Below are 53,225 nucleotides of genomic sequence, written 5' to 3'. Positions count from 1 at the left end.
GGGTGGGAGAAGCCGCCGCGCAGCGGCGGGAACGCAAGGCGCCCCAGCCCAGCCCCACGCAGTGGCCCGCTCAAAGGCGCCCCCGCCAGCTGACTGCACGTCACAACGCCATCACGATCACCGAGTTGACGCCGTTGACCATCTTGCCGCCCCTGACCGCGCGGGCGTAGACAGACCGCACGGGACCAGTCCGGGTAGAGGAAGAGAACGGGGCAGTGATGCGCAGCACTCTTCGTACACGCACTCCTCATGCACACCGTGCACACCGTGTTCGCCGCGCGCGCGGGGCGGCCGCCAAGCTAGTCGCCTCCGCCGCGGTCGGCGCCCTCGTGCTGGGGCTCAGCGCCTGCGGGGGCGACGACAAGGACAAGGACGACGGCGACAAGGCAGGCGGTGGCGGCAAGGAGAGCGCGGCCACCGTGCGACTGCCCGAGCTGGACGGCGAGAAGGTGTCCGTCGCCGCCGTGTGGGGCGGCGCAGAGCGCAAGGTGTTCCTCCAGGTCCTGGACGAGTTCGAGAAGCGCACGGGGGCGGAAGTGTCCTTCGTGCCGGCTCAGGACCCCATCATCAGTTTTCTGGAATCGAAGGTCGCGGGCGGCCAGCCGCCGGACGTCGCGATGCTGCCGCAGGTCGGCGCGATCGAGCAGGCCGTGGCCAACAAGTGGGCCAAGCCGGTCGGGGCCGAGGCGCAGAAACAGCTCGACAAGAACTACGCCCAGGGGTGGAAGGACCTGGGGGCGGTGGACGGCAAGCAGTACGGGGTGTACTTCAAGGCCGCCAACAAGTCGCTGATCTGGTACAACACCGAGGTCTTCGAGAACGCCGGGGTCCAGGAGCCCGAGACCTGGAAGGAGTTCATGAAGACCGCGCAGACCGTGTACGACTCGGGCGTCACGCCGATGTCCGTCGGCGGCGCGGAGGCGTGGACCCTCACCGACTGGTTCGAGAACATCTATCTCTCGCAGGCCGGTCCCGAGAAGTACGACCAGCTAGCCCAGCACAAGATCAAGTGGACGGATCCGTCGGTCAAGGCGGCCCTGACGACGCTCGGGGACCTGTTCGGCAAGAAGGGGTTCATCGCGGGCGGGGCGAGCGGCGCGCTGCAGACCGAGTTCCCCGCGTCCGTGAAGCAGACCTTCACCGGCGGCGACCAGCCGAAGGCGGGCATGGTCTTCGAGGGCGACATGGTGTCGCTGGCCATCGCGGAGACCAAGGCCAAGGTGGGCACGGACGCGAAGGTGTTCCCGTTCCCGGCGGTCGGGGACGAGTCGCCCGCCGTCGTCGGCGGGGACGCCGCCGTCGCACTCAAGGACAGCAAGGGCGCGCAGGCCCTGCTGACCTACCTGGCCTCCCCCGACGCCGCCGAGATCTGGGCGAAGGCGGGCGGTTTCGTGTCGCCGAACAAGAACCTGGACCTCAAGGCGTACCCCAACGACGTGCAGCGCGGCATCGCGGACGCCCTGATCAAGGCGGGTGACGACATCCGCTTCGACATGTCGGACCAGGCCCCGCAGGCTTTCGGCGGCACGCCCGGCAAGGGCGAGTGGAAGGCCCTGCAGGACTTCCTGAAGAACCCGAAGAACGTCGCGGGCACCCAGCAGACGCTGGAGGACGCGGCGGCCAAGGCGTACAAGAAGAGCTGACGGGGCGATGACGACCCCGGATGCCGGGGGCACCGCGGCGGTGCCCCCGGCCCAGTCGACGCCGCACACCTCCAAGTCCGGCCCGCACCGGGCCGGTCCCCGCAAGAGCGTCACCGGGACCCGCAGGACGATCGCGGCGCTGTTCCTGCTGCCCGCCCTGGTCCTGCTCGGCGCGCTCGTGCTCTATCCGATCGGCTACTCGGTCGGCCGCAGCTTCTTCGACAAGGCGGGCGACTTCAGTGGTTTCGACAACTACGAGACGATGTTCTCCGATGACGGGATCCGTACCGCCGTCAAGAACAACGCGATCTGGCTGGTGGCCGCCCCGGCCCTGACGACCGCGCTCGGCCTGATCTTCGCGGTCCTCACCGAACGGGTGCGCTGGGGCACGGCGTTCAAGCTCATCATCTTCATGCCGATGGTGATCTCGATGCTCGCGGCGGGCATCATCTTCCGGCTCGTGTACGAGTCGGACCCCGACCGCGGCGTCGCCAACGCCCTGTGGGTGGGCGTGCACGACACCTTCGCCGAGTCGTCCGGCTTCCCGCAGGGCCATCCCGGCGCGCGCTCGCCGCTGAAGGGCGCCGGCGGCGGCGCGTTCATCACCAAGGACCCGGTCAGGGCGGGCGAGCCGGTGGTGCTGCCGCTCACCGGTGTGCCGCCGGGCCAGATGCCCGACGACGCCGAGTCGGCGAAGCCTGCGAAGGCCGACCCGGGCAAGGTCACCGGCACGGCCTGGCAGGACTTCACGCGCGGCAAGGGCCGGGGCAAGGTGAACGCCCCGGACACCGCCGAGTTCGGCTACCCCGGCATCAAGATCGAGGCGGTCAAGGGCGGCAAGGTGGTGGCCTCCACGAAGGCCGCGGCCGACGGGACGTTCAGCCTGCCGAAGGAGGCCGTCGGGGCCCAGCTCCGCTATCCGGCCTCGAACTTCCGTGAGCCGTACAACGGCGTCGACTGGCTCGGCCCGTCCCTGATCACGCCCGCCATCATCGGCAGCTACATCTGGATGTGGGCCGGGTTCGCGATGGTCCTGATCGCGGCCGGGCTCGCGAGCGTGCCGCGCGAGCTGCTGGAGGCGGCGCGCGTCGACGGGGCCAACGAGTGGCAGGTGTTCCGTCGTGTGACGGTGCCGCTGCTCGCTCCGGTGCTCGCGGTCGTCGTGGTCACGCTCATGATCAACGTACTGAAGATCTTCGACCTGGTCTTCGTGATCCCGCCGGGCTCCTCGAAGGACGAGTCGAACGTCCTCGCGGTGCAGCTCTACAACTCGGCCTTCGGGGACCGCGACGCGGGTGTGGCCAGCGCCATCGCGGTGCTGCTCTTCCTCCTGGTGATTCCGGTGATGTTGTTCAACATGCGCAGGATGAGGCGGGAGGGACGGCGATGACCATCCAGAGCGGGGCTCCGAAAGCGCCCCCGGTGCAGGTCGTGAAGGCCAAGCAGTCCCTCGGCGGCCGGATCGCCGCGCTCGTCAGCGGCAGCGTGCTGCGGGTCTTCCTGGTCGTGGTCGGACTGTTCTGGCTGGTGCCGACGCTCGGGCTGATGCTCGGCTCGCTGCGGACGTCCGCGGACATGAGCGAGAGCGGCTGGTGGAAGGTCTTCGGCAAGCCCTCGCAGCTGACCTTCGAGAACTACGAGAGCCTCCTCAAGGACGAGACGATCACCGACTCGATCCTGACCAGCGTGTCGATCACGGTCCCGGCGACGCTGCTCGTCGTGGTGATCGGCTCGCTGGCGGGGTACGCGTTCGCGTGGATGGAGTTCCCGGGCCGCGACTGGTGGTTCCTGGGCGTGGTGGGGCTGCTCGTGGTGCCGGTGCAGGTGGCGCTGCTTCCGGTGGCCAAGCTGTTCGGCGAGATCGGGATCTTCGAGTCGACGACGGGCGTGGTGCTCTTCCACACCGCCTTCGGACTGCCGTTCGCGATCTTCCTGCTGCGGAACTTCTTCGCGGAGATCCCGCGCGAGCTCCTGGAGGCGGCGCGCCTCGACGGCGCCGGTGAGCTGCGGCTCTTCCTGCGCGTGGTGATGCCGCTCGGCGCGCCCGCGATCGCCTCGCTCGGCATCTTCCAGTTCCTGTGGGTCTGGAACGACATGCTGATCGCGCTGATCTTCGCCGACGCGGGCAGCCCGCCGATCACGGTGGCGCTCCAGCAGCAGGTGCGGTTCTTCGGCGACAACGTGCAGATCCTCGCGCCGGGCGCGTTCATCTCCATGGTCATCCCGTTGGCGGTGTTCTTCGCCTTCCAGCGTCAGTTCGTGTCCGGTGTCATGGCGGGTGCCGTCAAGTGAGGACGGCCCGTGCCGTCAGGTGAAGAGCGGGTGACGCCCGGGGGTGCTGGGTCCTAAGGGGTCGGGGGCGTGTCGTGCCGTGTGTGGTGTTCGGCGGAACGCGGCCACTACGGTCGATCGCGGCGCACTGCCCCCGACTCCAGGACCTGACATGCCCGAAGCCTCCGCTTCCGTACCGACGTCCGCCCAGGAATTGGACGAACTGCCGCTTCCGACCCGTCTCGCCGATGTGAAGGGCTGGTTCCACCCCGCCGACCAGGTGCTCTTCGACTGGTTCCTCAGCCGTCAGCTCAGCCGTGAGGAACCGGGCGACCTGCTCGAACTCGGCGCCTATCTGGGCAAGAGCGCGATCTTCATGGGCGGCTATCTGCGCCCCGGGGAGACCTTCACGGTCTGCGACCTCTTCGACTCGCCCGCCCCCGACGACGCCAACTCCAAGGAGATGAACCGCTCGTACGCGACGCTCACCCGGCGCGCCTTCGAGGCCAACTATCTCTCCTTCCACGAGGAACTGCCGGTCGTCGTGCAGGCGCCGTCGTCCGGCATCACCGCGCAGGTGCGTGCGGACAGCTGCCGCTTCGTCCACATCGACGCCTCGCACCTGTACGAGCACGTGCACGCCGACATCGCCGCGGCGCAGCGGCTGCTGACCCGGGACGGGATCGTCGTCCTCGACGACTTCCGCGCCGAGCACTGTCCCGGCGTCGCCGCCGCCACCTGGGGCGCGGTCGCCACCACCGGGCTGAAGCCGCTGTGCATCACGGCCACGAAGTTCTACGGGACGTGGGGGGCGTACGACGAGACGCGTGCCGCTCTGGGGGCGTTTCTCGCGGGGCGTGACGACATGTGGCACGGCGCGGAGGAGGTGGCCGGTCATCCGATGATCCGCATCAGCGGCGGCAAGGCCAAGTTGCCGGCGCAGCCGGTGTCGCGGCATGCCTCGGCGGCGGCGCGACAGGGGGCGGCGGTGCAGGCTGCGGCCGTGCAGCCGCCGCCCAGTAAGCCCGCGGAGCGGGGCGGGGACAATCGGCGGCCCAAGGGGCGGGGGCTTGCCTCGTTCCTCGGCCGTCGGGGCTGAGTCGCCTCGCCTCTTATGGGGCTGCGCCCCTCTCCCCCGCTTTTCGGCCCTTCGGGCCTCGTCCCTTCGGGCCTCGTCCTCAAACGCCGGACGGGCTTTTTCGCTGCGCGTGCCGTTTCGGTGAATATTTGGTGAATTGCGGCAAAGTGGGGCAATGCGCCACTTCCTCAGCCCGGCGGCCCGCGCCGCCCGTACTCGTCGGCTCCGCGTCCTCGCGCGCAGTACGCGGTTCCGGCTGGAGCGGGCGGCCGCCGGGCGCGGCGGGGGGCGGGCTGGGCTGCTGCTGCCGCTCGCGCATCTGTCGCTGCGGGACAGCCGTACGCTCAACCTCGCGCTCGCCGCGCCCGAGCCGGATCTGCGGGCCGCCGAGCTTCTGATCAGCCGCGGTCCGCGCCGCTTCCGCGTCCCGCTCGCCGTGGAACGCGGCACCGACGGCGGCCCGCTCCTGACGGCTACGGTCACGCTGCGCGACGCCCTCGACGCGACGTACGCGAAGCGGGACTCGCCGCGCGCGCCCCGCCTCACCGAAGGCGTCTGGCGGCTCACCGTCGTGACGACCGGGGACGACGGCCGCGTACGCCGCCGGGGGCTCGGTCTCGCCGAGGGCGTCGTCCCGCCCGCGGGGCCCACCGCCCCGCACGCGCCGAACCCCCGCACGGGCACCCTCATGCGGGTCGTGCGGTGCCGCAGCGGTCGGGCCGCCGTGCAGGTCACGCGGTCGCGGCCGCGGGCGGAGGTGGTGCGGTTCGTGCCGCGCGGGGACGGGATCACGGTGTACGGGCGGGTGGTCGCGGGGCCCCGGGAGCGGGACCGGGCGGGGTGGCCGGGGCGGGCCGTGCGCCGCCGTGACGGCGTCCTGGCTCCGGTGGAACTCGCCTGGGACGGGGACGGGTTCAGCTTCGCGCTGCCGCTGGCCGCGATGACCGGCGCCGGGCCCGGCCAGTGGGTGTGGGACTTCCACGTCGGCGAGCTGCCGCTCGGGCGCAGGCTGACCGACGTGGCCGATCTGCCCGCCGCCTTCCCGACGCCGTTCCGGCTCGTCGCGCTGCCCGGCGGCCGCCTGGTGCGCGCGCACCCGCACTTCACCGCGGCCGGCGCCTTCGCCGTCACCTGCCTGGACATCACGAAGGAGACCTCATGAAGGAGTCCTCTTGAAGATCACGTATCTGCTCGGCTGGGGCGACGAGATGGGTGGCACCGAGCTGGCCACGTACACCCAGGCGCTGCATCTCGCCGAGCGGCACGACGTCGAGGTCGTCTCCGTCTTCCGCACCCGGCCCGAGCCGTTCTTCCCGCAGGCGCGCGAGGTCCCCGTGCGCTATCTGGTCGACCGTACGGTGACGCCGGAGCGGCCGGTGCGGGCGTCCGCGCTAGACGAGGCCGCGTGCCGGACCCTGGCCGCGCTGCCCAGTGAACTCGTCGAGCCCGCCTGGGAGTCGGCGTTCGACCGGCTTTCCGATGTGGAGTTGACGGCGGCGCTCACCACGCTGGACACGGACGTGCTCGTCACGACTACGCCCGCGCTGCTCGCCGCCGCCGTCGGCCTCGTACCGGCGCGCGTGGTGACCGTCCACCAGGAGCACCGCCCCACCCAGCGCCGCGGCCGCTCCGGCGAGCCGCTGCTGCTGCACGCGCCGCGCCTGGACGCCCTGGTCACGCTCACCGAGCGGACCCGGGACTGGATCGCGGAGTCCCTGGGCGCGACCTCCCCGGAGCTCGCCGTGATCCCCAACGCGGTGCCGGACGGCTTCCGGCCGCGCGCCGACGGCGAGAGCAAGGTCATCATCATGGCCGCGCGGCTCACCGGCGAGAAGCGCGTCGACCACGCCATCCGCGCGTTCGCGCAGCTCGCCGACGCCCACCCGGAGTGGACGCTGCGGATCTTCGGCGGCGGGCACCGCGAGCAGAGCCTGCGCCGCCTGGTGGACGGCTTCGGCCTTCAGGACCGCGTCGAACTCCTCGGACCCTGCCAGGACATGGCCGCCGAGTGGGCCAAGGCGGGCCTGTCCCTGATGACCGCGGGCCACAACGAGGCGTTCCCGCTGGTGCTCCTGGAGGCGCTGGCGGCCGGGGTGCCCGTGGTCACGTACGACGTCCTGACGGGCCCGGCGGAGATCGTCAGGCACCGGGTGGACGGGCTCCTCGTACCACCCGGGGAAGTCGATGAACTCGCCGTCGCCATGGGCGAGTTGATGGGGGACGACAAGTTGCGGCGGTCCTGTGCGCGGGCCGCCCGCGAGGGGGTGTACGAGCGGTTCTCCTCGGCCGGTGTGACGGCGCTGTGGGAGGAGCTGTACGCGCGGCTCGTGGCGGGGCGCGACCGGCCGGAGCGGCTCGCCGGGCGCGCGGACCGGGTGGCGCTCGGCGTGGCGTCCGGCGGCTGCGGGTTCCGCCCGACGGCGCCGCACACCTTCGACGCGGCCGCGAGCGCCGACGAGCGCGCCCGCGAGGACGAGATCATCGCCGCCGCGCCGGACGGCAAGGTGATCCGCTCGGTCGGCCGCCTCGCCGAGTGCCGTGACGACGTACTCGCGCCGCGCATGGCCGAGTGGAACCTCGAACTCACGGCGGCCGCCCTGGAGTCGCGGCAGGTTCCGTACGTCCTGGTGCGCACCGGCGGCTCCGCGCACACCCTGGCCGTGGACGAGGACGACCGCGACCGCGCCCTCAAGGCCCTCGCGGAGAGCCTGCACGGCGAGCCGGTCTACGCCGAGCTGGTCAACCCGCGGGACGCCGCCCCGGGCGCGGTGCTCGCCGAACGCCTCGACGGCATCGGGGAGTTGGCGGGCGTCAAGGTGTTCAAGCCGGTGACCACGACGACGCTGTCGCTGCGGCACGGGGTACAGCAGGCGTGCACGGTGGCGTTCTGGCGGCGCGCCGCCGACCCCGGAGGCACCGGCGCGACGACTCCCCCGGCTCCCCGCCGCGCCCCCTTCGGCAGCACCCTCGCCGGCGCCGAGCTCCCCTCGCTCGCCCCCACCGCCCGCCTCCGCGTCGGCGCCCGCCGGTACCCGACCCTCGACGTCTTCACCCAGCCCCTCATGACCGACGTCGACTTCCCCGTCGACGCCGTCTACACCTGGGTCGACGACACCGACCCCGACTGGCGCGCGGCCCGCGCCGCCGCGCAGGCCGCATCCCCCGGCACGGAGGCCGACGAGCACTCGCCCGACAGCGGCACCGTCCGCTTCCGCAACCGCGACGAGCTCCGCTACTCCCTGCGCTCCCTCGCGATGTACGCCCCGTGGGTGCGGCACGTGTACCTGGTCACCGCCGGACAGGTCCCCGCCTGGCTCGACCGGGACCACCCGGGCCTGACCGTCGTCGACCACCGCGACCTGTTCGCCGACCCCACCGCCCTGCCGACCTTCAACTCCCACGCGATCGAGACCCAGTTGCACCGCATCGAGGGCCTGGCGGAGCACTTCCTCTACTTCAACGACGACATGTTCCTGGGCCGCCCGACGACCCCCGACACCTTCTTCCTGGGCTCGGGCCTGCCCAAGTTCTTCTGGTCGTCGGCGTCCGTGCCCGCGCTGCCGGTAATGCCCGGGGACGAGGGCTATCTGGCGGCGGCGAAGAACAACCGCGAGCTGCTGCGCCGCGACTTCGGGCGGACGGCGACGCACTGCTTCTTCCACGTGCCGTACGCGCTGCGCCGCGGCATCCTCGAAGAGCTCACCGAGCGGTACGCGGACGAGCTGGCCGCGACCGCCCGCGCCCGCTTCCGCGGCAACACCGACCACTCCCTGGTGTCGTCGCTGCACCAGCACTACGCGTACCTCACCGGCCGCGCGGTGCCCTCGTCGATCTCGTACGACTTCGTGGACATCGGAAGCCGCGCCGACCACGCCCGGCTCGGCCAGCTCCTGCAGTCGCGGAACAAGACGGCCTTCTGCATCGGCGAGTCCCCCGACAGCGGCATGTCCGACGAGGAGACGGCCCTGGCGGTGCGGTCGTTCCTGACGGCGTACTTCCCGGTGCGCTCGCCCTACGAGCGGCCGGCCGCCGGGTGACCCTCCAGGAACAGCCGCCGCACCACCCGCTCCGCCGCGCCCCCGTCGTCGTACGGACAGAACCGCTCCCGGAACGCGGCCCGCAGCGCCGTCGTCTCCGCCGTGTCCCAGTCGCCGTCGCGGAACAGCGCGGTCAGCTCGTCCTCGGACGTCGCGACCGCGCCCGGGGTCTCGCCCGGGCGGCCCGACAGGAGGTCGAAGTAGGTGCCGCGGGCGAGGCGGTACGCCTGCCAGTCGGGGGCGTAGGTGACGATCGGGCGGTCCAGGCAGGCGTAGTCGAACATCAGTGACGAGTAGTCCGTGACCAGCGCGTCGGCGGCCAGGCACAGGTCCTCCACGCGCGGGTGGGCGGTGACGTCGACCAGGCCGGGGTGCGCGGCGAGGCCCGCGTCGGCGCCGTAGAAGTAGTGGGCGCGGACCAGGACGACGTAGGACGGGCCGAGCGCCGCGGCGAAGCGCTCCAGGTCCAGGCGGGGCAGGAAGCCCTTCTGGTAGTCGCGGTGCGTGGGGGCGTAGAGGACGGCCTTCTGGTCGGGAGCCACCCCCAACTCGGCCCGGATGCGCGCCAGTTCGTCGGGCTTGGTGGTGAAGTACACGTCGTTGCGGGGATAGCCCGCCTCCAGCGCCTGGTACGCCGCCGGGTACACCCGCTCCCACACCTCCGTGGAGTGCGGGTTGGCGGACAGGCTGTAGTCCCACTGGTCGGTGTGGTCCAGGACCTTCTGGAAGCTGATGCCGTGCGTGCCGGCCGGGTAGCGGCGCTGGTCCAGGCCCATCTTCTTCAGGGGCGTGCCGTGGTGGGTCTGGAGGTAGACCTGGCCGGGGCGTTTGGTGAAGCCGCCGGGGAAGGACGAGTTGTTGATCAGGTACGTGGCACGGGCCATCGCCTGCCAGTAGCGCCGCGAGCCCTCGATGACGTACTCGACGCCCGGCGGCACCCGGTGCTTGTGGCGGCTCGACACCACCCAGACGCCCCGGATGTGCGGGGCCAGCTCGCGGGCCTTCGCGTGGATCGCGGCCGGGTTGCAGCTCACGCCCCGGTTCCAGTAGGCGCCGTAGACGGCAAGGCGCGGGTCGAGGGAGCGGCGCAGGTCGGCGTGGTAAGTGACGCGCATGGCGCGGGCGCGCACCGACTTCTTGCGCCGGGCCAGGGCGGTGCGCAGCGCCTTCATGCGGCCGCCCGCGCGCGCGAGCGCCCGGTACGAGCTGTACGAGCCGGTGAGCAAGGCACGCTGACGGTCCGTCACGGGGGTGTGCCCGGGCGGGCGGTGGGCGCGCAGCATGGCCGCCGCCGCGCGGAAGAACGCGGCGCGGTCGCCGGGCGCGATCCGGCCGGGGTCGTCGAGGACGGCCAGGAGGTGCTCGACGGCGTACGGGAAGAGCCGCGCCGCCACGTCCGGGCCGGTCACGGCCGAGCCGCCCGCCACCGGCCCGGCGATGACACCGCCCGCGGCGAACAGCTCCTCGTACCGCCCGATCACCGCGAAGTGCTCCCGCCCCGGCGACTTCGCGAAGCTGCCGCCGCGCCGCTCGCGCCAGCGCACGCACGCCCGGTCCAGCGAGCCGAACCGCTCCCCGGCCTCCAGCGTGGCCCGGTGGGCCGGCACCACGTCCTCGTACGCCCCCAGCGAGAAGGCGAGCCCCCGCTCGACCCAGAAGGACCGCCGGAAGACGCGGTTCCAGGCGGCGACGGTCACGGCGAACGGGTCGCCGGTGACGTCCTCGCCGGACGGCCGCCGCACGGTCTCCCACCAGTCGGTGCGGTCGTGGCCGAAGAGCAGCACGTCCACATCGGGGGTGAGCGCGGCGTCCAGGGCCGCAAGCGCGCCCGGCAGCAGCACGTCGTCGCCGTCGAGGAACAGCAGCCACTCGCCGGTGGCCCGCTCGGCGCCCGCGTTGCGGGCGGGGCCGACGCCCCGCCGCTCGGTACGCCGGACGAGTTGCACACGCAGGTCACGCTGCGCATACTCCGCCGCGATCGCGGCACAGGCGTCCGGCGAGGCGTCGTCGACGACGATCAGTTCGAGGTCGCCGAAGGACTGGTCGAGCACGGATTCCAGGCATTCCCGCAGGTACCCCTGGACACGATGGGCGGGCACGACGACTGAGAAGCGCGGCATGGGCACCGACCGTAGTCACGTGTACACGCTCTGTCGAAGACCGCGCCTCACTCGATGGGGTGGTGGCGAAACTCGATGGGGTGAGCGGCGGTAAAGAAGTTGATCGGAACGGGAAAAGGGGTGAATACGCCCGTAATGGGTCGTAACGCCACCCTTACTCCTACGAAAGGCCGGTCGCCGTGCAGCCCCGACTCAGCGTCGTCGTGCCCATCTACAACGTCGAGGAGTTCCTGGAGGAGTGCCTGGAGTCGATCGCCCGGCAGCGCGTCGGGGGCGGCGGCCTGGAGGCCGTCCTGGTCGACGACGGCTCCACCGACGCCAGCACCAGCATCGCCCGCGACTTCGCCACCCGCGACCCCCGCTTCGTCTACGTCCGCCAGCCCAACGCCGGCCTGAGCGCGGCCCGCAACACCGGTGTGCGGCACGCGAATCCGACCGCCGAGTACCTGACGTTCGTGGACAGCGACGACATCGTGCCGCAGGGCGCGTACGCCCGGATGATCGCGAGCCTGGACGCCAGCGGCTCCGACTTCGCCAGCGGCAACGTGTGGCGGCTGACCGAGCGCGGCCGCTCCCAGGCGTGGCAGTACCAGTGGCTCACCGCGCCGCGCACCGGCACCCACATCTCCCGTGACCTGGCGCTGCTCGCCGACCGCGTCGCCTGGAACAAGGTGTTCCGGCGCGCCTTCTGGGACCGGCACGGCTTCCTCTTCCCCGAGGGCAGGCTGTACGAGGACACGCCGGTGATGATCCCGGCGCACTTCCTCGCCTCCTCCGTGGACGTGCTCAAGGAGCACGTCTACTACTGGCGTGTCCGCGAGGGCTCCATCACGCGGCGGCGCACCGACGTCAAGGGCGTGCGCGACCGGATCGCGGCCTGCGCGCACGTCAGCGCCTTCCTCGGCGAGCACGCGCCCGAGCTGAAGGCCACGTACGACGCCTCCTGTCTGCGCGACGACTTCGTGTACTTCCTGGAGGGGCTGCCGATGGGCGGTCCCGAGTACCGGGCGGCGTTCCTCGCGGACACCGCCGAGTTCCTGCGCACCGCCGAGCCGGGGATCCTGCGGCGGCTCCCCGTGGACCTGCGGGTGAAGTGGCATCTGGTGCGCGAGCGGCGCACCGGTGAGCTGATCGAGCTGCTCGACCACGAACGGCGGGGCGGAAAGGGCGCGTTCGCGGTGCGCGGATCGCTGCTCCGGTACGCCGACCATCCGGGCGTCGACGGAATCCCCCGCGAGCTCACCCGGCTGCGCCGCGGCGAACTGCCCGCGGTGGCCCGCCTGGGCGAGGCGACGTGGGACGCGTACGGGCGGCTGCGGATCCGCGGCTACGCCTACGTGCGCAACCTGGAGGCGACGCGGCCCGCGGAGTCCGTCAAGGCGGGGCTGCTCAAGGCGGCGCACAGCCGGGGCCGGTTCCGGCGGGTGCCGACGCGGACCGTGCCCGCGCCCGAGGCCACCGAGCGCTCCGGGCAACGGCTGCACTGCTACGACCTGTCCGGCTTCGAGATGACGGTCGACCCCGAGCAGTTGCGGACCGGGGGCCGGTGGCGGCCGGGCAACTGGCTGCTCGGCGTGCTCGTCGCGGGCCACGGCACGGTCCGGCGCGCGGCCGTGCGCGCCCAGGACAGCTCCCGCACCCAGTCGCTCGTGCGCGATCTCGGTGACGGGGTGCGCCTCGTGCTCGGCTTCAGCAAGGGGCGGCTCGTGCTGCGCGTGCAGGAGTACGCGGCGCGGGTCGACGGCCACCGGGGGGACGGCGGGGACGTGGTGCTCCTGGGCACCCTGACGGGCGCCGGGGTCCCGGCCGGCACCGCCCCCTCGGGACGGGTCCGCCCCAGGGCCCTGCGCCTCACGCACGCCGGCGTCGAGTTCAGCTACCCGGTCACCGTCGCCGACGACCGCTTCGAGGCGCGCGTGCGCCTCGCCGACCTGGAGGACGTGCCGCCCGCCGAGCACCACGCGCCCGCGCAGGTCGAGCCGCCGCACGGCGACCGCTGGCACGCCGTCCTCGAACTGGCCGACGGCACGACGACGCCCCTGGCCGCCGCCCTGGACCTGCCGCCCGGCCGCTACGCCAGTGGCCCGGGGCGGGAGCTGTGCGCCACCGCCGACGACCGCGGCAAGCTCGTCGTGGAGCTCACCCGCCGCCCGGTCGCGGACCGCGTCGCGTGGACCGCCGACGACACCCTCGCCGTCGAGGGCAGCGCGGCCGAGGCGAGCTGGCCGTCGGCGGAGCTGGTGCTGCGGCACAGCGGCCGCGACGACGAGGTGACGGTGCCGGTCGAGCTGTCCGGCGGGCGGTTCCGGGCGGTGGTGGCGCCCGGGGGCGGGGTGCTGCGGGAGGGGCGGTGGTACGCGTTCCTGCGGGAGGCGGGGCACGGCGGGGCGGGGGTGCCGGTGCGGGTGCTCGCGTCCACGGGGGCCGCGCTGCCCGACCACCAGATGATCCAGGGGCGGGAGTTCATCGCCGACCGGCGCTTCGGCGACCGGCTCCTGATCGAGGCCGGGTCGGTGCTCAGACCCGCCGAGCGGGGCGCGTACCGGCGCCACCGGCTGCTGACCGAGCACTATCCGCGCGAGCGCACCAAGAACCTGCGCGACGCCGTCCTGTACTTCGACGGCGACTCGCCGCGCGCCGTCCACGAGGAACTGGTGCGGCGCGGCACCGACGTCGAGCACCTGTGGGTCACGCACGACCAGCAGACGCGGGTGCCCGCGGGCGCGCGCGGCGTGGAGGAGCACGGCGCCGAGTGGTACGAGGCCCTCGCCCGCTGCCGCCGCATCGTGACCGCCGGCCACCTGCCGGACTTCTTCGAGCGCCGCGAGGGCCAGACCGTCGTCCAGACCTGGAACGGCACCCCCCTCAAGCGCATCGGCACCGACCTCACCGACACCCTGTACGCCGACCACGGCCACCTCGACCAGCTGCCGCGGCTCGCCGCCCAGTGGAACGTCCTGGTCTCCCCGAACCGCTTCGCCACCCCGCACCTGGGCCGCGCCCTCACCTACGAGGGCGAAGTGCTTGAGGCCGGATCGCCGCGCAACGACGTGCTGTTCGCCGACGACCGCCAGAAGGTCTCCGAACGCGTCCGGCGCGAGCTGGGCCTCGCCCCGGACAAGCGGATCGTGCTGTACGCGCCCACCTACCGCGACCACCTCGGGTTCGGGCCCGGCCGGTTCCGCTACGACCCCGCGCTCGACCTGCGCGCCGCCGAGCACGTCCTCGGCGACGACCATGTGCTGCTCGTGCGCAAGCACCCGCTGACCTCCGGCCGCCTCCCGGGCGCCCGCGCCCCCTTCGTCCGCGACGTCAGCGCCCACCCCCGCGCCGCCGAACTCCTCCTGGTCGCCGATGTGTTGGTCACCGACTACTCGTCCCTGATGTTCGACTTCGCGCACACCGGCCGCCCGATGCTCTTCCACGCGTACGACCTGGAGCACTACCGCGACACCGTGCGCGGCTTCTACCTCGACTTCGAGAACCGCGCGCCGGGCCCGCTGCTCGCCTCCACCGGGGAGGTCGTCGACGCCCTGCGCGACCTGGACTCCGTCACGGCCCGGCACGCCGACGCGTACGCCGCGTTCCGCGAGGCGTACTGCGACCTCGACGACGGACGGGCGGCGGCGCGGGTCGCGGACAGGCTGATGCGATGACGGCGCCGCAGAGCACGGGAACGGCGCCACAGGCCCCCGAGTCCCCGACCGCGAAGTCCCCGGCCACCTCCCCGGCCACCAAGCCCTCGACCACCGAGTCCCCGGCCACCGAGTCCAGGGCCACGCGGGTGCGCCGCGTCGCGCTCGGCTCCACGGCCTCCGGCTTCGGCATCCGCCGGCGGCCCAGCCCCTACCTCGTCCTCGGCGGCCTGTTCTGGCTGCTGATGTCCCTCGCGTACTGGCGGGTGCCGATCTGCTGCGACTTCGGCCAGCACGCGGCGGTCGTCGAACGCCTCAAGGACGACCTGCTGCACCCCCGGCACCCGATGGCCGACCTGCCCGGCGACGGCAGCGCGTACTACTCGCCGTACGCCGTCGCCCAGGCGCTGCTCGCGAAGGCGACCGGCCTCGCGGGCTGGCAGGTCGTCAAGCTGTCCGGGCCGCTGAACCTCCTGGTCCTGCTCACCGGCATCGCCCGCTTCGTCCGCGTCCTGACCCCGCGCCCCTGGGCCCCCGTCCTCGCCCTGTTCGCGATGGTCCTCCTCTGGGGCACCCGCGTGGCCTGGTGGAGCGGCTACCTGGGCCTGATGTCGATGACGGGCAACCTCGGCTACCCGTCGACGTTCGGCATCGCGCTGATGTTCTGGGCCTGGGCGTGGGCCGGTTCGCTGGCGCGATCCCTGCCGGAGTCACCCCGAACTGCCTGGTCCTACGCGGGCCTTGGCGCCCTGTGCGGCCTGATCCTCCTGATCCACCCGATCACTTCGGTGGCGGCGGTGATCGGGGTGATCGCCTTCGCGTTGCCGCGCCTCGGGACGCCTCTGAAGTGGGCACTCACCGGACTGACCGCCCTCGCGGTGGCCACCGCCTGGCCGTACTTCAACCCGCTCACCCTGGTCGGGGACGAATCCGTCGACTGGATCCACCGCCAGCTCTACACCGACATGCCCCAGCGCTTCTGGCTCGCGGCCCTGGGCCTCCCGGCCCTGTACATCCGCTGGCGCAGGGACCACAAGGACCCCCTGGTCCTGATGTTCGCCCTGGACTGCGCGGTCGTCGCCTACGGCGGCCTCAGCGGCCACTACACCTACGGCCGCATCCTGGGCCTGACCCTCGTCCCCCTCCAGTTCGCCCTGGCGATCGAGCTGACGGCCCCCCGCAATTGGGGAAACCGCCGAGCCGCCCTGGCCGGGGCCACCGCGCTCGGGGCGTTCGTCGGCTTCTTCCAGATCCAGGCGGGCGCCGTGGTCCCCCGCACCCTCGACCCCATCGGCTTCGACCAGCCCCCGCACTGGCCGGACTACGCCTGGGCGGCCGCCCACATGGACCGGGGCGACGTGGTCCTCACCGACGGCTACCGCCCCATGCGCTCCCTTCCCGCCTTCGGCGTCAACCTGGTCGCGCCCGCCTGGCCGGACGCCTCGCTCGACGAGTCCGTACGCAACCGCCGGCTGCGCGAGGTGCGCACGTACCTCGACCCGCTGTCCACGCCCGCCCAGCGCGCCGCCGTGGTCGAGCGCCACCACGTGCGCTGGCTCCTTGTCGCCCCGTACCAGCGGCTGCCTCCGGAGGCGGTGGTGGTGTCGTGGAGCGCGCGCACCGGCGAGGTGCTCGCTCGGGTGGGCCCCAAGGCCGGCAAGGCCATCGCCGCCTCGTAACGAAGCGCTCCCAAGCCCTCCCAATCGGATAATTTCCGCCAAGCCGTAAAATTCCCCCGTGGATGCCAATTCGCCTCAAGAGCCCCAGATCACCGTCGTCGTGATCGGCTACGACGACGCCCCGCACATCGCCGACGCGGTGCGTTCCGCGCTCGCCCAGGGCCCCCTGGTGGGCGAGGTGATCGCGGTGGACGACTGCTCGACGGACGACACCCCCGCCGTCCTCGCGGAACTGGCCGCGCACGACCGGCGGGTGCGCGTGCTCCGGCGCGCCGCCAACAGCGGCGGCTGCGGCGCCCCGCGCAACGACGGCGCCGACGCCGCGACGTTGCCGTACGTGATGTTCCTGGACAGCGACGACGTGCTGGCGCCGGGCGGCGCGCGGGCGCTCCTGGACGCGGCCATCCGGCACGGCGCCGACGTCGCGTCGGGCCTGTGCGTGCGGCGCGAGCTGCCGTCGGGGCGCGAGACGCCCTGGCAGCCCGAGCTGTACCGCAAGGCCGCGCTTGTGGCCCGGCCCGAGCTGCGCCCGCGCCTCGTGCACGACACGCTCTGCGTCAACAAGCTGTACCGCACGGACTTCCTGCGCGAGCACGCCGTCCGCTTCCCCGAAGGCCGCTTCATCTACGAGGACTTCGTCTTCGGCGCCCGCGTCCTGGCCGCCGCACCGCGCGTCGCCCTCGTCCCGGACACCGTGTACGTGTGGCATGTGCGGCGCGCCGCCGCCAAGTTGTCGATCTCGCTGGACCGCGCCGGGATCGAGAACTGGCGGGCCCGCATCAAGGCGCACCGCCAGGCCGTCGACATCCTGCGCGGCGCCCGCAGCGGCGACAAGCTCCTCGCGCGCACGGCCCGCGCCCAGTTCGTCGACCACGGCCTGCGCATGTACACGCGGGAACTGGCCGCGCGCGGCCCGGAGTACCAGCGCGAGTGGTGGGCGCTCACCCGCGCCTACCTCACCGAGTTCGACACGGCCGACCTGGAGGCGGCCCCCGCCCCCGGCCGCGTCATCGCCCGGGTGATCCTCGCCGCCGCCGAGCCGCGCGACCTGGACCGCCTCAAGCAGGTGGCGGCCCGCCCGGCCCGGCTCGCCCCGCCGTACGCGCGCGCCGCCGACGCCACCCCCGTCTGGTCGGCCGACCTGCCCCAGGTCACCCTGGAGCACCTCCTCGCCCGGCCGCTGCGGCTGCTCCCCCTCGCGGTCGACGCCGAGCTGCGCCCGCGCGCGGGTGTGCTGCGCCTGCGGCTGCACGAGCTGTACGGGCGGGTCGCGGCGGCGGGGCCCGGCGTGGTCGACGTGGAGCTGACGCGGCGGGGCGGCGGTCGTCCTGAGCTGCGGCGCACGGCCGCGTTCGGCCCCGAGAAGCCGGGCGAGACGTGGGTGGCCGAGGTGCGCGTCGACCTCGCGGCGCTCGACGGCGACGTGTGGGACCTGCGCCTTCGGCTGCTCTTCGACGACGGCACAGCGCGCGAGACCACGGCGCGCGCCGTGTCCGGGCCCGGACTGCTGCGGCGCGCCGTCGTGCCGGGCGGGCGGCGCGGCGTGCTGCTGGTGCAGCCGTACGCGACCCAGGCCGGGAACCTGTCGTTGCGCCTGGCGCCCGGGGCGCGCGGGGTGGCTTCCGTCGCGCGGCGGCGGCTCGCGCGGATCGTACGGGCGCTGCCCGGCGGGCGGGCGGACGGCCCCTGACAGGACGCGTACGCGCGCTCTGCGACACTGCACGTCCGTGGGTGTCCGGGGCACATCCACGACGGACACGACACACGTGACACCACACGACACGACGGGACGAACTGACCATGACCTGGCTGATCACCGGCGGCGCCGGCTACATCGGGGGACACGTCGTGCGCGCCATGACGGAGGCGGGCGAGCGGACGGTGGTGTACGACGACCTGTCATCGGGGATCGCGGAGCGGCTGCCCGAGGGCGTGCCCCTCGTCGTCGGTTCGACCCTCGACGCGGACCTCGTCGCGCGCGCCCTGAAGGACCACGCGATCACCGGCGTCGTCCACCTGGCGGCGAAGAAGCAGGTCGGCGAGTCGGTGGAACAGCCGCTGCGCTACTACCGGGAGAACATGGAGGGCCTGCGGGTCCTGCTAGAGGCGGTCACGGACGCGCGGGTGCCGTCCTTCGTCTTCTCCTCGTCGGCCGCCGTGTACGGCATGCCGGACGTCGACCTGGTCACCGAGGACACGCCCTGCGTGCCGATGAGTCCGTACGGCGAGACGAAGCTGGCCGGCGAGTGGCTGACCCGCGCGGTGGGCCGCGCGACGGGCCTGCGCACGGCCTGCCTGCGGTACTTCAACGTGGCGGGCGCGGCGAGCCCGGAGCTGGCCGACACCGGCGTCTTCAACCTCGTGCCGATGGTCTTCGAGAAGCTCACCGCCGGCGCGGCACCGCGGATCTTCGGCGCGGACTACCCGACGCCGGACGGCACCTGCGTGCGGGACTACATCCACGTCACGGACCTCGCGGAGGCCCACGTGGCGGCGGCCCGGCACCTGGCCGGCGCGGCGCCCGGCACCGACGTGACCCTCAACGTCGGCCGCGGCGAGGGGGTTTCGGTGCGCGAGATGGCCGACCTGATCGCGGAGGTCACGGGGTACGACATCCCGGCGGAGGTCACCGAGCGGCGCGCGGGCGACCCGGCGCGGGTGGTCGCCGCCGCCGACCGGATGTCCGCCGAGCTGGGCTGGTCGGCGAAGCGGGACGTGCGCGAGATGGTGGAGTCGGCGTGGGCGGGGTGGGTGCGGCTGCACCCCGAGGCACACACCGAACGGTAAGTACCCCACTAAATAGTAGGTACTTGAGGAACCGCACGGCTGAATCCAGGCTGGGGTGCGAGGTCGACCGCGAGGTCAACTCATCCACCCCACCCCAGCATTGGAGCCCCCATGCCCGAGCAGGCCCGCACGCCCGTGACGATCGTCGGTCTCGGCGCCATGGGAGCGGCACTCGCCTCGGCGTACGTCGCCGCCGGGCACCCCACCACCGTGTGGAACCGCAGCCCGGCCAAGGCCGCCCCGCTCGTCGAGCGGGGCGCCGCGCACGCCCCGGACATCCGGGACGCGATCGCCGCGAGCCCCCTGACGATCGCCTGCCTGACGACGTACGAAGCGACCCTCGCCGCCCTCGAACCGGCCGCCGCAGCCCTCGCCGGGCGCACCCTGATCACCGTCAACTCCGGTACCCCGTCCGGCGCCCGCGCGATGGCCGTCTGGGCCACCGGGCACGGCGCGCGGTTCCTGGACGGCGCGATCAAGAACGTGCCCGCGGCCGTGGGCGGACCCGACACCCTGCACTACTACAGCGGCGACCGCGCCCTGTTCGACGAGTACGAGACGACACTGCGGGTCATCGGCGGCGACACCGTGCACCTGGGCACGGAGCCCGATCTGGCGGCGCTGTACGAGTCGGCGGTGGGCGGCACGCTGCTGCCCGCGCTGCTCGGCTTCTTCCAGGGCGCGGCCCTTGTCACGGCGCGCGGCCTGGAGGCGGGCACGCTGGTGCCGTACACCGCGAAGTGGCTGGAGATGATCATCTCCTTGCTGCCGCACTACGCGGCGGAGATCGACCGCGGTGCCTACGACGACCCGCAGTCGTCCATCGGCATCTTCCACGCGGGCATCCCCGACGACACCCAGGTCGCGGCCGAGGCCGGGCTCGACGTGCGCTGGCACGAGCCGATGCACGAACTGCTGCGCAGGGCGGTGGCGGAGGGGCGCGCGGAGCAGAGCATCGCGGCGCTGGTGGAGGTGTTGCGCAAGCCGGTCTGAGGGCCGGCGCGGGCCTACGCCTTGTTCAGGTACGCCAGCACCGCGAGCACCCGCCGGTGCCCGCTGTCGCTCGGGGGCAGGCCCAGTTTGAGGAAGACGTTGCCGATGTGCTTGCTGACGGCGCGGTCGGAGACGACCAGGGTGGTGGCGATGGTGGCGTTGTCGCGGCCCTCGGCCATGAGGTGGAGGACCTCGCGCTCGCGGGGGGTGAGGGAGTCGAGGGGGTCGTCGGCGCGGCGGGTGAGGAGTTCGGTGACGACCTCGGGGTCGAGGGCGGTGCCGCCGGCGGCGACCCGCTCCAGGGCGTCGAGGAATTGGTCGACGCGGCCGACGCGGTCCTTGAGGAGGTAGCCGACGCCGCCCGCGCCGCCGCTGAGGAGTTCGGCCGCGTACGTCTCCTCGACGTACTGGGAGAGGACGAGGACCGGCAGGTCGGGGATCTGTTCGCGGGCCGCGAGGGCGGCGCGCAGGCCCTCGTCGCGGAAGCCGGGCGGCATGCGGACGTCGAGGACGGCCACGTCGGGGCGGTGTTCGAGGAGGGCGGGCAGCACCTCGGGGCCGGTGGCCGCGACGGCCGCCACCTCGTGGCCCACGGACGTGAGGAGCAGCACCATGCCCTCCCTCAGCAACGTGTTGTCCTCCGCGATCACCACACGCACGGCAGCTCCACCCCGATCTCGGTCGGCCCCCCGGCGGGGCTGGCCACCTCCATGGTGCCGTCGAGCGCCGCGACCCGGCGCCGCATGCCGAGCAGCCCGCTGCCGCCGGACGCGTCGGCGCCGCCCCGCCCCTCGTCCCGGACCGAGATCCGCAGTCCGGCGGCGCCGCGGGCGAGTTCCACCGTGGCCCGGCGCGCCCCGCTGTGCTTCGCCGCGTTCGTCAGGGCCTCCGCCACCACGAAGTACGCCGCCGCCTCCACGGCGGCGGGCGCGCGCGGCCCGTCCTCCACGCCGTCGTCCCGCACGGACACCTCCAGGCCGCTGCTCGCCGCCAACGCCCGTACAGCACCGACGAGTCCGCGGTCGGTGAGGATCGGCGGGTGGATGCCGCGGACGACGTGCCGCAGCTCGGTCAGGGCCTCCTCGGCCTGGTCCTGCGCGTCGGCGAGGAGCCTGCGGACCACCTCGGGGTCCTTGACGTCCTGGTCGTACGCGCGCCGGGCCAGGCCCACCCGCATGGACAGGGCGACGAGGCGGGCCTGCGTGCCGTCGTGCAGGTCCCGCTCGATCCGGCGCAGTTCGGCGCCGTGCGCCGCCACCGCGCCCGCCCTCGTCAGCGTCAGCTCCTCGACCCGCTCGGCCAGTTCCGCGTTCCGCTCGGCCTCCGGCGACGGCTTGAGCAGCGCCCGCGACCAGCGCGTGTCCAGGTCGGCGAGGCGCCCGATCAGCGGGAGCACGACGGCCCTGCGGCCGAGCAGCCCGCACCACACCCCGTCGACCAGCACGCCGATCACCCACAGCGGCAACGCCACGTACAGCAGCGCAAGGCCGTGGACGATGTGGAGGAACAGCCAGCGCAGGTCGCGGTACGTGCCGGGGTCCTTGACCGCCTTGCGCACGCGCTCGAAGAGGGTGCCGGTCAGTGGCGTGTACGCCTCGGGGATCTCCGTCCCCGACCACCGGCGGACCTGCCGCCGCTTGAACCCGGCCATCCGGCGCAGCAGCAGCACCGTCTCGGGCAGCACGCCCAGGCCGATCACGATGACCGACGCGACGGCGGTGAAGATCAGGACGCCGATGAAGACGTACGAGAGGAGGGCCATGCCCGCGCCCATGAGCAACTGCATGGAGGCGCGGTCGGCCCGTGCCAGCGCCTCTCGCATGCTCGTCGGGCGGCGCACGCTCAGGAGTGCTTCTCGCGCGTGAGGACCAGCGCGGTGATCGAACCGATGACGGCGACACCCGTGGTGACGCTCACGGCGATCTCCGTCGCCCCGTCGAACGTGAGGCTGCTGAAGGCGTTGACGACGACGGCGACGGCGAGCACGAACCAGAGAAGGGCCTTCATGACGGGACCTTTCGGGGAGCGGGAGGCGGCGGAACGCTGCTGCACCTCAGCGACTCTGCCGTGTCGGCGGCCGCGCGACGAGGGGGCGGCCTCCCGGACCGGGGGTGTAGTGCGCTACACCCCGCGCCGCACCCCGCCCCACGCCCCGCGCCACACCCCGCCCCACGCCCCGCGCCACGCCCTCACAGCGCCTTGAGCGCCGCCGTCGTGGCGGTGGCCAGCGCGCCCAGGTAGCCCTTGGGCAGCTCGCCGCGCACCACCACCGCCCGCCAGTACAGCGGCCCCGACATCAGGTCGAGGGCCAGCTCCTCGTCCTCCTCGTCCAGGCCCGCGCGCAGCTCCCCCCGCGCCACGGCCTGCGCGACGATGCCGCTCGCCACGCCGTGCTGGCCCTCGCGCAGCGCCTTCTGCAGGGCCGCCTCGATCTCGGGATTGCGGGCCGCCTCCGCCTGGAGATCCGGGATGACCTGGGAGGCGACGGGGTGGCGCAGGGCGCGGGAGGTCACCTCGTACAGCAGCCGCAGGTCGCCCTCCAGGGAGCCCGTGTCCGGCGTCGGCAGGCCCTGGACCGCGAGGGCCGACACCAGGTCGAGGACGAGGTGCAGCTTGGAGCGCCAGCGGCGGTAGACGGCCGTCTTGCCGACGCCCGCGCGGCGCGCGATGCCCTCGATCGACATGCGCGCGTAGCCGACGGCAGCGAGTTCCGCGAAGACGGCGGTCCGGATGGCCTCGGTCACATCCTCACGGAGCACGGCGGCCCCGGCCGGTGCCCTTTTGCCCTGCTGGCGGGTGGTACGGCCCGCGTCCCCGTCGCTCGTCGTCATACGGACAGCATAAGGCGTTACGACGAAACGGTTGCGTCCCGACGTAACGTCGTCCTACTGTCGGCGTTACGACGAAACGGTCCCGTCCCGACGTAAGGGCGTCCCATGCATTCCCATGCGTCCCCATGCGCCCCCGAGCGAAAGCAGCGGATGTGAGCCAGGTCCTCCACGCCCCGCCCGAGCCGGCGGAACCCCAAGCACCCCCCGCGGCCCCTATGGACCCGGCCGCCCTCGCCGCCCGCCACGGCCTGACCGTCAGCGGCGCCCGCCCGACCCTCCCGGCGTACGTACGCCAACTCTGGGACCGGCGCCACTTCATCACCGCGTTCGCCACCGCCAAGCTCACCGCCCAGTACAGCCAGGCGAAGCTCGGCCAGCTCTGGCAGATCATGACGCCGCTCCTGAACGCGGCCGTGTACTACTTCGTCTTCGGCGTGCTGATGAACACCAAGCGCGGCGTGCCGGACTACGTCCCGTTCCTGGTCACCGGCGTCTTCGTGTTCACGTTCACGCAGCAGTCGGTGATGGCGGGCACCCGGGCGGTCTCCGGCAGCCTCGGCCTGGTCCGCGCCCTGCACTTCCCGCGCGCCTCGCTCCCCCTGTCGTACTGCCTGCAACAGCTCCAGCAGCTGCTGTTCTCCCTGGGCGCGCTGGTCGTGATCCTGCTGGCCTTCGGGGTGCCGCCGACCCTCTCCTGGCTGCTCGCGATCCCGGCCCTTGCGCTGCAGTTCACGTTCAACGCGGGCCTCGCGCTGGTCATGGCCAGGCTCGGCTCGCAGACGCCGGACATCGCGCAGCTCATGCCGTTCGTGCTGCGTACGTGGATGTACGGGTCCGGGGTGATGTGGAGCATCGACGCGGTCCTCAAGGACCACCACCTGCCGCACGCGGTGACCGTGCTCCTGGAGGCCAACCCGGCCGCCGTCTACATCGACCTGATGCGCTTCGCCCTCATCGACAGCTTCGGCGCCGGCCGGCTCCCGGCGCACGTGTGGGCCTGGGCCGCGGGCTGGGCGCTGCTCGCCGGGGTCGGCGGGTTCATCTACTTCTGGAAGGCAGAGGAGACGTACGGACGTGGCTGACACCCTGACGAAGGCCGCCCCCGCGACACAGCGGACCGGCGCGAACCCCGAGCCCGCCCCCGCCCCCACCGTCATCGCCGACGGAGTCGACATCGTGTACCGCGTCCACGGCACGGGCACCTCGGGCCGTGGCGCCGCCACCGCCGCGCTCGGCCGCATCCTGCGCCGCCGCAAGGGCGGCGGCGACGGCACGGAACGCGGCGTACGGACGGTCCACGCCGTCCGGAACATCTCCTTCACCGCCTACCGGGGCGAGGCCATCGGCCTCATCGGCACGAACGGCTCGGGCAAGTCCACGCTGCTCAAGGCGGTCGCCGGGCTGCTCCCCGTCGAGCGCGGGCACATCTACACCGACGGCCAGCCGTCCCTGCTCGGCGTCAACGCGGCCCTGATGAACGACCTCACCGGCGAGCGCAACGTCCACCTCGGCGGCCTGGCCATGGGCATGCCCCGCGAGCAGGTCCGCGAGCGGTATCAGGAGATCGTCGACTTCTCCGGGATCAACGACAAGGGCGACTTCATCTCGCTGCCGATGCGCACGTATTCGTCGGGCATGGCGGCACGGCTCCGGTTCTCCATCGGCTCGGCCAAGGACCACGACGTCCTCCTCATCGACGAGGCCCTGGCCACCGGCGACCGCTCCTTCCAGAAGCGTTCGGAGGCCCGCATCCGCGCGCTGCGCGAGCGCGCGGGCACGGTCTTCCTGGTCAGCCACAACAACAAGTCGATCCGGGACACCTGCGATCGCGTGCTGTGGCTGGAGCGCGGTGAGCTGCGGATGGACGGCCCGACGGCGGAGGTCATGCGGGAGTACGAGCGCTTCACCAGCGCTTGAGGGCGCCCCTTTATGGCACCCCTTCAAGGCGCCCCTTTTGTCGCATCAATACGCAGATCCTTACACTATGGGAGCGTTTGGCGACAGACGGACGAGAACCGAGGGACGAGAGAGGCGGCCGCGGATGCCGGACCTGAGCGTCGTCGTGTACGGCCGCAACGTGCAGGGGCATCTCCCCGATGCCCTTCAGGAGCTGGCGGTCGCCGGCCCCGCCGTCGAGGTGGTCCTCGCGGCCGTCGGCGCGTCCGCGCAGGAGGCCGCCGCCCGCCATCCGTACGTCACGGTGGTCCCGCTGCCCGACGGCACCCCGGACGGGGCGGCCCGCGCGGCGGGCGCGGCGCGGGCCACGGGCCGTTGGCTGCAGTTCGCGCACAGCAAGGACGGCGTGCCGGGGCTCGCGGCCCGCCTCGCGGCCCGCGCGGTCGCCGAACGCGCGGCCGCCCTCGACGACTCCGTGGACGTGCTCCTCACCGATCACGTCCGCTCCACCTGGCGGCACGCCCGCATGCCGAGCCCCGACGGCCGGTTCCTCGCCAAGCCGGGCCGCCGCGACGTACCACTGGCGGACTGCCCCGACCTGCTGAAGGTCACGCCGCTGCTGGGGACCCGTGTCGTACGGGCGGACTTCTGGCGCGCGTACAAGGACGGGCTCACCCCGGACGAGGGCCAACCGGCCGCCGACGACGAGCTGTTCACGGCGTACGCGCTGCTGCTGACCGCCGGCCGCGTCGCCACGCACGACCAAGTCGCCCTGGAGGAGCGGCAGTCGCGCGCGGAGAGCCTGCCGCCGGTGACCGCCGACGACCGCTTCGCGCTGCTCGGTACGTACGAGCGGCTGCTGCGCCTGGCCGCCGAGCGGGACGTGGGCGCGGGGCCGCGTGCCGTGCTCTACGCCGCCATGGTGAGCGCGAGCCTGCGGATCATCGCCCGCGACCGGCTGCCCGAGCCGGCGGCGCGGGAGTTCTTCCGCCGGGCCTCCCGGGCGGCGCTCGTCTTCCGCCCTCCAGGCCACCGGCGCCCCGGCGGCCTGGAGGGCGTGCGCCGCCGCCTGCTGGAGGAGGACGCGTACGCGAAGTACCGCGCGTTCCAGGCGGTGAACCAGCGGCGCCGCAAGGCGCGGTCGGCCGTCACGGCGGGCCGCAAGGCGCTCGGGCGCAAGGTGCGCGACGTCCGCTACCAGCAGGACCTGCGCCGCCCGGTCGACCCCGGCCTCGCCGTGTTCTCCGCGTACTGGGACCGGGGCGTCGCCTGCAACCCGGCCGCGATCGCGTCGAAGCTCGCCGAACTCGCCCCGCACATCCACCCGGTGTGGGTCGTCACGGCGGGGAACGCACCGCTGCTGCCGCCCGGCACGGACCACGTGGTCCCCGGCTCGCGCCGCTACTGGCGCGTCCTGGCGACCGCGAAATACCTGGTGAACAACGCCAACTTCCCCAACGCGGTCGTGAAGCGCCCGGACGCCGTGCACGTCCAGACCCACCACGGCACGCCCCTCAAGCGCATGGGCCTGGACCAGCTCGACTATCCGGCCGCGGCGAAGGGCCTGAACTTCCACGAGCTGCTCGCGCGCGTGGACCGCTGGGACTACAGCGTCTCCGCCAACAGCCACTCCACGCAGATGTGGCAGCGCGCCTACCAGTCGCGGTACGTGGAGCTTGATTACGGCTACCCGCGCAACGACGTGTACTACACGGCGACGGCCGCGGACGTGCGGGCGGCGCGCGAGCGCCTCGGCATCGCGCCCGGGAAGCGCGCCCTCCTGTACGCGCCCACGCACCGCGACTACGAGGCCACCTGGACGCCCCGCCTGGACCTGGCGGCGCTCGCCGACCGGCTCGGCGAGGACACCGTGCTCCTCGTGCGCGGCCACTACTTCTACGGCGGCGCGGCGTCCCCGCTGACGAGCCTGCGCCGGGCCGGACGCGTCATCGACGTCTCGGCGTACGACCCGGTGGAGGAGCTGGCCCTCGCCGCGGACGCGCTGATCACGGACTACTCGTCCATCATGTTCGACTACGCCAATCTGGACCGCCCGATCGTCATCTACGCCGACGACTGGGAGACGTACGCGAAGACGCGCGGCGTCTACTTCGACCTGCTGGCGGACCCGCCCGGCCAAGTGGCGCGCACCCAGGAGGAGTTGACGCACCTCTTCACGTCCGACGCGTGGCGGGACGAGACGGCGGCCAAGGCGCGGGCGGCGTTCCGGCGGCGGTTCTGCGAGTTCGACGACGGGCGGGCGGCGGAGCGGGTCGTGCGGCGCGTGTTCCTCGGCGAGAGCGAGGAGTCGCTGCCGCCGGTGACGCCCGTGGACGAGCGGACTCCGGCCCCGACGCCCGAGGAGGCGGCCCGATGAATCCTGCGACTCCCAGGACCCCTGAGACCCCCGGCGCTCCTGATGCCCCCGACGTGACCATCACCGTCATCGTCTACAACGACGCCGAGCGGCTTCCGCGCGCGGTGGCCTCGCTGCTCCGCCAGACGCACCCCAACATCGAGATCGTCATCAGCGACGACCACTCGACGGACGAGACACCGCGCGTGGCAAGGGAGTTGGCGGCGCGGGACGACCGCGTCATCTACCTCCGCCTGCCGGAGAACAGCGGCGGCTGCAGCGTGCCGCGCAACCGCGCCGTCGACATCGCGCGCGCCCCGTTCCTGATGTTCCTGGACAGCGACGACGAACTCCCGGAGCTGCTGCTCGCCGCGCACGCCGAGCGGGAGGTCGACTTCGTGATGGGCGCGGTGGAGCGGGTGCGGGTGGACACCGGGCGCACCTCGACGTGGATGCCGCACCTGGTCGCGGAGCGGCGCACGGTGGCGGGCATCGAGGCCGAACCGGGCCTGTTCTTCGAGCACTTGTCGACGAGCAAGATGTACCGCAAGGCGTTCCTGGACCGGAACGCCCTCCGCTTCCCCGAGGGCATCCACTACGAGGACCAGCTCTTCTCGGCGCAGGCGTACTGCCTGGCGAAGGCGTTCACGGTGATCCCGGAGCCGGTGTACCGCTGGTACATAGAGCCGTACGGCGCGGCGGAGGCGGCGTCGATCTCCAACCAGCGGCACAAGCTGAGCAATGTGCGGGACCGGGTGTACGTGCAGGGCCTGATCGACGCGTTCCTGGTGGAGAGCGGGCACGCGGGGCTGCGGGAGGCCAAGGACTACAAGTTCCTCAAGCACGACTTCCGGATGTACGCGGGGGACCTGCCGTTCCGGGACGAGGAGTGGGTGCGGGGGTTCGCGGACATCGTGAACCCGTATCTGGCGGGCCTCGCGCAGGGGGCGTACGAGCGGCTGCCACGGGCCGAACGTGTCGTTCTCCAACTGGTACGGGACGGGCGGCTCGCGGAGGCGCGGGTCGCTGCGCGGGGCTTGGGGCACGGGGTCGCTCCGCGTGAGGTGTGCCCGGACGGGGAGGGGCGGCTGTACTGGGGCGGCCTGGTCCCGTCCGGGCCGTCCGCCCGCAGGGAGCTGGACCTCACCGAACTGGGCCTGGACTCCCGCCCGTTCCCCGGCGCGCAGTTCCGCCACGAGATCACGCGGGTCGAGCGGGGTGCCGTGGGCGCGGCGCTCGCCCTCACCGTCCGTACGTACGATCCCGGGCTGCGCCTGCCCGTCGGCCCGCAGGTGGCGAGCCTGGTCGTGGCGCCCGGCCGGCGCCGGATGACGACGCGCTTCCGGCTCGACCCGGTCCGCCCCGGCGTCTTCGAGGGCCGGGTCACCCTGGACCTGACCCTGGCCCCCGTCCCTCCGGACGGCTTCGAGGGCGTACGCCACCCGTTGATCCAGCTCACGGAACCGACGGGGCGTGGGGGCCACCTCCGCAACAGCGGGCTGCTCCTGGCCCCGCTGTCCTTCCCGCGCCTGCGGGCGCGCGTTCCCTACCGCTCGGGCACGGCGCCCCACGTGGTGACCGCCGAACCGGAGGGCCGGGGGGCGGGTCGGCTCCAGCTCCGCTGGGTCCCGGTGGGCGTGACGGCCCACGTGGTCCGGCCCTTGACCCGACGCGTGGCGGGCCCCAGGGGCTCCCGCGTCCGCCGGGCGGCCCGCCTGGCGGCAAGCGTGTTCCACTGAGGCAGCGTCCACGGCCCGCGTGCGCCCGCACCGCCACCCGCACGACCCCGTCCAGGACCCGCCGCAACCGGTTGTGGCTGCGCCCCGAGTTGACCGTTGTCGTGGCGAGCGCCGGGAACGGTGGGTGGGGCCGACAGCAGGCGATCTGCCGCATCGGCGATGACCTGCCACGCCGAGCCGGGCTCGTCGGAGATGGCGGCGCCGACCCGGTTGGGAGCTGTAGGGGAGCTGCGCACCGGCCGGTGAGCGGTCGGTGCGGGCCCGGTCTACCGGTTCGCGGCTTCGCGAGAGGCGATCCGGTTCGTGCGACCGACCGCGCGGCCCACCGCGTTGCGCACCGCGAGGCCCGGCCGGGTGCGGGGCACCATGAGCCTGGAGAGCAGACCGACACGTCGCTGCCGCGGGCCTACCTCGCGGCGGAGCCGCGACTCGTAGGCGGCGAAGGCGCGGGCGTGATCACCGGGATGGGCGGCGAGCTCTTCCGCGAGGGCGTACGCGCCCGCCATCGCCATGCTGGACCCGTCACCCAACAGGGCTGTCGCCGCCGCCGCGTCCCCGAGCAGTACGACCCGTCCGCGGGACCACGAGGGCACCCGGACGGTGGTCAGGGGGTCGAAGAACGGAGCCGGGTGGTCGAGGAACGCCGCCACGAGTTCCGGTGCCCGCCACCGCACGTCGGCGTAGGCGTCGGCCACGGTCTGCTTGTGAAGGGCGATGTTCTTGCGGTCGTGGGGCGCCGGCTGTGCGGCCCGGAAGGTGAAGATCGCGAGCGGGGTGGTCCGCGAGGGGTGGACGACCAGCATCCGGTTCGGCACGGTCAGCATCGTCATCTCGCTCGGGTCCTCGATGGCGTCGGGTTCCAGCGGCACGGTCGCGCCGTACAGGCCCAGATCGCTCGCGAACTGCCGCTCGGGGCCGAATACCAGGCGCCGTACGGTGGAGTGCATCCCGTCGGCACCGACTACCAAGTCGAAGCGCCGTGGCGCGGACCGCCGGAAGGTGACGTCCACCCCGCCTTCGTCCTGGTCGAGAGCGGTGACCGTGTCGTCGAACAAGAACTCGGCCTCGGTCTGCGCCGACCGGTGGAGCACCTCGGACAGGTCGGCTCGGGTCACCTCGACCGTCGGATTCTTGTCCGAGGTGAGCGGGAGTTGCAGGATTCGCCTGCCGCCGGGGTCGAGCAGGGACAGCGACCGATTGCGGGTGGCGAGCCCGTGGAGCTGCGGGAGGATGCCCATGCGGTCGGCGACCGGGATCGCGGGCCCCTTCACGACGATCGCGCTACCACCGGAGCGCAGCTGCCGGGCGTGTTCGACGACCGTCGGCCGGTATCCATTCCGGGAGAGCCAGTACGCGAGTGCGGGCCCTGCGATTCCAGCACCGACTATCAGCACCTCGGGCTTCTTCATGACGATGACCTCTCGGAGTGTCGATGACCAGGTCCCCGGTGAGTGCCGGTGCCGGGGCTCAGGGCGCGGCGGCACGGGGCAGCACGGCCCGGGCAAGGTACGAAAAATTTCGTACCTCAGTGGAGCACGCCCTTCAGGTACGATGCAAGTCGTACTTGAAGGAGGTGCGGCGTGGCCGGGAGGAACCTGGTCGGCCCGGAGGCCGATGCGCTCAATCTGGGTGCGGTGTTTCGCGCCCTCGCCGACGAGCACCGTCGTTCGGTGATGACGGAGTTGGCCACCGACCGCAGCGACAGCGAGCGGGGCTGCAACTCGTTCGATCTTCCGATCTCGAAGCAGACCCAGACCCACCACTTCCGGGTCCTGCGCGAGGCAGGTCTCATTGACGAGGTCGACTACGGCAACCGCAAGGGCATCCGACTACGACGCGCGGACATCGAGAAGAGATTCCCCGGGCTGCTCACGCTCCTGGGCGCAGAGTCCCCGGGCGGTACCGCTCCTCGCTGAGGGTCGTGTCCCGCGAAGTGGCGCAGGCATCGCGGCGTACTCCTGACGGATGGAGGCCCGCAGGCCCGCCTCGGGGCCGGCATCGGTGATCGTGTCCGGGGCGCCGTCCGTGGCCAGTGGATCGGCCGGGTCAGAGGGAACGCAGCAGCCGGTCCAGGGTCGGCCAGAGGGAGGCGGCCCGGTCGCGCGGGACGGCGTCCTCGGCGTAATACCACCAGAAGTAGCCGCCGACGAACCTCGGCCCCACGCGCTTCTCCAGCGCGGACTGCATGCCGTAGTAACGCTGGGCGAGGCGTTTCTTCTCCGCGAGGCCCGGATCCTTGGCCAGGCCGTCCTGCTTGCGCTGCGCGCCCACCTCCCCGATGCCGAGCTTCGCGCGGGGAAACGTCTTGCCCAGGCGTACGAGCGTGGCGCCGATCTGGTCCGCCGTGGGGTGCTGGGCCGGGGAACAGGCGGTCTCGTAAATGCTCAGCAGTACGAAATCGGCACCGCGCTTGAGCCGTTCGGGCATCAGCCGCGCGTAGGCCGACGTCGGCTCCCACGCCTTCTCGTAGCAGTCTGGCCCGGACCAGTGATTGAGCGTGAGGGCGGTCCGTCCGCCGTGCTCCTTGACCACGTCGTACGCAGCCAGCACCTTCGCGTTGATCTCCCCGGGACTGTCACCGGTCCACGAGCCGTTCAGCTCGTTTCCGATCTCCCACACGTCGATCCGGTCACCGTAAGCCGCGACGAACTTCTCGGTACGCTCACGGACCTGGCTGACGCTGAAATCGGACAGCGCGTCGGAGTCGAGCAGCTCTCCCATGAGATAGGCATGGGGGCGCAGCCTGCCGATGGCCGCCGCGTAAGCCCTCACCGGGGTGTCCTGCTCGAACACGATGCGCACCGTCGGCGCGCGCGAATGGTCCGAGACGGCGCGTACGAGCTGCTCGCGGTCGACCACCGAGTCGGTCGTGACCCCCCGCAGGGGCGAGGGGAGAGGGCGGCCCGGCTCTGTGTCGAGACGGGCATGGCCGGTCCCGCCCGACGTCTCAGGGCCGGCCGGTCCGCAGGCGGCGGCGCCGAGGGCGAGGGTCATGGCGATCGCCACCGCACCGGCCCGGCTCAACGACCCACGTGCCGCTTGCTTGAGGGCGCCGGAGCTCATTCACTTTCCCTTTCTTCCCGCGCTCGGATGACGGTGGTGAACGCCACCCGGTCGACTGCCGTGTTCGACCAGAAGACTGGTGGTGGTGAAGTGCTGGAAGTACAGCCGCGGCAGAAGCAGCGCACGTTCCGTCGCCGCTGCCTCCCCCTTAAGGCCACCCCACCACGTGTCCAGTACGGCGAGCACGCGGAGAGAGGTCGACCGTTGACACCCAGGGACCCCAACGGCGCGCCCCCGCCCGTGAGTTCACGGCCGCCCTTGTGCGTGTGCTCCCGCTGCCTGGGGCGCCCGGCGGTCCCCTGAGCCATCGGCTGCCGCCGGGGTGAACCCCTGTTCCAGGGCGAGTTCACGCGCGACGGCCATGTCGCTGAACGGAAGCAGCCGCTCGCGCACGGTCTGGTGCGGCTCGCTGCCCTTGCCGGCGATGAGGACGGTGTCCTGGGGGCCCGCCGCGGACAGGGCGAAGGCGATCGCCGCGCGGCGGTCGGCGAGGCGCTCGAAGGGCGTGCCGGTCGCGGCGAGGCCGGGCGTGATCTGGTCCAGGATGGCCTCCGGGTCCTCGTCGCGGGGGTTGTCGGAGGTCAGGACGCACAGATCGGAGTGGCTCCCGGCGATCCTGCCCATGTCGGCCCGCTTCGTGGTGTCCCGGTCGCCGCCGCAGCCGAAGACGGTGATCACCCGGCCGCGCGTGTAGCCGCGGATGGTGGTCAGGACCTTGTCCAGGGAGTCGGGGGAATGGGCGTAGTCCACGATCACGGAGGTGCCGTCGGGGGTCTGGAAGCGCTCGAACCGGCCGGGTACGGGCGGCATTTGGGCGAGTGCGGCGATGAGGGCGTCCAGATCGTGTCCCAGGACGTGGCAGGAGGCCAGCGCGGCAAGGGCGTTGGCCACCGAGTACCGTCCCGGGAACGGTATCGACGCCGGATACGAGCGCCCCCCGTGCCGGAGGGTGAACCGCGTGCCCGCGGCGCTCACGACGAGCCCGGTCGCCCGGTAGTCGGCCGGTACGTCGAGCGCGTACGTGGTCACCGCGCCGGGCATCAGCGCCCCGATCCCCCTGCCCACGGGGTCGTCGGCGTTGACCACCGCGTACCGGCACAGGCCCTGGAAGAGCCGGAGCTTGGCGTCCCGGTAGTGGGCCATCGTCCCGTGGTCGTCCAGGTGGTCCTGCGTCAGGTTGGTGAACACCCCGACGTCGATGAACGTCCGGTCCACCCGGTGGGTCAGCAGGGCCATCGAGGTGGCTTCGAGGACCACGCTGCCCGTCGCCCGGTCGCGCATGTATCCCAGCAGGTACTGCAGGTCGGGCGACTCGGGAGTGGTGAGCACCGAAGGCGGCATCGGGATCAGCTCGTCGCCGATCCGGCTGCCGGCGGTCCCGATGACTCCCACCTTCGCCCCCGCGGACATCCGCAGGACGGCTTCGACCATGTACGAGACCGAGGTCTTGCCGTTGGTGCCGGTGATCGCGACCATGTCCATCCACCGCCCCGGTTCGCCGACGTACCGGGAGGCGATGACGGCGGCCGCCCGTCGGGTGTCCGGCACCCGCACGGTGCACCTGCCCGCGGGCCACGACGTCTCCGGATGCGCCGGATCCGGAGACCCTTCGACGATCACGGCGGCGGCCCCGCGTGCGAACGCCGCCGGCACGGAGCCGGGTCCGCCCTCCCGGTGTCCGGGCACGGCGATGAAAACGGAGCCGGGCGTGACCCGGTCGACGTCGAAGGTCGCACCCGCCGTGACCTGAGTCCTGCTCGGGTCGCCCTGGAGTACCTGATGTTCCTGTCCGGCCAGCAGCTCGCTGAGCTTCACAGTGATCCCTTCGAGGTGGCTCGGCCCGGTCGCGCGGCCGGAGCCAGGTGGCAGCACCGGCGGAGACCGGCAAGCTGTGGTGGTGACGTGGAGCGGGGAAGGGAGATCGCCCGGCGCGCGGCATGAAGGAGCGGCGAACCGGTGCGGGAGGCGGTGCGGGGAGCGCTAACCGTGCCCGTGGAGAGCGCGTGCGATACGCCGGATCTGATGTGTCGCGACGTCAACGACGTCGACCACCGGATCGACGGCGACTGGGCGCAGTTCTGCGGCCGCCCTGTGCGGGCACTGCCTCATAGAACCCATGCGACCCATGAGCCCGAGTGTACGGCCGTTCCGGTGGCCCTCGGTCCAGATCTTGCCGCGGGCCGGGGCCGGTTCACCCCAGCACCTGGTACAGCCCCTGCCCCCGCGGCCCCGTCCCCACCTTCCGCAGCGCGGGATCGTCCGCCCGCAGCCCTCCGTCTCCGGGGTACGCCACAACCCACCGCACCCGGTACCGCCGCAGCACTTCCACCCGCTCCGCCCGGGGCGTACGAGGGGCGAAGTACCGGCGCACGGCGTCCGCCCGCGCGACTTCGTCCGGGAGGAAGAAGTCGGGGTAGCCGGGGGCCACGGTGTAGGCCCCGTACGCGGGGATCTGCCGGGCGGGGAACGTCTTCGCCAGCACGACATCCCCGTACCGCACCCACGGAGTGATCCACCGGTAGCCGGGCCACGGCGGCCGGTACTTCTCGGTGGCGGCGGAGGGAAGCGCCCCTGAAGGCAGGACGTATCCGAGCGTCCCGGCCTGGGTCCACGCGCCGACGGCGAGGGCGGCGGCGAGCACCCCGGCGAAGACCTGCCGGACGCGGTCCGCCCGCACCACCCCGGCCGCCTTCACGGCAGCCGCGACCTGCGCGGGCAGCAGCGCCGCGGGCAGCGCTCGCCCCCACGAGTAGTGGCCGCTCACCCCGCCCAGCACAAACACGAGCACCCCCAGCGCGAAGAACAGCACCAGCGGATCCCGCCGGTCCCGCCGGAACCGCAGGGCCAGCGCGGCCACGCCCACCAGGGCCAGGCCGAAGCGGCCCGGCAGGTTCCGGTACAGCCCACGGTGGATCTGCTCCAGGTCACCGCCCGCGCCGAAGAGGTCGAAGAACGGGTAGTACGGCCAGGCGGCGAGCACGGCAAGGCCCAGGGCGAGGCCCGCGCCCAGGGGCAGCAGGACCGCACGCGAGGGCCACGGCCGCGCGCCCAGGAGCATCGCCGCCGCACCCAGCGAGCCGACGACACCCGTGAACTGGTGGGTGAGGAGGACGGCGGCCCACAGCACGCCGAGGCCCAGGAACACCGGCCACCCGGAGCCCGCCCGCAGGGCCTTCCGCAGCCACGCCCACAGGTGGAAGGACAGCCCGAGCGCGAACGTACTCGGATACGACACCGTCAGGGCAAGGGAGTTGAGCCCGAGGAAGCCGCTCCACTCGAAAACGGAAGGGCCCCACAGGAACAGCACGCACAACACGGCGAGCGGCACCGCGGCCCGCCGCGCCGTCAGCGCCCGGACGAAGTGCCACACCCCCGACAGCAGCAGCACGAGACCAGCCACAGCCGCGACCCGCAGCACCCCGAACGCGCCCACACCCGTCGCCTTGGCGACGCAGCCGAGGAGGACGGTCCACGGGGAGTAGTAGGGGCTGGGTACGTCCGCGTCGACCAGCGGGTCGCCGGGGTGGAGCGGGTCGTGGCGGAGGCGTTCGATCGTCGCCGCGTGAATGCCCAGGTCACCGACCCAGGGAAGGCGGACGACGACGGTGAGGAGAAGGACCGTGACGGCGCCCGCCACGGACCGGAGCACCCACGTCCAGCGGGACTCGCACCGGCTACGGCCGCCGGGCGTCATGGTGGGCCCGGTCCTTGAACACCCACGTCCGGTACACCAGGAAGCGGAACGCCGACGCCAGCACGATGGACTGCGCCTTCGCGATGTTCGAGCCGAGCGGCCCGCTGAGGCCCGCTCCGTGGTACGCGGCGTAGAAGAGCAGGCTCTCCATGACCACGCCGATGCCGCTGAAGACGAAGAAGAGGGCGATCTGCCGCTTCGTGCGGGACGCACGGTGCCGGTAGGCGAAGAAGCGGAAACCGAGGTAGTTGGTGCCCATCGCGACGCAGCTCGCCAGGACCGTGGCGGTCATGGGGGCCGAACTCAGGCCGTGCAGGAGGAGGTTGAAGACGACCAGGTTGACGGCCACCCCGCTGCCGCCGACGACGCCGAACTTGACCAGCTCCAGGAACAGGCGGCGCAGCCGCGCCAGGGTGAGCCGGGGAGCGGGGGCGGGGGCCGGAGCGGCGACGGCGGCCGGCGCCTCGTGCACCGTACTCGTCATGCGGACGACCCCGGACCCGGACCCGACCCTGAACCCGGACCCGACCCCGAACCAGGCCCGGAACCCCGCCGCGGCCCGCCCCGCACCCGCAGCTTCCACGGCATCACGACCGACTCCAGCTGCACCATCAGGTTCATCTTGGACTCGCCGACCGTGCGGTCCTCGAAGTGGATCGGGACCTCGACGACCTCGAAGCCGCGCCGCAGCGCGCGGTACTTCATCTCCACCTGGAAGCTGTATCCCGCGCTGTCGACGGATCCGAGGTCGACGGCGCGCACCGCGTCCGCGCGCCACAGGTTGAAGCCACCGGTGATGTCACGGACGCGGGTGCCGAGGATGGTGCCCGCGTAGGCGTTGGCCCAGCGGGAGAGGAGCTTGCGGTGGGCGCCCCAGGCGTCGGAGAGGGTGCCGCCCTGGACGTACCGGCTGCCGAGGACGACCCCGGCGTCCGTGGCGAGCGCGACGCCGAGCAGTTCGGCGACCTTCGCCACGGGGTGGCTGCCGTCGGCGTCCATCTGCAGGACGTAGTGCGCGCCGTCCTCGACGGCCTTGGCCATCCCGGCGGCGTAGGCGCGGCCGAGGCCGTCCTTCTCGGTGCGGTGCAGCACGTTCATGCGGCGGCGGCCGTACGTCTCCTCGTGCCGCCGCGCGCAGTCCTCGGCGAGGTCGCCGGTGCCGTCGGGGCTGGAGTCGTCGACGACGAGCAGGCTGAGGCCGGGCAGCGGCAGGGCGAGGAGCGCGTCGGCCATGCCGGGCAGGTTCCCCGCCTCGTTGTACGTCGGCATCACGACGGTCAGCGGTGTGGCGGCCCACTCCTCGGGGAGCCGTCCGGCGCCGAGCGCCCCGACCGCGCGCTCCGCCGCGTCGAGCGGACTTGCTTCTGTCATCGGCTCACCCTGCTCCGTCCGGGGTCCATCCGGGATCCATCCGGGATCCATCCGTCAGACAATCTCATCTACCGTAGCCCAAATGCCGGAATTGACGGCATTTGGCGACGCTCATCACCCGTTCCGCCGGAAAAGCCGACGGGGGCGCCCCGCACCACACGGTGCGGAGCGCCCCCGGCAACGTAAGACCTACGAATGCGTGCGCAGCAGCGTCCGCATCGTCCGCATGGCCACCGACAGGTTGGCCAGGTCGAAGGCGTCGGAGCCCTGGATCTCCTCCAGGGTGGTCCGGGCCCGGCCCAGGATCGCCGCGTTCTTCTCCTCCCACGCCTTGAACCGCTGCTCCGGCGTGGACGCGCCGTTGCCGACGGCCAGCACGTCGGAGGTCAGCGCGGCGTGCGCCGCGTACAGGTCCTCGCGGATGGAGGCGCGGGCCATCGACTGCCAGCGGTCGGCCCGCGGCAGCTCGATGATCCGGTCCATGAGCTGGGTGATCCGCAGCCGGTCCGCGAGGTCGTAGTACACCTCGGCGACGGCCAGCGGCTCCTTGCCCATGCGGTCCGCGACGGCCACGATGTCGAGCGCCGGGAAGGCCGAGGAGAACCCGGCGACCCGCTGGGCCAGCTCGTCCGGGACGCCCTCCCCGGTCAGCTCCTCGCGGATGCCCTCGTACCACTCCAGGTCGGAGCCGCGCATCAGCTTCGGCAGCTGCGTCCACACCTGGGCGACGCCCTCGCTGAAGAACTCGACGGTCTCGGCGAGCTGCACCGGCTGCGGCCGGTTGTTGAGCAGCCAGCGCGTGCCGCGCTCGACGAGCCGGCGGGAGTGCAGCCGCACCCGCGTCTGCACGTCGGCGGCCACCACGTTGTCCAGCGCCTCCACGGCGTCCCAGACCTCGCCGAGCCCGAAGATCGCGCGGGCGCAGAGCTGCGCGCGCACGATCTCCTCCAGGGAGGCGCCGGTCTCCTCGCGCAGCCGGTGCAGGAAGGTCGAGCCACCGGAGTTGACGGTGTCGTTGACCAGGACGGTCGTGATGATCTCGCGGCGCAGCGCGTGCCCGTCGACCTGCTCGGGGAACTTCTCGCGCAGCGCCTTCGGGAAGTACGCGTGCAGCAGCCGCCGCAGGTAGTCGTCGTCCGGCAGCGTCGTGTGGATCAGCTCGTCCGCGGCCACGATCTTCGTGTACGCGAGGAGCACCGCGAGCTCGGGCTGCGAGAGGCCGCGGCCGGAGTTGAGCAGTTCGCGGATCTGCCGGTCGGCGGGCAGGAACTCCAGACCCCGGTCGAGCTGGCCCTCACGGCCCAGGCGGCGCATGAAGCGCTGGTGGGCGTGGAGCAGCGAGGGCGACTCGAAGACGGAGTTGGCGAGCGCCGTGTTCTGCGCGTAGTTGTTGCGCAGCACCAACTGGCCGACCTCGTCGGTCATTTCGGCGAGCAGCTTGTTGCGCTGCTTGACCGTCATGTCCCCGGCCTGCACCACGGCGTTCAGCAGGATCTTGATGTTCACCTCGTGGTCGGAGGTGTCCACGCCCGCGCTGTTGTCGATGGCGTCCGTGTTGATACGGCCGCCGGCGCGCGCGAACTCGATCCGGCCGAGCTGGGTGAGGCCGAGGTTGCCGCCCTCGCCGACGACCTTCACGCGCAGGTCGGCGCCGTCGACGCGGATCGCGTCGTTGGCCTTGTCGCCGACGTCCGCGTGCGACTCGGCGCTCGCCTTCACGTACGTACCGATGCCGCCGTTCCACAGCAGGTCCACCGGCGCCTTGAGGATGGCCTGCATCAGCTCGGCCGGGGTCATCTTGGCGCCGCCGGTCTCGATGCCGAGGGCCTGGCGGGTGTGGGCGTTGAGCTGGATCGCCTTGGCCGAGCGCGGGAAGATCCCGCCGCCCGGGGAGAGCAGTTCCTTGTTGTAGTCGGCCCAGCTGGAGCGCGGCAGCTCGAACAGGCGGCGGCGCTCGGCGTAGGAGGTGGCCGCGTCCGGGTTCGGGTCGATGAAGATGTGCCGGTGGTCGAAGGCCGCGACCAGGCGGATGTGCTCGGAGAGCAGCATGCCGTTGCCGAACACGTCACCGGACATGTCGCCGACGCCGACGACCGTGAAGTCCTCGGTCTGGGTGTTCACGCCCAGCTCCTGGAAGTGCCGCTTCACGGACTCCCAGGCGCCGCGCGCGGTGATGCCCATGCCCTTGTGGTCGTAGCCCGCGGAGCCGCCGGAGGCGAAGGCGTCCCCGAGCCAGAAGTTGTACGACTCGGCGACCTCGTTGGCGATGTCGGAGAACGTCGCCGTGCCCTTGTCGGCCGCGACCACCAGGTACGTGTCGTCCTCGTCGTGCCGGACGACGTCCGCCGGGGGCACGACCTCGCCCGCGACCAGGTTGTCGGTGATGTCGAGCAGCGCCGAGATGAACGTCTTGTAGCAGGCGACGCCCTCCGCGAGCCACGCGTCGCGGTCCACCGACGGGTCGGGCAGCTGCTTGGCGACGAAGCCGCCCTTCGCGCCCACCGGCACGATCACGGTGTTCTTCACCATCTGCGCCTTGACCAGGCCGAGGATCTCCGTACGGAAGTCCTCCTTCCGGTCGGACCAGCGCAGACCGCCGCGCGCGACCTTGCCGAAGCGCAGGTGCACGCCCTCGACCCGCGGCGAGTACACCCAGATCTCGTACGCCGGGCGCGGCTCGGGCAGGTCGGGGATGGCCTGCGGGTCCAGCTTCATGGAGACGTAGCCGTGCGGCTTGCCGCCCGCCGCCTCCTGGAAGAAGTTGGTGCGCAGCGTCGCCTTGATGACGGTGAGGAAGGAGCGCAGGATGCGGTCCTCGTCGAGGGATGCGACCTGGTCCAGGGCGCCGTCCAGCTCCTCCAGGAGCCCGTCGGTCAGCTCGGTGCCCGCGCGCTGGCGGTCCGGGGACATCCGGGCCTCGAAGAGCGAGACGAGCAGCCGCGTGGTGTGGACGTTGTTGCGGAGGGTGTCCTCCATGTAGTCCTGGCTGAAGGTGGAGCCGGCCTGGCGCAGGTACTTGGCGTAGGCCCGCAGGACCATCGCCTGGCGCCAGTTGAGGCCGGCGCGCAGGACCAGGGAGTTGAAGCCGTCGACCTCGGCCTCGCCGGTCCAGGCGGCGGCGAACGCCTCCTGGAAGCGGGCCCGGCCGTCGTCGCCCAGGTAGTCGCCGTTGCCGTTCCCCGACTTCGGCATGCGCAGGCCGAAGTCGTAGATCCAGGCGCTGGTGCGGTCCGAGCAGCGCAGCTCGTAGGGCCGCTCGTCGGTGACCTCGACGCCCAGGCGCTGCAGGACGGGCAGCACGGCGGACAGCGAGATCTGCGCGCCGGCCCGGTAGATCTTGAAGCGGCGCTCGTCGGGGGCGGCGCCCACGGGCTCGTACAGGCTGAGCGCGAAGTCCTGCTGGCTCTGCTGGGAGAGCCGCTCCAGGTGGACGAGGTCGGCGACCGCGGCACGCGGGGTGTGGTCGGCCTTGTAGCCCTCGGGGAACGCGTTGCCGTACCGGCGCAGGAGTTCCGCGGCGCGCTCCTCGCCCAGCTCGGCGGTCAGCGCCTCGCCGAAGCCGTCGGCCCAGGAGCGGGCGGCCTCGACCAGGCGGGCCTCGATGCGCTCGACGTCGGCGTCGGAGAGATCGGGGACCTCGCCGCCCTTGGGGACGCGGACGACGAAGTGGATGCGGGAGAGGATCGACTCGGTGTTCCAGGCCGTGAAGTCGACGCTGGCGCCGTTCAGTTCCTCCTTGAGGATGTCGATGATCCGCAGCCGGACGCCGGTGGTGTAGCGGTCGCGCGGCAGGTAGACGAGCGCGGAGTAGTAGCGGCCGTACTCGTCCTTGCGCAGGTACAGGCGCAGGCGGCGGCGTTCCTGGAGGTAGAGCACGGACGTGACGATGGACCGCAGCTCGTCGGGCGGGGTCTGGAAGAGCTCGTCGCGCGGGTACGTCTCCAGGATCTGCAGCAGGTCACGGCCGTCGTGGCTGTTGGGCGAGAAGCCCGCGCCCTTGAGGACCTCCTCGACCTTGCGGCGGATGACCGGCACGCGGCGCACGGACTCGGTGTACGCGGCCGAGGAGAACAGGCCGAGGAAGCGGCGCTCGCCGACGACGTTGCCCTGCTCGTCGAACTTCTTCACGCCGACGTAGTCGAGGTAGCTGGGCCGGTGCACCGTGGAGCGGCTGTTGGCCTTCGTCAGGACCAGGAGCTTGTGCTCGCGGGCCTTGGCGCGGGCGTCGGCGGGCAGCCGGTTGAAGGACGGGCTGACCGGGTGGTGGTCGTCGCCCTCGCTGTGCTGCGGGTCGGCGCGCAGGATGCCGAGGCCGGTGCCGGGGACGGCGGCGAGCGAGTCCTCGTCCGTCAGGTCGTACTCGCGGTAGCCGAGGAAGGTGAAGTGGTCGGCGGCCAGCCAGCGAAGGAGTTCGCGGGCCTCCTCGACCTCCTGGTCGCGGACGTCGTCGGCGGTCGGCTCGGTGGGCAGTTCGTCGGCGATGCGCAGCGCGGAGTCGCGCATCTTCTCCCAGTCCTCGACCGTCTCGCGGACGTCGGACAGGATGCGCAGCAGGTCGGCGGTGATCTGCTTCAGGTCGGAGCGGTCGGTCTCACGGTCGATCTCGACGTGGATCCACGACTCGGTGACAGCGTCGTGCGGGCGCTCGGCGCCGCTCGGGGCCTCGGGGAGTACTTCGAGGAGCTTGCCGGTGACGTCACGGCGGACCACGACCTGCGGGTGGATCACGACGTGGATGCCGCGTCCCTGCCGGGACAGCTCGTTGGTGACGGAGTCCACCAGGAACGGCATGTCGTCGGTCACGACCTCGACGACGGAGTGGCTGCACGTCCAGCCGTTCTCCTCGACGGTCGGGGTGTGCACCCGGACGTTGGCCGTGCCCTGAGGGCGGTTCTCGGCCAGGCGGTAGTGGGAGTAGGCGGCTCCGAAGACGTCGACCGGGTCGCGGTCGGTGAGGTCCTCGGGGGCGGTGTGCAGGTAGTAGCGCTGGAGGAACGCGAGCACTTTTTGGAGGTCGGCGTGGTCGGCCGGGCCCGTCGCCTGGTCCGAGCCGCCCCTCCCGCCGCTCTTGCTCCCGCCCGTGGACCCGGTCGGTGCTCCCGTAGGCAGGCGCCCCCCGACCGGGCTGTTCTCAGCTACCCGGGCCGCCCGCGCGAGCAGCTCGGCCTTGGCTTCGTCCAGCTTGGTCTGCATTGTCCTCTGACTCCTGTCGCGCGCCGTTGCGTGACGTAGAAGGAAGTGATGTGACATAACGCTGCGACGCGGGGTCTCCGGTCCGATTCGACGTTATGCCGCGATGAGCGATGACCGGGCGGTTATCCGCCAAATCCGGCGAAATCATTGGCCGACCCAGCTGTCTGTGATGTCGACGATGTCCGCGACATCCGCTCCGGGAAGAGTCGTCAGCGTGGCGCCCGGCACGGTTCGTGTACTCCGTGGTCTCCGGGCGCGAGGCGGAGGCGACGTCGCCTCCGCGGGATATCGCGCTGATCACGGGACAAGGCTATCGCCCCGCACCGGGAACTCGTCATGAGCCGTATGTGTACAAAACCAGGGGGCGAAGTTTGACAGTCTGCACAGTCGCACCACGGGGTCGTGTGCGGATCCGGCCACATACGGCCGCGGGCAGGTGGGCGCCCCTTCGTACCCTCCGGCGCCCCCTTGGCAAACGGGGCGGGCCGATGCACGTTGAGCGTGACGGAACGCACATGGAGCGTGCCGGACGTCGCGCCCACGCGGCGGCGCCCGCGCGACCGACTCGGGAGCGAACAGCCATGGCAGCCAAGATCCTGATCGTCACCGGTGACGCGGCGGAGTCACTGGAGGTCCTCTACCCCTTCCAGCGCCTGCGCGAGGAGGGCTACGACGTCCACATCGCGGCCCCCGCCCGCAAGAAGCTCCAGTTCGTGGTGCACGACTTCGAGCCGGGCTTCGACACGTACACCGAGAAGCCGGGGTACACCTGGCCTGCCGACCTGGCCTTCTCGGAGGTGGATCCGGGTCAGTACGTGGCGCTGGTGATCCCCGGCGGCCGCGCGCCCGAGTACCTCCGGGGCGACCCCGAGCTCCGCAAGATCCTCAAGTCGTTCTTCGACGCGGACAAGCCCGTCGCCCAGATCTGCCACGGCCCGCTGCTCACCGCGGCCATCGGCAGCCTCGCGGGCCGCCGCGTGACGGCCTACCCGGCCCTGGAAATCGACATGCAGGCGGCGGGCGCCACCTTCCAGGACGCGGAAGCGGTGGTCGACGGCACGCTGGTCTCGGCCAGGGCCTGGCCGGATCACTCCGGGTGGATGCGGGAGTTCTTGACTGTGCTGAGGGCGAAGGCACCGGTCACGTAGCCCTCCGCTCCCCCCTGCGGGCGGCTGGTCCGCAAGCTCACGCCACCAACCGCTCCGCGGTGTCCACAGCCTCCCCGAGGCTGTCGACCACGGGCACCCCCGCGGCTTCCAGGCTGGCCCGGCTGTGGGACCCCCCGGTGTACAGCACGGCCCGGGCCCCCACATGCGCCGCCGCCCGGGCGTCGTCAACGGCGTCCCCGATGACGACGACCTGCTCGACGGCCACCCCGGCCAGCTCGGCGAGATGCCGGACCATCCGCTCGGCCTTCCCGGCATGGGAGGCGTCCGTACGCCCGTCGATCCGCACGAACCGCTCAGCGATCCCGTGCCGCCGCACCAGCGGCACCAGATGATCGTGCGGCGCCAACGACAACAACGACTGCGTACGCCCCTCGGCCTGCCGCAGCGCGAGCAGCTCCGCCGCGCCCTCGGCGAGCCCGCACGCGTCCACCCGCGCCCCGTAGTGCTTGTGGAAGACGGCGTCCATCACGAGCCACTCGTCCTCGGTGGGCAGCCGCCCCATCAGCCGCTCGTAGAACAACGGCACCGGCACGCAGTACAGCTCGCGATACCGCTCCAGCGTGATCTGCTCGAGCCCGATCTCCAGGAACGACGCGTTCGTCGCCTCGATCACCGCGTCGATGTCGTGCAGAAGTGTCCCGTTCCAGTCCCAAACGATGTGCGCCCCGCGCTGCTGCGTCCCCATGCCACGACGGTACCCGGCCCCACCGACAACACGTCCGGCACCGGGATCCGCCCCGGTCCGAGCGCTGCCGAGGCCCGCCTGGGCCCGCCTAGGCCCCCGGCCCGAGCAGGTTCGGGATCTCCTGCGTCGCGTACCAGAGCAGCTCGTGGTCCTCGGCGCCGTCCACGACGAACTGCGCGTCGTCGTCCCCCTGGTCCGCCGCCCCCAGCGCGGCGGCCGCCGCGGCGACGTCCGCCTCCGCGTCGTCGGAGTCCACGTGCACCGCGGCCGCCTTGGCCAGCGGCAGCGCGGCGGTGATCCGCACCTCGCCCAGGGCACCCCGGTCGAGCCCGCGGTCGGGGTCGGCGACGGCGGCCCCGTCCGGCACGTCGGCGGCGAGGACGACCCGTCGCCGCGCGGTCCCCGGCTCTCCTGCGAGCATCCGCAGCGAGGCGAGCGCCGCCCGGTTCAGCGCCGCGTACTCCAGCTCCTCGAGGTCGTCCGAGACGTACCACTCGCGCAGCGCGGGCGTCACGGCGTACGCGGTCAGCGGCCCGGGACCCAGTTCACCGGCCTCGTGCGCCTGCGCGAGACGGGGCAGTGTCAGGGGTACGTACACGCGCATGACTGGCCGCTTTCGTAGTCGCCAAGGCTCCCGGGAGTGGCCTCCAGGGCTCCCGGGACGGGCCTTCAGGATACGTGCGCGCGTCCCCCTTCGAGCTGCCGCCCGCCACCACGGCCCCGTCCACCCCGGTACGCCCCGTCACCCCCCGGGCCCGCAAGGACAAGGGGCCGTGGGCACCCCCGCTCACCGTGATGAGTGAACCGCCCGGCCGCCCGCGGGCCCCTCCGAAACCGTTGCGGCGCCCGCCCCGGCAGCCGTACAAGATCCCCAGCAGGAAGTTACTCCCCGGTATCCGCACACCGGCCCACCAGACGCCCGGAGCCGGTCCGGTACCTCGAAGCACCGGCCCACCGGCGCAGAAGCCGACCACAACCTCGGACGGAGTTCGCCATGCACCGCCCCCCGACCAGCCTCCGCAAGATCATGACCCGCCCCCGCCGCCCGGCGGGTACCCACCCCGGCGACACCCGTCCCCCCACAGCCCGCCCCGGCGACTCCCGCCCCGCCGGGACCCCGCCCGCCCACGGGCCGCCCGCCGGGCCGCCACGACCCGCGCCGCCCGGCCTCGCGGCCCCGGCGGATCCCGGCCCAGCCGCCCCCGCACCCGGCGGAGCTCTTCACCGAGCTGCTGCTCCTGGTGCTCAGCGGACAGCGCCCGGTGCACGCGGTGGCCCGCCACGTCGCCCACACCGCGTACGACGACCTGGTCCGCCTCGCCGAACGGCTGCCGCTGCGCTCCGTGGGCGGCCACCGCCCGGCCGTCCAGCGCGTCGGCCACTACGAGGTGCGCCCCGGGGTCTTCGAGGTCTTCGCCCGCGTCGGCGCGGGCCCGGCGCTGCGGGCGCTGGCGTTCCGCCTGCACCGGGGCGACGACGAGCGCTGGCGCTGCACGGCCGTGGAGGTGGGCTGACCGCCCCGCGGGCAACGCGAAGGGCCGGACACCACCCGGTGCCCGGCCCCTCGCTCAGACGCTGCGTACGTTGCTGAGGCGCTCCGTACGCCTACTTCTTGCGGCGACGCCCGCCCTTCTGGGCCTTGCGCCGCTCCGCGCGGGTCATGCCGTCGCCGGAGGCCGTCGTGGAGCCGGCCGGCTGGTCGGAGGTCGTGAAGTCGCCCTCGTCGACACCGCCCTCGGCGTTCGGCGCCTGGAAGTGCAGGCGGTCGGGGCGCTGCGGGGCGTCGAGGCCCTTGGCGCGGATCTCCGGGCGGCCGGCGCCGGCCGGGACCGCGTCCTGGGCGCCCTCCTTGGACAGCGACGGCGCGGCGTCCGCCACCGGAACCTCCTCGACCTGCTGCTCGACCTGGACCTCCAGGTTGAACAGATAGCCGACGGACTCCTCCTTGATGCCGTCCATCATGGCGTTGAACATGTCGAAGCCCTCGCGCTGGTACTCCACCAGCGGGTCCTTCTGCGCCATGGCGCGCAGGCCGATGCCCTCCTGGAGGTAGTCCATCTCGTAGAGGTGCTCGCGCCACTTGCGGTCGAGGACCGACAGGACGACCCGGCGCTCCAGCTCACGCATGATCTCGGAGCCGAGCTGCGCCTCACGCGCCTCGTACTGCTGGTGGATGTCGTCCTTGATGGCCTCGGAGATGAACTCGGCGGTCAGACCCGCGCGGTCGCCGATCTCTTCCTCGAGCTCCTCGATGGTGACCTTCACCGGGTAGAGCTGCTTGAAGGCGCTCCACAGGCGGTCCAGGTCCCACTCCTCGGCGAAGCCCTCGGCGGTCTCCGCGGAGACGTACGCGTCGATGGTGTCGTCCATGAAGTGCACGATCTGCTCGTGCAGGTCCTCGCCCTCCAGGACGCGACGGCGCTCTCCGTAGATGACCTCGCGCTGGCGGTTGAGGACCTCGTCGTACTTGAGGACGTTCTTGCGGGTCTCGAAGTTCTGCTGCTCGACCTGCGACTGGGCGGACGCGATCGCGCGGGTCACCATCTTGTTCTCGATCGGCACGTCGTCGGGCACGTTGGCCATCGACATCACGCGCTCGACCATCTGGGCCTTGAACAGGCGCATCAGGTCGTCGCCGAGCGACAGGTAGAAGCGGGACTCGCCGGGGTCGCCCTGACGGCCGGAACGGCCGCGCAGCTGGTTGTCGATGCGGCGCGACTCGTGCCGCTCGGTGCCGAGGACGTACAGCCCGCCGAGGTCGACGACCTCCTCGAACTCGGCCTTCACGGCCTGCTCGGCCTTCTCCAGGGCGGCGGGCAGCGCGGCCGCCCACTCCTCGATGTGCTCCTCGGGGTCGAGGCCGCGCTGGCGCAGCTCCGCCTCGGCGAGGTCGTCGGGGTTGCCGCCGAGCTTGATGTCGGTGCCTCGGCCGGCCATGTTCGTGGCGACGGTGACGGCGCCCTTGCGGCCGGCCTGGGCGATGATCGGCGCTTCACGGTCGTGCTGCTTGGCGTTCAGGACCTCGTGCTGGACGCCGCGCTTGGAGAGCTGCTGGGAGAGATACTCGGACTTCTCCACGGAGGTCGTGCCGACGAGGATCGGCTGACCCTTCTCGTGCTTCTCCGCGATGTCGTCGACGACGGCGGCGAACTTGGCGACCTCGGTGCGGTAGATCAGGTCCGACTGGTCGGCGCGGATCATGGGCCGGTTCGTCGGGATCGGCACGACGCCCAGCTTGTAGATCTGGTGGAACTCGGCGGCCTCGGTCATGGCCGTACCGGTCATTCCGGACAGCTTGCCGTAGAGCCGGAAGAAGTTCTGGAGGGTGATGGTCGCAAGGGTCTGGTTCTCGTCCTTGATGTCCACCCCTTCCTTCGCCTCGATCGCCTGGTGCATGCCCTCGTTGTAGCGGCGGCCGGCGAGGATACGGCCGGTGTGCTCGTCGACGATCATGACTTCGCCGTCGATGACGACGTAGTCCTTGTCCTTCTTGAAGAGTTCCTTGGCCTTGATGGCGTTGTTCAGATAACCGACGAGGGGGGTGTTCACCGACTCGTACAGGTTGTCGATGCCCAGCCAGTCCTCGACCTTGGCGACACCGGACTCGTGGATGCCGACGGTGCGCTTCTTCTCGTCGACCTCGTAGTCCCCGGTCTCCTCGATGCCCTTGAGGGGCTCGCCGGGCTTGCCCTTGGTGAGGCGGGTGACCAGCTTGGCGAAGTCGCCGTACCACTTGGTGGCCTGGTCGGCGGGGCCGGAGATGATCAGCGGCGTACGCGCCTCGTCGACGAGGATCGAGTCGACCTCGTCCACGATCGCGTAGTTGTGGCCGCGCTGGACCAGCTCGTCCTTGGACCACGCCATGTTGTCGCGGAGGTAGTCGAAGCCGAACTCGTTGTTCGTGCCGTACGTGATGTCGCAGTTGTACATCTCGCGGCGCTGCGCGGGCGACATGTTGGCGAGGATGCAGCCGACGCTCAGCCCGAGGAACTTGTGTACGCGGCCCATCATTTCGGAGTCGCGCTCGGCCAGATAGTCGTTGACCGTGATCAGGTGCACGCCCTTGCCCGAGAGTGCGTTCAGATACGCGGGCAGGGTGCCGACCAGCGTCTTGCCCTCACCGGTCTTCATCTCCGCGACATAGCCGAGGTGCAGGGCCGCGCCGCCCATCAGCTGCACGTCGTAATGACGCTGGCCGAGGACGCGCTTGGCGGCCTCACGCACGGTGGCGAATGCTTCCGGCAGGAGGTCGTCGAGGGTTTCGCCGTCGGCGAACCGCTCCTTGTACTCAGCGGTCAGCGCGCGCAGCTCGGCGTCGGAGAGGGCGGTGAAGTCCTCTTCGATGGAGTTGACCTGGTCCGCGATGCGGTGCAGCTTGCGCAGGATCTTGCCTTCGCCTGCACGCATGATCTTCGAGAGGACGGACACGGGGGTTGGTCTCCTTGCCGGTCGGGCCTGGCACGGTCGGTTTTACTCGTCGGGCAACGGCCATCGTATGCGAGGACCCGGCCGCCCCGGGAGGTCTGCCAATACGTCAACGGACGTGCACCCGTGAAGGTGCCGCTTCCGCCCCGGTAATCCTCGCCCCGCGAGGCCCGGAGCCGCGCCCCACACGGTGCCCTCCGGGGCCGCCCCGGCACAAACCGCTGGCGTCCTTTCGTCCGCCCCCAGCAGAATCAGCCGATGGAGCCCGTCACGCTGACCACCGAGCGCCTGCTGCTGCGCGCCTTCACTCCGGCTGACACCGACGAGGTCTACGCGGCCTGTCAGGACCCCGAGATCCAGCGCTGGACCACGATCCCCTCGCCCTACGCGCGCGTGGACGCCGAGGGCTTCACCGGCCGCATGGTCCCGGACGGCTGGCGCTACGACACCGAGTACACCTGGGCGGTGCGCCCGCGCGGGGGCGGCCCGCTGCTCGCCGCGACGAGCCTGCACCACCCGCGCGGGGGCGCCTGGGAGATCGGCTTCTGGACCGGCAGGGAACACCGCGGGCAGGGCTACATGACAGAAGCGGTGCAGGCCCTCGCCCACTGGGCCTTCGAACGCCTCGGCTGCACCCGCCTGGAATGGCGCGCCGAGGTCGGCAACAGAGGCTCCCGCGCGGTAGCCGAAAAAGCGGGCTTCACCATCGAGGGCACCCTCCGCGCGGCCCTCCTCAACAAGGGCACCCTCCGCGACTGTTGGGTGGGCGCCCTGCTCCCCTCGGACATCGGCCTCACCTCACACCAGCCGTACCTGCCGGCATCGGGGCTCAGCCCGTCCGGCGCTTGAGGACCACTGTCAGACCCTCCCCCTATCGTTTCGAACATGACGACGAGCATGCCGCGCCCCGAGACCGCCCTCTCCGCCGCCGAGGCCCGCCGCATCGCCCTGCGGGCCCAGGGCTTCCTGGGCGCCCCCGACCGCAGGGCGGGCGTCCGCGGCGTGCTCCGCCACCTGGGCGCGGTCCAGCTGGACACGATCTCGGTCCTGGCCCGCTCACACGAACTGATCCCGTACGCCCGCCTGGGCGCGGTCGGCCGCAAGAAGGTCGAGCAGGCGTACTGGACAGACACCCACGCCTTCGAATACTGGTCCCACGCGGCCTGCGTCCTCCCCATCGAGGAGTGGCCCCACTTCGCCTTCCGCCGCCGCGCCTACCGCGCCCGCCCGCACTGGCACCACGACCTCCCGGACGGTGCGTACGACCAGGTGATCAAGCAGCTCCGCGCCGAAGGCCCCCTGACGGCCACCGAGTTGGGCGGCGCGAAGAACAAGGGCGAGTGGTGGGACTGGTCCGACTCCAAGATCGCGGTGGAGCGCGCGCTGATGCACGGCGAGGTGGTGTGCACGGAGCGCCGCTCCTGGAAGCGGGTGTACGACCTCGCGGAGCGCGCGATCCCCGGCGACCTGCTGCACGACGACCTGGACGACACGGAGTGCGTGCGCCGCCTGGTCCGCCTGGCCGGCCGGTCCCTGGGCGTCGGCACGCGCGCGGACATCGCCGACTACCACCGCCTCAAGGGCGAGCAGTTCGACGCGGTGGTCGCGGACTCGGGCCTGGTCCCGGTGACCGTGGAGGGCTGGGACAAGCCCGCCTGGGCGGACCCGGAGGCCCTGGCCGCGCCCCCGCGCGGCCGCCACCGCACGACGCTTCTGTCGCCCTTCGACTCCCTGATCTGGGAGCGTGCGCGCACGGAGCGGATCTTCGGCTTCACCCACCGCCTGGAGGCATACGTCCCCAAGCCGAAGCGGGTGTACGGCTACTTCGCGATGCCGGTGCTCGCGGGCGGCCACCTGGTCGGCCGCGTGGACCCCGCCCGCGAGGGCCGCACGCTGGTGGCCAAGCAGGTGTCCCTGGACGGCCCCAAGGCGGTGCCCTCCGTCGCACAGGCGCTGCTGGAGGCAGCGCAGTGGGTGGGCTGCGATTCCGTACGCGTAGAGCGAGTGGACCGCCCGGAGCTGGCGGCGGACCTGGTCCGCGCGGTGAGCTGACGCCTGCCCCGGGGTCACCGGATCTCGAGGATCTTCTCCCGCATCGCGTACACCACCGCCTCCATCCTGGAGTGCAGCTGCAGCTTCTCCAGGATGTTGCGCACGTGGTTCTTCACGGTGTTCTCGGAGATGAACAACTCCTTGGCGATGTCGCGGTTGTTCATCCCCGTGGCGACGAGCTTGAGGACTTCCAGCTCCCGGTCGGTCAGCCGGGGCGCGGGCACGAGCCGCCGCTCGTCCGTCCGCTGGATCATCGACTTGAACTCGGTGAGCAGCTTCGAGGCCATCGACGGACTGATCTGCGACTGCCCGTCGGCCACCGCGCGAATCGCCGTGGCCACCTCGTCCGTGGAGATCTCCTTGAGGAGATATCCGGTCGCGCCGGCCTTGATCGCGTCGTAGAGATCCGCTTCCTCGTCGCTGATCGTCAGCATGATGATCTTCGCGCTGGGGGCCACCTCCTTGATGGAGGTGCACGCCTCGATGCCGCCGCGCTTCGGCATCCGTACGTCCATGAGCACGATGTCCGGCAGCAGGTCGGCGGCCTTGTCCACCGCCTCGGCGCCGTCGCCCGCCTCCCCGACCACCTGGATGTCCTCCTCGGCGGCGAGGACGATCTCCAGGCCGCGGCGGAAGAGCGCGTGGTCGTCCACGACCAGGACCCTGATGGGTTCCTTGCGCGGGGCGCCCGCGTCCGTGCCGATGCCGATGCCGTCACCGGCATCCTCGCTCCGCATCGGTCCGAAGCTGTCCGCCATCGTTCCTCCCCCTGAAGGCCAGGGCCCGTCTGCCTTGGCTGCACCAACCCTGGGCAGAGTCAAGCGGGTTGGGCTCGCGCCCATGATTCCATGTCCCGCCCCCCAGTCGTGCCCGCAGTGGTCGCACGGGGGTGCCCCTGGGGGCGCACACGCGCTCCAGGGGCACCGGCCTATGCGCTCCGCAGGGGTGCGTCAGCCGAGGGCACTGCCTCCGCCCGCCGACTGCGGGTGGGTGACCATGGGGTCGGTGTTGAGGTGGATGACGCCGTAGTCGTAGGCGTGCCTGCGGTAGACGACGCTGGGTTCCTTGGTCTCGGAGTCGATGAAGAGATAGAAGTCGTGTCCGACGAGTTCCATCTCGTACAACGCCTGGTCCAGGGACATGGGGGCCGCGACGTGCGTCTTCTCGCGGACCACGAGGGGGCCTTCGCCCTGGATCTCGAGCGTGCCGATCCTGGTGGTGGGCACGCCTTCCGGCTCCTCGTCACGGACCAGGCTGCCGTCCCCGTTGAGATGCGCCGCGTCCGGGACGTGGGTGGCCACTTCGGCAGCGGTGAGCCTGCCGTTGCCACGCCTGTTGTGCCGCTTCTCGTGCTGCTTGCGCAGTCGCGCCTCTAGCTTGGCGGTGGCCAGGTCGAGCGCCGCGTACGGATCGGACGCCGAGGCTTCCGCACGGATCACGGGTCCACGCCCACGGACGGTGATCTCCACGCGGTCGGAACGGTCGGCCTGACGCGGGTTGGTTTCCTTGGACACCTCGACGTCGAGGCTGATCACCTTGCCGTCGAGCTTCTGGATCTTCTCCAGCTTCAGCTTCTCGGCCACGTGCTTGCGGAACCGCTCGGGCACCTCGGTCTTGCGGCCCTTGACGACGATGTCCACGCAGAACTCCGTTCCGGATCGCTCCGCTGCTTCGGCGGAGCTTCTCCCTCTTGCACCAGGCCCCGGAAACTCCCGGAGCCTCGGACTCGGTGACTTCCACCTCCTCCTCCCCCGTGGACAAGATCTCCACCCCACCGGCCTCGGGTGATTGCAGAAAACCCATGCGCCGGCAATCCGATATGCGAGGGGCGCTGACCGCCGTTCCTCACAACCGAACATATCTCGCCCGGACGGATGTCGTCACCCTCTACTGACACGTACCTCCATTCGGGTGGATAAGCCCTCTCACTACCTGCAACGATGAAAGTTCTCGGTCAGTTCCGGTTTATTTCGAAAGACGCCGGAGTAGCCGCGACGACTGCGGCGTGGATGATGTTCGAGCGGGCCATTCCGCTGGCTGCGAGGCTGTTCACGGCGGTTTTCGCGCTGCCGTTCCCGCCGCCGCAGCTTGGCCGATTCCCCGCCTGGCGCTCCGCCGTCATCTGTGCTTCCCGCCCGTCGTCGTCGGCCGTCCCGCCCCCTGCCCCGTCACCTACCCGGTGTACGCCACATACGCCTCCCAGTGCGCGGGACGCCTCAGCCAGAGAGGCGCCCGTCGTCATCAGGTCGTCCACGACGACGACCTTCCCCGCCTCCCGCAGCAGCCGTCCCGCGCCGGCCACCACCTCCAGCGCGCCCGCCAGATTCGCCTGCCGCTGGCGGGCCTGCCGCTGGCGGGAGTTGAGCCCCGCCTGGTCCGCCACCGCCCGGCGCTGCCGCAACGCGCACAGCACGCTCACCGGCACCCCGGCGCCCCGCAGCTGCCCCGCCGCCGCGAGCGCGATCCGCCGCACCGGGTCGTGCCCCCGCGCCCACACGGCCCGCCGCG

Annotated in this window: 38 protein-coding genes; 20 read left to right on the top strand and 18 right to left on the bottom strand. The window is 72.0% G+C overall.

The genetic code is table 11. The features are described from left to right. Positions 1–218 precede the first annotated feature (218 nt). From STRAU_RS38345 to STRAU_RS38320, 6 genes are all read left to right on the top strand, one after another. On the top strand, positions 219–1,643 hold the full coding sequence (locus STRAU_RS38345) for an ABC transporter substrate-binding protein (protein ID WP_078621752.1): 1,425 nt from the start codon (positions 219–221) through the stop codon (positions 1,641–1,643). A gap of 7 nt (positions 1,644–1,650) precedes the next feature. Beyond that, on the top strand, positions 1,651–3,033 hold the full coding sequence (locus STRAU_RS38340; protein ID WP_016645770.1) for a carbohydrate ABC transporter permease: 1,383 nt from the start codon (positions 1,651–1,653) through the stop codon (positions 3,031–3,033). Next, on the top strand, positions 3,030–3,935 hold the full coding sequence (locus STRAU_RS38335; RefSeq protein ID WP_037664687.1) for a carbohydrate ABC transporter permease: 906 nt from the start codon (positions 3,030–3,032) through the stop codon (positions 3,933–3,935). The genes STRAU_RS38340 and STRAU_RS38335 overlap by 4 nt, the downstream gene beginning before the upstream one ends. Positions 3,936–4,086: 151 nt before the next feature. Continuing rightward, on the top strand, positions 4,087–5,013 hold the full coding sequence (locus STRAU_RS38330) for a class I SAM-dependent methyltransferase (RefSeq protein WP_016645768.1): 927 nt from the start codon (positions 4,087–4,089) through the stop codon (positions 5,011–5,013). A 154-nt stretch (positions 5,014–5,167) separates the two neighbouring features. After that, positions 5,168–6,154 carry a hypothetical protein gene (locus tag STRAU_RS38325; RefSeq protein WP_016645767.1) on the top strand — a complete coding sequence of 329 codons (987 nt, stop codon included), beginning with the start codon at positions 5,168–5,170 and terminating at the stop codon, positions 6,152–6,154. 10 nt (positions 6,155–6,164) lie between these two features. After that, entirely contained in the window at positions 6,165–9,029 is a 2,865-nt protein-coding gene (locus STRAU_RS38320) for a stealth conserved region 3 domain-containing protein (RefSeq protein ID WP_016645766.1), read from the top strand. Here the strand turns inward: STRAU_RS38320 and STRAU_RS38315 are convergent. Beyond that, the gene (locus STRAU_RS38315) at positions 9,005–11,149 is read right to left on the bottom strand and encodes a bifunctional glycosyltransferase/CDP-glycerol:glycerophosphate glycerophosphotransferase (RefSeq protein WP_037664685.1); all 2,145 of its coding nucleotides are present in this window, start codon (positions 11,147–11,149) and stop codon (positions 9,005–9,007) included. The two genes, STRAU_RS38320 and STRAU_RS38315, sit on opposite strands and share 25 nt — an antisense overlap. Before the next feature lie 179 nt (positions 11,150–11,328). On the opposite strand from STRAU_RS38315, the gene STRAU_RS38310 reads away from it, so the two are divergent. The 5 genes from STRAU_RS38310 to STRAU_RS38290 all read left to right on the top strand — a co-directional run bounded on the left by STRAU_RS38310 (position 11,329) and on the right by STRAU_RS38290 (position 20,243). After that, positions 11,329–14,805: a bifunctional glycosyltransferase/CDP-glycerol:glycerophosphate glycerophosphotransferase gene (locus STRAU_RS38310; protein ID WP_037664682.1), complete on the top strand. Its 3,477-nt coding sequence runs from the start codon at positions 11,329–11,331 to the stop codon at positions 14,803–14,805. Continuing rightward, the gene (locus tag STRAU_RS38305; protein ID WP_016645762.1) at positions 14,802–16,463 is read left to right on the top strand and encodes a hypothetical protein; all 1,662 of its coding nucleotides are present in this window, start codon (positions 14,802–14,804) and stop codon (positions 16,461–16,463) included. The genes STRAU_RS38310 and STRAU_RS38305 overlap by 4 nt, the downstream gene beginning before the upstream one ends. A gap of 58 nt (positions 16,464–16,521) precedes the next feature. Next, positions 16,522–18,153, top strand: coding sequence for a glycosyltransferase family 2 protein (locus STRAU_RS38300; protein WP_016645761.1), 1,632 nt, complete (start codon positions 16,522–16,524; stop codon positions 18,151–18,153). A 110-nt stretch (positions 18,154–18,263) separates the two neighbouring features. Then, entirely contained in the window at positions 18,264–19,250 is a 987-nt protein-coding gene (gene galE / locus STRAU_RS38295; RefSeq protein ID WP_016645760.1) for a UDP-glucose 4-epimerase GalE, read from the top strand. 111 nt (positions 19,251–19,361) lie between these two features. Continuing rightward, positions 19,362–20,243 carry an NAD(P)-dependent oxidoreductase gene (locus STRAU_RS38290; protein ID WP_016645759.1) on the top strand — a complete coding sequence of 294 codons (882 nt, stop codon included), beginning with the start codon at positions 19,362–19,364 and terminating at the stop codon, positions 20,241–20,243. A gap of 14 nt (positions 20,244–20,257) precedes the next feature. Here the strand turns inward: STRAU_RS38290 and STRAU_RS38285 are convergent, their stop codons facing one another. From STRAU_RS38285 to STRAU_RS38275, 4 genes are all read right to left on the bottom strand, one after another. Next, on the bottom strand, positions 20,258–20,902 hold the full coding sequence (locus STRAU_RS38285; RefSeq protein ID WP_016645758.1) for a response regulator transcription factor: 645 nt from the start codon (positions 20,900–20,902) through the stop codon (positions 20,258–20,260). Continuing rightward, positions 20,890–22,065: a sensor histidine kinase gene (locus STRAU_RS38280; protein ID WP_016645757.1), complete on the bottom strand. Its 1,176-nt coding sequence runs from the start codon at positions 22,063–22,065 to the stop codon at positions 20,890–20,892. The genes STRAU_RS38285 and STRAU_RS38280 overlap by 13 nt, the downstream gene beginning before the upstream one ends. A gap of 20 nt (positions 22,066–22,085) precedes the next feature. Beyond that, entirely contained in the window at positions 22,086–22,250 is a 165-nt protein-coding gene (locus STRAU_RS43265; RefSeq protein WP_016645756.1) for a hypothetical protein, read from the bottom strand. A 182-nt stretch (positions 22,251–22,432) separates the two neighbouring features. Further along, positions 22,433–23,074, bottom strand: a complete 642-nt coding sequence (locus tag STRAU_RS38275) for a TetR/AcrR family transcriptional regulator (RefSeq protein WP_016645755.1) — start codon at positions 23,072–23,074, stop codon at positions 22,433–22,435. 152 nt (positions 23,075–23,226) lie between these two features. Here STRAU_RS38275 and STRAU_RS38270 point away from each other — a divergent pair, with 152 nt between their 5' ends. The 4 genes from STRAU_RS38270 to STRAU_RS38255 all read left to right on the top strand — a co-directional run bounded on the left by STRAU_RS38270 (position 23,227) and on the right by STRAU_RS38255 (position 29,065). Continuing rightward, complete coding sequence (locus STRAU_RS38270; RefSeq protein WP_037664680.1) at positions 23,227–24,156, top strand: ABC transporter permease; 930 nt, start codon at positions 23,227–23,229, stop codon at positions 24,154–24,156. After that, positions 24,149–24,991 carry an ABC transporter ATP-binding protein gene (locus STRAU_RS38265; protein WP_016645753.1) on the top strand — a complete coding sequence of 281 codons (843 nt, stop codon included), beginning with the start codon at positions 24,149–24,151 and terminating at the stop codon, positions 24,989–24,991. Before STRAU_RS38270 ends, STRAU_RS38265 begins: the two co-directional genes overlap by 8 nt. 124 nt (positions 24,992–25,115) lie before the next feature. Further along, on the top strand, positions 25,116–27,347 hold the full coding sequence (locus STRAU_RS38260; protein ID WP_016645752.1) for a CDP-glycerol glycerophosphotransferase family protein: 2,232 nt from the start codon (positions 25,116–25,118) through the stop codon (positions 27,345–27,347). Continuing rightward, positions 27,344–29,065, top strand: coding sequence for a glycosyltransferase family 2 protein (locus STRAU_RS38255; protein ID WP_052029457.1), 1,722 nt, complete (start codon positions 27,344–27,346; stop codon positions 29,063–29,065). Before STRAU_RS38260 ends, STRAU_RS38255 begins: the two co-directional genes overlap by 4 nt. A 266-nt stretch (positions 29,066–29,331) precedes the next feature. On the opposite strand, the gene STRAU_RS38250 is transcribed toward STRAU_RS38255, so the two are convergent. Further along, positions 29,332–30,474, bottom strand: coding sequence for an FAD-dependent monooxygenase (locus STRAU_RS38250; RefSeq protein WP_016645750.1), 1,143 nt, complete (start codon positions 30,472–30,474; stop codon positions 29,332–29,334). Between the two features lie 171 nt (positions 30,475–30,645). Between STRAU_RS38250 and STRAU_RS38245 the strand changes: the two genes are divergently transcribed. After that, entirely contained in the window at positions 30,646–30,981 is a 336-nt protein-coding gene (locus tag STRAU_RS38245) for an ArsR/SmtB family transcription factor (protein WP_016645749.1), read from the top strand. A 130-nt stretch (positions 30,982–31,111) separates the two neighbouring features. Here STRAU_RS38245 and STRAU_RS38240 read toward each other — a convergent pair whose 3' ends face one another. From STRAU_RS38240 to STRAU_RS38215, 6 genes are all read right to left on the bottom strand, one after another. Further along, a complete protein-coding gene (locus tag STRAU_RS38240) occupies positions 31,112–32,128 on the bottom strand; it encodes a Tat pathway signal sequence (protein WP_106968180.1) in 1,017 nt (338 codons plus the stop codon). Positions 32,129–32,374: 246 nt separating this feature from the next. Then, the gene (locus STRAU_RS38235) at positions 32,375–33,943 is read right to left on the bottom strand and encodes a UDP-N-acetylmuramoyl-L-alanyl-D-glutamate--2,6-diaminopimelate ligase (protein ID WP_016645746.1); all 1,569 of its coding nucleotides are present in this window, start codon (positions 33,941–33,943) and stop codon (positions 32,375–32,377) included. A 376-nt stretch (positions 33,944–34,319) separates the two neighbouring features. Continuing rightward, positions 34,320–35,822 carry a hypothetical protein gene (locus STRAU_RS38230; RefSeq protein ID WP_052029456.1) on the bottom strand — a complete coding sequence of 501 codons (1,503 nt, stop codon included), beginning with the start codon at positions 35,820–35,822 and terminating at the stop codon, positions 34,320–34,322. Next, on the bottom strand, positions 35,803–36,306 hold the full coding sequence (locus tag STRAU_RS38225; protein WP_016645744.1) for a GtrA family protein: 504 nt from the start codon (positions 36,304–36,306) through the stop codon (positions 35,803–35,805). Before STRAU_RS38225 ends, STRAU_RS38230 begins: the two co-directional genes overlap by 20 nt. Beyond that, a complete protein-coding gene (locus tag STRAU_RS38220) occupies positions 36,303–37,193 on the bottom strand; it encodes a polyprenol monophosphomannose synthase (protein ID WP_016645743.1) in 891 nt (296 codons plus the stop codon). Before STRAU_RS38220 ends, STRAU_RS38225 begins: the two co-directional genes overlap by 4 nt. Before the next feature lie 189 nt (positions 37,194–37,382). Then, positions 37,383–42,386 carry an NAD-glutamate dehydrogenase gene (locus tag STRAU_RS38215; RefSeq protein WP_037664679.1) on the bottom strand — a complete coding sequence of 1,668 codons (5,004 nt, stop codon included), beginning with the start codon at positions 42,384–42,386 and terminating at the stop codon, positions 37,383–37,385. A gap of 581 nt (positions 42,387–42,967) precedes the next feature. Here STRAU_RS38215 and STRAU_RS38210 point away from each other — a divergent pair. Continuing rightward, the gene (locus tag STRAU_RS38210) at positions 42,968–43,534 is read left to right on the top strand and encodes a DJ-1/PfpI family protein (RefSeq protein WP_016645740.1); all 567 of its coding nucleotides are present in this window, start codon (positions 42,968–42,970) and stop codon (positions 43,532–43,534) included. Between the two features lie 37 nt (positions 43,535–43,571). Here STRAU_RS38210 and STRAU_RS38205 read toward each other — a convergent pair whose 3' ends face one another. Both STRAU_RS38205 and STRAU_RS38200 read right to left on the bottom strand, forming a co-directional pair. Next, the gene (locus tag STRAU_RS38205) at positions 43,572–44,240 is read right to left on the bottom strand and encodes an HAD family hydrolase (protein WP_016645739.1); all 669 of its coding nucleotides are present in this window, start codon (positions 44,238–44,240) and stop codon (positions 43,572–43,574) included. 88 nt (positions 44,241–44,328) lie between these two features. Further along, positions 44,329–44,844 carry a DUF6912 family protein gene (locus tag STRAU_RS38200; RefSeq protein WP_016645738.1) on the bottom strand — a complete coding sequence of 172 codons (516 nt, stop codon included), beginning with the start codon at positions 44,842–44,844 and terminating at the stop codon, positions 44,329–44,331. A gap of 637 nt (positions 44,845–45,481) precedes the next feature. On the opposite strand from STRAU_RS38200, the gene STRAU_RS38195 reads away from it, so the two are divergent. Beyond that, the gene (locus STRAU_RS38195) at positions 45,482–45,754 is read left to right on the top strand and encodes an Rv3235 family protein (RefSeq protein ID WP_016645737.1); all 273 of its coding nucleotides are present in this window, start codon (positions 45,482–45,484) and stop codon (positions 45,752–45,754) included. Between the two features lie 91 nt (positions 45,755–45,845). Here STRAU_RS38195 and secA read toward each other — a convergent pair whose 3' ends face one another. Further along, entirely contained in the window at positions 45,846–48,668 is a 2,823-nt protein-coding gene (secA, locus tag STRAU_RS38190; protein WP_016645736.1) for a preprotein translocase subunit SecA, read from the bottom strand. Positions 48,669–48,923: 255 nt separating this feature from the next. Between secA and STRAU_RS38185 the strand changes: the two genes are divergently transcribed. After that, entirely contained in the window at positions 48,924–49,514 is a 591-nt protein-coding gene (locus STRAU_RS38185) for a GNAT family N-acetyltransferase (protein ID WP_016645735.1), read from the top strand. A 36-nt stretch (positions 49,515–49,550) separates the two neighbouring features. Beyond that, positions 49,551–50,717 (top strand): winged helix-turn-helix domain-containing protein, encoded by a 1,167-nt coding sequence (locus tag STRAU_RS38180; protein WP_016645734.1) that lies wholly within the window; start codon positions 49,551–49,553, stop codon positions 50,715–50,717. A gap of 14 nt (positions 50,718–50,731) precedes the next feature. Here the strand turns inward: STRAU_RS38180 and STRAU_RS38175 are convergent, their stop codons facing one another. The 3 genes from STRAU_RS38175 to STRAU_RS38165 form a co-directional block, all read right to left on the bottom strand. Continuing rightward, positions 50,732–51,475: a response regulator gene (locus STRAU_RS38175; RefSeq protein WP_016645733.1), complete on the bottom strand. Its 744-nt coding sequence runs from the start codon at positions 51,473–51,475 to the stop codon at positions 50,732–50,734. A 192-nt stretch (positions 51,476–51,667) separates the two neighbouring features. Beyond that, entirely contained in the window at positions 51,668–52,357 is a 690-nt protein-coding gene (gene hpf / locus STRAU_RS38170) for a ribosome hibernation-promoting factor, HPF/YfiA family (RefSeq protein ID WP_016645732.1), read from the bottom strand. Positions 52,358–52,671: 314 nt separating this feature from the next. Beyond that, a partial coding sequence (locus STRAU_RS38165; RefSeq protein WP_037664674.1) for a ComF family protein occupies positions 52,672–53,225 on the bottom strand: 554 nt, incomplete at its 5' end.

The sequence above is a fragment of the Streptomyces aurantiacus JA 4570 genome (assembly GCF_000414115.1).
Taxonomy (GTDB): Bacteria; Actinomycetota; Actinomycetes; order Streptomycetales; family Streptomycetaceae; genus Streptomyces; species Streptomyces aurantiacus_A.
Note: the sequence above shows the minus strand (reverse complement) of the source record. Positions and strands in the feature narration are given on the sequence as shown.

What these genes read in the sequence shown, in the direction of transcription:
- STRAU_RS38345 (WP_078621752.1), top strand. Translation starts at nt 219, where the DNA reads ATGCGCAGCACTCTTCGTACACGCACTCCTCATGCACACCGTGCACAC.
- STRAU_RS38340 (WP_016645770.1), top strand. Translation starts at nt 1,651, where the DNA reads ATGACGACCCCGGATGCCGGGGGCACCGCGGCGGTGCCCCCGGCCCAG.
- STRAU_RS38335 (WP_037664687.1), top strand. Translation starts at nt 3,030, where the DNA reads ATGACCATCCAGAGCGGGGCTCCGAAAGCGCCCCCGGTGCAGGTCGTG.
- STRAU_RS38330 (WP_016645768.1), top strand. Translation starts at nt 4,087, where the DNA reads ATGCCCGAAGCCTCCGCTTCCGTACCGACGTCCGCCCAGGAATTGGAC.
- STRAU_RS38325 (WP_016645767.1), top strand. Translation starts at nt 5,168, where the DNA reads ATGCGCCACTTCCTCAGCCCGGCGGCCCGCGCCGCCCGTACTCGTCGG.
- STRAU_RS38315 (WP_037664685.1), bottom strand. Translation starts at nt 11,149, where the DNA reads ATGCCGCGCTTCTCAGTCGTCGTGCCCGCCCATCGTGTCCAGGGGTAC.
- STRAU_RS38305 (WP_016645762.1), top strand. Translation starts at nt 14,802, where the DNA reads ATGACGGCGCCGCAGAGCACGGGAACGGCGCCACAGGCCCCCGAGTCC.
- galE (WP_016645760.1), top strand. Translation starts at nt 18,264, where the DNA reads ATGACCTGGCTGATCACCGGCGGCGCCGGCTACATCGGGGGACACGTC.
- STRAU_RS38290 (WP_016645759.1), top strand. Translation starts at nt 19,362, where the DNA reads ATGCCCGAGCAGGCCCGCACGCCCGTGACGATCGTCGGTCTCGGCGCC.
- STRAU_RS38280 (WP_016645757.1), bottom strand. Translation starts at nt 22,065, where the DNA reads ATGCGAGAGGCGCTGGCACGGGCCGACCGCGCCTCCATGCAGTTGCTC.
- STRAU_RS43265 (WP_016645756.1), bottom strand. Translation starts at nt 22,250, where the DNA reads ATGAAGGCCCTTCTCTGGTTCGTGCTCGCCGTCGCCGTCGTCGTCAAC.
- STRAU_RS38275 (WP_016645755.1), bottom strand. Translation starts at nt 23,074, where the DNA reads ATGACGACGAGCGACGGGGACGCGGGCCGTACCACCCGCCAGCAGGGC.
- STRAU_RS38260 (WP_016645752.1), top strand. Translation starts at nt 25,116, where the DNA reads ATGCCGGACCTGAGCGTCGTCGTGTACGGCCGCAACGTGCAGGGGCAT.
- STRAU_RS38255 (WP_052029457.1), top strand. Translation starts at nt 27,344, where the DNA reads ATGAATCCTGCGACTCCCAGGACCCCTGAGACCCCCGGCGCTCCTGAT.
- STRAU_RS38250 (WP_016645750.1), bottom strand. Translation starts at nt 30,474, where the DNA reads ATGAAGAAGCCCGAGGTGCTGATAGTCGGTGCTGGAATCGCAGGGCCC.
- STRAU_RS38240 (WP_106968180.1), bottom strand. Translation starts at nt 32,128, where the DNA reads ATGAGCTCCGGCGCCCTCAAGCAAGCGGCACGTGGGTCGTTGAGCCGG.
- STRAU_RS38230 (WP_052029456.1), bottom strand. Translation starts at nt 35,822, where the DNA reads ATGACGCCCGGCGGCCGTAGCCGGTGCGAGTCCCGCTGGACGTGGGTG.
- STRAU_RS38225 (WP_016645744.1), bottom strand. Translation starts at nt 36,306, where the DNA reads ATGACGAGTACGGTGCACGAGGCGCCGGCCGCCGTCGCCGCTCCGGCC.
- STRAU_RS38220 (WP_016645743.1), bottom strand. Translation starts at nt 37,193, where the DNA reads ATGACAGAAGCAAGTCCGCTCGACGCGGCGGAGCGCGCGGTCGGGGCG.
- STRAU_RS38215 (WP_037664679.1), bottom strand. Translation starts at nt 42,386, where the DNA reads ATGCAGACCAAGCTGGACGAAGCCAAGGCCGAGCTGCTCGCGCGGGCG.
- STRAU_RS38210 (WP_016645740.1), top strand. Translation starts at nt 42,968, where the DNA reads ATGGCAGCCAAGATCCTGATCGTCACCGGTGACGCGGCGGAGTCACTG.
- STRAU_RS38205 (WP_016645739.1), bottom strand. Translation starts at nt 44,240, where the DNA reads ATGGGGACGCAGCAGCGCGGGGCGCACATCGTTTGGGACTGGAACGGG.
- STRAU_RS38200 (WP_016645738.1), bottom strand. Translation starts at nt 44,844, where the DNA reads ATGCGCGTGTACGTACCCCTGACACTGCCCCGTCTCGCGCAGGCGCAC.
- STRAU_RS38185 (WP_016645735.1), top strand. Translation starts at nt 48,924, where the DNA reads ATGGAGCCCGTCACGCTGACCACCGAGCGCCTGCTGCTGCGCGCCTTC.
- STRAU_RS38180 (WP_016645734.1), top strand. Translation starts at nt 49,551, where the DNA reads ATGACGACGAGCATGCCGCGCCCCGAGACCGCCCTCTCCGCCGCCGAG.
- STRAU_RS38175 (WP_016645733.1), bottom strand. Translation starts at nt 51,475, where the DNA reads ATGGCGGACAGCTTCGGACCGATGCGGAGCGAGGATGCCGGTGACGGC.